Source organism: Delftia sp. PX-1, assembly GCF_055797465.1.
Genome location: NZ_CP184764.1, coordinates 1 through 54,318 on the forward strand (window position 1 = coordinate 1; position 54,318 = coordinate 54,318).

Genomic DNA, 54,318 nt, shown 5'->3' on the forward strand with positions numbered 1-54,318 from the left:
TTGATTCACCGAAGTATCGATGCCGTGCGGGTGGACGTCATTGCCAAGATCATGCAAGTAACCCGCGGGAGCTTCTACTGGCACTTCAAAGATAGAGAAGACTTGCTCGGCCGGGTTCTGCTCAGCTGGCAGGAAGCGCAGACCGAGCAAATCATTGCCCGCTATCGCAAGCAGGGCGTGCACGCAGCAGACCTGATCCGCGAACTTGTCGAGCTGCCATTCCACGGGCGCGCGGCGGCCAAGGGTGCCTCGGTGGAACTGGCCATCCGTGCCTGGGCACGGCGCGACGACATGGCGCGCAGGATCGTGGATGCTGTCGATGCGAAGCGCTTGGTGTATCTCCAGGAATGCTTTGCCGAACTTGGCTTTGACGCCGACGAGGCGAAGGCGCGCGCCTTCCTGCTGTATTGCTACATGCAATCTGAATCGCTGTTCCGCAACCAGGGCAGCGCACAGGACAAGCAACGCCGCCAGGAATTCGTGGCTGAAACCCTTCTGGCCTCCCGGTAGCCGTCCCACGTCCCCCGAACAGGCGGGAACCCCGGCGCTGCTTTCGCTGGCCGCGCTCTACATCTGCAATGTGGGCTGCAGCGTCTCAAGACGCCTACACGCCCATGGCGCGCGGCGGCTAGGGCTTCCGGGGGGTCTCCTCGTTTTCAGTGCAATAAGTGACGGTACGCAAAGCTAGCACTGGCGCGGGGGTGGTCTGGGTAGACCGTTGATTTCATTGACTTTCCTGTTCGCTTTGTAAACGGGTATGGTGGCCTCCCACTTTTGAGGTTCACGATGCAGGGTTGGCACACAACGTTTTTGGGGATGCGTGGGCTCCCCCGCGATATCAGCGACTTCGAGATGAAGGCATTTTTCACCTTCGATGGTGCCGAGCGCGACGCAATCAATGCACGCCGAGGTGATTCCCACAAGCTTGGTCTGGCGCTCCATATTGGTTTCCTGCGCATGAGTGGGCGTTTGCTCGGTGCCTTTCGGGTAATTCCAGTACTCGTGCGGGCGCGTCAATGGCTGTACAAGAACAAGCTGGTGATCGTGCACGAGCGGGCAATTCGGACACTGATTGCGGCGGCACTTGCCCAGCTTGAAGTTGAAACAGGCACCGCCATCGCCGCCAGCGTTGATCCAGCAACACTTGATCGCTGGCGAGCCTCAGTTTCAGAGCTGCGCCCAGATGGACAAACCCAGCAGAGTTGGCTATGGGCTGCACCGGCGAAACACTCAACCCGCCAAATCAGCGAGGTACTGGAGCGCATCGACCTGCTTTACACGCTGGACGTTCATAAGCACCTGGCAGACATCCCCGATCTCATCTTGCGCCGCTACGCGCGCCGACTTGTCTCCAGGCCGCCCTCAGCCGGAGCCAAGATCAAAGAGCCAGCGCGCACCGTGGAGGTCGCATGCTTTCTTCGGTATTGCCTGTTCACCACCACAGACCAGTTGATCCTTATGGTGCAGCGCCGGATCGCCGATCTGTGGCGTCAGGCTGCCGCCGATGTCCCCGCTACCGTCAATTGGGCCGCAATGTACAAAACGCTGCTCGGCGAACTTGTTGCCTTGAGCGCGCAAGGTGCGGTGCCAGATGCTGAGTTGCGTGCCCGTCTTGAAGCCTTGATCACCGAAACCCAGAAACGCAAACCACCGAGCAGGGCCTCCCTGGTCCGCGAGGGATTGATTGATGGAATTCGCCCCGTGCGGTCGTTGCTCGTCGCCATTGCAAAGCTGCCCTGGCAGGCCACCGGCGAGCATCCTGCCATCGAGTACCTTGCCAAGCTGCAAGCTTTATATCTCAAAGGATCCAGAAAGCTGCCAGTTGAAGTGGTGGCACCAAGTCTGGGAATGATCTGGCAGGTTTCGATCTCCAGCCCAGACCGGGAACGGGCGTTTCAGGCGTTGGAGGTGGCCACCCTGTTTGCCCTGCGCCGCGCGGTGCGCAATGGCTCGGTCTGGATTGAGCACAGCCTGAGCTTTCGGGGTCGTGCGCGCTTGTTCTTCACGGACGAGCGTTGGCAGGCAGAGTCCAAGAAACACTATGCCCGTCTATCGTTACCCAGCAAGGCTGCCACTTTCTTGAAGCCTTTGCTGGCCAGAGTAACTGCCGGTGTCGATGCGGTGGCCGCTGCAGCCCGCAGTGGCGTACTGCGCGTGGATGATGAACTCCATTTGTCGCCATTGCCCGCAGAGGACGAAGACCCAGAAGTGACCAAGCTGCGCGCGGCTTTGGATCACCGCATCGGTGAGGTTCAATTGCCGGAAGTGATTCTGGCCGTTGACGCCCAGGTGCGCTTTAGCTGGATCATGCTCGGACGTGAGCCGCGCTCTACCGACGAGCTGCTGATGGTCTATGCCGGCATCATGGCCCACGGCACCAGTCTGACTGCGGTCGAATGCGCGCGCATGATTCCGCAATTGTCTGCCACCAGCATTCGCCAGGCCATGCGCTGGGCGCGGGACGAACGGCGTCTGAGCCAGGCCTGCCAGGCTGTGCTGGAATTCATGCAGCGACACCCGATTGCCGCCACCTGGGGGCGGTCCGATTTGGCATCTTCTGACATGATGAGCATGGAGACCACCAAACGGGTGTGGCAAGCCCGGCTTGATCCTCGGCGCAACACACCTTCCATTGGAATCTACTCCCATGTAAAAGACCGGTGGGGCATCTTCCATGCGCAGCCCTTTGTGCTCAATGAGCGCCAGGCGGGCGTGGCCATTGAAGGTGTCATCCGCCAAGAAAAGCTGGAGACCAGCCAGCTTGCTGTGGATACCCATGGCTACACCGACTTTGCCATGTCACATGCCCGTTTGCTTGGTTTTGATCTTTGCCCGCGGTTGAAGGAACTCAAACAGCGCCACCTCTTTGTGCCACGCGGCACCAAAGTGCCCGCAGAAATCGCTGCGGTGTGCGAAGCCAATGTCGACGTCGCTTTGATCGAAAAGCATTGGGATAGTCTGGTGCACCTGGCAGCCTCGGTCATGAGCGGACATGCCAGTGCGGTGGCAGCTCTTGCGCGGTTCGGTTCTGCCGCCCAGGGCGATCCAATCTATGAGGCTGGCGTGCAATTGGGGCGGTTGCTGCGTACGGCGTTTTTGGCTGACTACTTTGTCAAGGACGCTTTCAGGAACGAGTTGCGCCGGGTGCTCAATCGGGGCGAGGCTGTTAACGCCCTCAAGCGCGCCATTTATACCGGCCGGATCAGCCCGGCGCAGGCCAAACGTGTCGATGAAATGCAGGCTGTGGCCGATGCGTTGAGCCTGATGGCCAACATCGTGATGGCGTGGAATACCTCACAGATGCAGGCGGTCCTGGATCGCTGGTCGAACCGCCGCCAGGTCATTCCACCGGAACTGATCGGGAAGATTGCGCCCACCAGGCTGGAGAGCATCAACTTGCGGGGTGTGTTTCGCTTCCCGGTTGACCGCTATGCTGACCAAATCCTGCCTTCGCGGCCAAATGCATCGATAACTGGCACCAATGGATGAAACCGACCACGGTTTGACGCCACGAATCGCAGATTTGAAAGTGAACAGGAAAGTCAATGAAATCAACGATCTACCAACACCACCTCCGCGCCAGTGCTAGCTTTTCGTACCGTCACTTATTGCACTGAAAACGAGGAGACCCCATTTCTGACGATGAGATCCACAGCGGCCATTTAGACCCGGCAAAAACGACCCGGCCAAGATAAGTCCGCTGACGGCATTCTTGGCCGGGGGTAGCATGGGGGGCCAAATTGCCTATACCCAAATGAACCGGAGGACACCATGACCAGCCGCAACGGCTACTTCCCAGGGAAGAAGCCGGCGAAGCGCAGCGCGATCATCACGCCGCGCACCGCCCAGGAAACCAAGATCGCCGCGATGCCGCGCCAATCCCGCGAAGTGCGCCAGGCCCTCGCCAAGACGCCGCCGCTGCGCGTCGGTGGCGCTGACCTGGTGGAAGGTGCCGACCGCATCATGCGGACGCCGGCCGAGCACCAGGCGCAGGGCGTCAGCTTCAAGGTGGCGCGCATCTACATGCGCGTGAGCACCGACGAGCAGGACTTGTCCCGCCAGAACGCCATCGTGGAGAGCACGCGGGCCGCCGGCTTCTACGTCGCCGGCATCTACCGCGAGAAGGCATCGGGCGCACGCGCCGATCGCGCCGAGCTGCTGCGCATGATCGGCGACCTGCAACCCGGTGAAGTCGTGGTTGCCGAGAAGATCGACCGCATCAGCCGGCTACCGCTGCCCGAGGCCGAACGCCTGGTGGCGTCGATCCGCGCGCAGGGCGCACGCCTCGCCGTCCCTGGCGTGGTCGATCTATCCGACCTGGCGGCCGAGGCCAAGTGTCGTTTTCAGAAGGCGACTGCACCAGTTCACTGGGCTGGCCGCCGTGTGTGCATAGAACTTCTGACCGGGAACGGTCAGAAGTTCTATGCACGAAGCGCCGCGAGAGATCGGAATTGCTCAGAACTCTTGTGCACGGCGCGACAAAGCCGGAACCGCCGAAAATTCCGGCGATCAACCGGCAAGCTGCTTGATGCGCTCGGCCAGGCGGCCGAAAGCCTCGTTCACGTATTCCAGCACCTTGGGTTCTGCGCCCTGCGTGCGCAGCGAGTCTTTGAAGGCTTCCAGGTCGGACAGCCATTGCCGATGCAGGCGGCCCAGCTCGTCGAGCTGAGGCCGGAAGTCTTGGAGACTGCCGCTCGCACGAAACGCCTGGTAGCCACGCTCAAGCGTGGCCGCCGTGGTCAGCAGTTGCGCGCCCATTTGCTTGTGCTGTTCGGAGAACTCGGCCATGCCGTCATAGGGCCGCGAAGCCTTGCGGCGCTCGGCTTCGGATGCCTCTTCCATGATGCGGGCGTAGCGGTAGAACCCTGGGAACTCGCGGGACAGCGCCATGAGCTGCTGATCGGATGTGCCGACCCAAATCCTGTGCAGGTCAGGCCCGTACCCCATCATGCGATTGATGATGGCATGGGCCTCGCTGACACCCTGGGCGGCAAGCTGCTGCATGTGTTGGTCGATCTTCGCGGCCAGTCGGCGGAATTCGTTCATGCTCATGTCCGTCACAAAAGGCGCGTTGATTGCCCTTGCGCCGTGAGAAGTGCCACCGCCTTCTTATCGAAGGAAACGAAGGTTTCCCCGCCAAGCCAGTTGCCTTCGTAGGCAATGACGCCATCGGCAAAGTCTCCGCCCGCGTCGAGCACCAGCAAGCCAGCCTCCACGGCAGGCCGGTTCACTTCCACATTCGCGGCGGCCAGTAGTGCCCGGATCGCGCTGGCCGCGTCGGCTTGCTGGAAGCCGTAGACACGCAGCAGCACCCAAACAAATTCGCATAGGCACGGCAGCGCGACCGCGATCAACTCGGCGTCGGTCAAGACTGCGGCGGCAACGTCCGCTTGTGCGGGATCGTCACGCACAACCGCACGCACAAGGACGTTGGTATCGACTGCGACCTTCATTGCTTACCTGCCCAGCCTTGCGCCGCCGCCTCGTTGATTTCTTCGATGGTGGCAACCTTCTGCGTCTTGCCCGCGAGCAGGCCGACAAAGCTGGCTATCGTCCCTGCGGGCCGTGCCGCCTTGAGCACGCCCCGACCGTCTGGCAACAAGTCCAGCTCGATCTTGTCGCCTGGCCTGATGCCGAGGTGTTGCAGTACGTCCTTCCGAAACGTCACTTGTCCCCGTGCGGTAACGGTCAATGTGGTCATGGTGGTTTGCCCTCGCAATCAAGGTTGATGCTTCACATAGTAATGCAAAAATGCCTTACCGTCAATGTCCGTCAAACGATCATTAGTCGGCCATGCCGGACACTGTCCAGCAAAGTTATTGCACAACGGGTTGTCGGACATTAAGATAGGCGGACGGAATGACGGACAAGAGAGGCGGCAAATGGCACTGATCGGCTATGCGCGGGTATCGACGGCGGAACAGGACACCGCCTTGCAGACGGATGCGCTACGCAAGGCAGGCTGCGAGCGCGTTTTCGAGGACACGGCTTCCGGGGCCAAGGCCGACCGCCCCGGCTTGGCTGATGCGCTGGCCTACCTGCGCGACGGCGACGTGCTGGCCGTCTGGCGGCTGGATCGGCTCGGGCGCTCTATGCCGCACCTAATCGAAACGATAGGCGCGCTGGAAGCGCGAGGCGTCGGCTTCCGTTCTCTGACGGAAGCCATCGACACCACCACGCCAGGCGGGCGGCTCATCTTCCACGTGTTCGGCGCGCTGGGCCAGTTCGAGCGCGACTTGATCCGCGAGCGCACCAAGGCCGGGTTGACTGCCGCCGCCGCTCGTGGGAGGAAGGGCGGGCGAAAGCCGGTTGTCACCGCCGACAAGTTGCAGCGAGCGCGGGAGCACATCGCCAACGGGCTTAATGTCCGAGAGGCCGCTACACGGCTCAAGGTGAGCAAGACGGCCCTGTACACCGCGCTGCAATCCACCAGTGCAGCCGACTCCTGATATTCCGTGCAGTCGTCTTCTGAAAATGACACCAAGGGCGTTGCAAAGGTTGTCCTGGAGTCCGTCCAGGACATGCTTTTGAAGCTGGCCTTGCAGATCGCCCGCGACGACTACGAGGATCGCCGCGAGCGGCAGCGGCAAGGCGTCGAGCTGGCGAAGAACGCCGGGCGCTTCACCGGCCGCAAGCCGAACACGAAGGTGCATGATCGGATCGTGGCCTTGCGTACCGCAGGCCACAGCATCCCGGAGGCGGCCAGGCTGGCCGGATGCAGCGAAAGCCAGGTGAAACGGGTATGGGCGCTGCACAACCAGGTGCAGTCCGAGGCGTGACCTATTCGACCGCTTCCAGCTCGCGCAGGCATTCCATGATCGCCGCCCGCTCCAGTGGGTCGAGCTTGGCGAGCTTCGCTTGCCAGCGGGCTTTCTTCCGCTTGATGCGCTCGCGCTCGCGGAAGTTGTTGCCCAGGTAGCGCAGATCGTGCAGGGCGTCCGGCTCGGGGTAGTTCATCCAGAGCCGTTCAATCGCAATGCCGCCGCGCGTCATCGCGTTGAACTCGATGGTGCGCCAGGTCGCCAGAGGCGAGCTGTCGTAGATCGGCGAGTCGTAGCCCGACACCATCACAGCACAGGGCAGGCCGGCCAGCACGTCGAGCAGCCGCACGTGGTCGGCGTCGTCGTATTCGTGCCGGTACAGCTTGCCGCCGCGCCTGCTGTCCATCACGTAGGGCGGATCGACATAGACGAACTCGCGGCCGGTGAAGGCGTGGCCTTCGAGCCAGGCCACCGCATCACCGCAATGCAGCTCCAGGCCGTCCACGTCGAGCTGCTGCCACGCCTGGATCACCTCGCGGTCAATGTCGATCCCGATGCTGCGCGCAGCGGGGCGCTTGCGCTCCAGGATGTTCCCGCCGCCCAGGTGCGTTTCGATGTAGGTGTCGTGGGGCGGAATGTTGTTGATGATCGTCTGATAGACGCCGGCACCGCCCTTCCCGCCGGGGTAACGCATGACTTTTCCCTTGGAGTAAATCGGACTTGGCCAGCATCGTCAGAAATGGCGATGCTGTCAAGGAAAACGGGCCTGCAGCATCGCCAGGAACGGCGATGGAGGCCCGCTAGGGGACGCCAGCAGCGCAGTTAAAACGTCGCGTCTTTCAGCGAGATCGAACACCCGTTGTAGTCGTAGCTCACGTCCGACACGACACCCGACACCCGAGCGGTTTTCCCGGTTGAAAGCTGGGTGACGTTGAGCTTGTTGTCTGTACCGGCATGCACCGAAACCTGGCCGGAGCGCAGGAACACCCGATAGCGAGGCTGGAAGCCTTCGGTGACGGAGCGCACTTCACCGCTGACCGCAAGGCCCTTGTTGGCATAGAGGCCGTTTGCTCGCACCTGGTTGTCTTTCGCGGCCTGGCAGATTTGCGGCAGGGATTCCGTGAGCATCACCGGGGCGGTGGCCTTCTGCACATCCTTGGCGACTTGATCCAACGCAGCGCAGCCCGCGAGGGCGAGCAATGGAATAACGAGGGCTAGACACTTCTTGGTTGATTGCATAGACACGACCTTGAGGGTTGGTTAGGAAATTGGGTGTCGGGATGCCCCCGACTGCTCACCACTAGGCAGGTGACGCAGCCGCTAGACCGAAGCGAGCGGCTTTTAGTACGTAGGCACGTAGATGACTTCAATGTCCACGCGCTGGTTCTGGTGCCGCCCTTCTGGCGTCGAGTTGTCGGCCACGAAGTCGGATGCCGAAGCGAAGTTCACCATGATCTTGAGCGGCGACACGCCGCGCGCAATCAGGTACTGGCGGGCCGACAAGGCCCGGCGCAAGGCCAGGGCCTCATCGGCCGCGCTGGGGCGTAGCGTGCTGGTGCGACCGCTGACGTAGATGATCGTGGCCCCCTTCGCCTCGGCCAGCAGCTCGGCCGTGGAAGCGTCCGGCCGGAACGTGGTGCTGCTGTCGGAGAAGGACACCGAAACAGCGGTCAAGACCGGCTCGCCATAGCTCACGGCCGCCATGCCGGCAGCGCCGGCGGCCATCGCGCCAGGCGCGAAGGCAAGGGACGCCAAGGAGAGGGTCAGAAAAAGGGCTTTGCGCATGGTGCGGACTCCAAATCAGAAGAACAGGTAGCCGGCCTTGCTCATGGGGATGCGGATCAACCACAGAGCGGCCAGGTGCAGCGGGTAATAGGCGTAGAACGCCCAGCGCAGGCGCGGCATGGGCAGATCGACGCGGGAAGCGACCAGGAGCAGCGGCAGCGAGGCCAGCGCCCACAGGTTGCGATTGATGAACCACAGCGCCGCGCAGGCGAGCAGCGCGACGGCCGCGGCGGCCCAGGTGGGCCGCTTGCGGTACGACCACACCGCCAGGCCGAAGGCCACGGCCGGCCACCAGTATTCGACCAGGCCGCCACCGACCAGGAACACCAGGCCGGCGCCGACCAGGTGCAGCGGGCCGCCCTTTTCCACCAGGTAGGCGCACGCCGTCACGACCAGGAGCGTGAACAAGACATTGAGGGGCCACCACCCGGCGGACAGGCCACCCAGGGCGACGAAGGGCACCGAGGCCACAGCGCCGAACACCGCGAGGCGCTTCATCGTGCGCGTGTACGCGCCGCGCTCGAATGCACCAGGTCGAGCCAGGTTGTAGGCCAGCACGAAAACGAAGATCGGCAGCGCCAGGCGGCCGGCCTCGAAGAGAAACGGCAGCGTGCCATTGAACAGGTACTTGTTGACGTGATCGCCGGTCATCAGGGCCAGCGCGAGCCACTTCAACGCTTCGACCGTCCCATCCGGCACGTGCAAGGGCTTCATCCGCGCTTGCCCCCGCGTGAGGCATAGGCGCGCAGCACCAGGAAGATGATGTACAGCGCAGGAAGCGACAGCACGAAGGCAATGGGCTTGCCGATCCATGCCGGCAGCGCCCACAGCAGCAGACCCAGCGCGAAGATCGGGCCGAGGCCCAGCAAGAGCAGATCGAATTGCCCCTTGGCCTGCGATTCGGCCCAGTTGCAATAGGCGGTCAGCACCCGGCCGAAACCGAGCGTGTAGCGCATCATGAAGGCGTGGAATTTGTCCATGTTTTAGCCGCTAAATCGGAAGGCCCGCCCTACTCCGGCGAGCCTTCGCTTCTGTTGTTGAAGGAGATCGAGCGCGGCACGTAGCCGCCCGCGACGTTGATGGATGGAGCTGCTGCCGGCCTGGCCGCCGGCGCGGCCGCTGGGGCCGCTGCCGTGGCCTGCTGGGCGGCTTGCACCGCCGGCGCTGGCCCGGTCGGCATCGAGGGCGTGGCCCCCGCCTTCGTCACGTCCAGCGTGACGAACCGAGCTTCGAGCCAATCCGCCCACTTGGCGGCCTTGCGCATCAGGTCGGCGCGATACACCGCGTTGTACTGCGGCGTGCGTGAGTGGTAATTCGCGGCCTTCGTCCAGAGATCGCCCTTGTCGTTGCGAATGTGCATCCGCAAGCGCCAGGCGGCGAGGTCGAACGAGTAGCAGCCAGCGGCCGCTACATCGTCCGCCGTGATGCCGTAGCGGGCCAGGTCGCGCAGGTAAGCCGTGTTGAACTGCATCGGCCCCACGTCATGAGTGCCGTTCGAGTTGCGCACCCACTGGCCCGGCTTGCCGCCTTCCTTCTCCGCGACGGCCAACACGATGTTGGCCGGCACTTCGTACTTCACGGCCGCCGAAACGGCGCACACGACGCGCTCCTGGAGCTGCGGCGGAAGGTCGGCAGCAAAGGGCATGTCAGTAACCCCCCCAGGAAGCGCGGCGGCGCTCTTCGTCCTCGCGCCGGATGCGTTCGTTGTACTCGGCCAGCGCCCGGTCATAGTCGGCCGCTTCGACCCAATACCCGCCCCTTTCTGGCGTGCCGACATAGCGCGGCTTGGTGCTGCTGAAATCGGTGTAAGCGTGGTTGGTGTAGGCCGCGCAGTAGTCGGGCATCTGGTTGCTGATGTACGTCGTCCCGTCCTCGTAGCCCTGCCAGAACACCAGCGTTTGATTCAGGGCCTGCGCATCGCAACGGCCAGCGCCGCGCGACATGGCCGACACCAGCGCGGACATTTCCGGCGTCTGGTTCGACACCGGGCACAGATCGAGGAAGTTCTTGCGCTTCTTGATCGTGTCGGACATTTTCCGCGCCGTGATGCTGAAATACTTGCGAAGCGACGGCGCGCATTCGCTCGGGCGGGTGCCGCTTGCGAGGCACAGGATCGCCTCGCAAGCCAGGCGGGTGTCGCCGGTCAGCACGTCTTGCGCGCTGGCCGTGCCGACCGAGCAGAGGGCCGCCACAGCGGCCACGATGGAAAGCAACTTCTTCTTCATGATGAACACTCCTTTGGGTTACGCAGATTTGTCGTTGCGGCCGCCGTCACGGAACGCGGCTACTTCGGACTCGGGATCGGCAGAGCTGTCAGCTCCGGCCAGGCTGTTGTCGCCGAAGGTCGGCGAGGGTTGTTGATCGGGCACGTCGATGCTCGTGTCGGCCGAGCTGCCGCCCTGCGCCTTGATCGCGGCCGCGATCTTTCCGCCGGTGGTGTCGGCGATGCGTTCCATCGCCGAGTCGCGCATGCTGGCGGCCTTCGCGGCCGCCACCGCACCTACACCCTTCGCCAAGTTCGCGCCGGCGTCGGCCGTGACGCGGCCGGCCTTGCCAAGCGCGGAAGCGGCCGAGGCCAGCATGCCGGGGCCGGTACTACCAGGTGCGTCCTGCTGGCCGCCCTGCCCCGCTCCCTGGCCCTGGCCGCCACCCTGGCCGGCCTTCGCGCCGCCGGCGTCACCGCCGCCGCTGGCCTTCTGGCCGCCGCCTTCGCCACCCTTCGAGCTGGAGCCGGCCTTATCGCCGCCGGCCTTGTCGCCGCCTTTGTCGCCGCCCTTCGACTCGCCGCCGCTGCTGCCGCCGCCGCCAGAGTCGCCACCGCCGCCACCGAAGCCGGCGGCTTGGCCCAGGGGCGTGCTGGTGCCGGCTTCACCGCCACCACCACCGCCAGAGTCGCCGCCACCACCACCGCCCAGCATGGACATGACATCCGACCCGGACGAGACGTTTTCATTGGCCTTCGAGAACGCGGCCATGACCGCAGAAGCACCGCCGGCGGCCGAGGCCGCGCCGGCCGCCAGAGCAGCGCCGCCGGTTGCCGCTGCTGCGGCCGCCATGCCAGCGGCACCGAGGGCCGCGCCTGCGCCGAAGTTGCCGATGCCGGCACCGCCCACGCTCGCGCCGGTGATGACGCCGGCGATGAGCGCCGGAATCTTGTTGACGAGTGCCAGCAGGATCACGCAGACGATGAGCATCACGCCCATTTCCTTGAGGTTGATCCCCTCGCTCATGCGCGCGTAGTAGTCATCCAGAAAGGTCTTGCCGATGCCGACCAGCAGCACCATTGCCATGAGCTGCGCGGCCACACCCAGCACGGTCTTGTAGTAGTTGATCGCCATGTCGGAAGTCCACCGCGACCCACCGAAGCCGAGGAAGAACACGCCGCCATAGGCGAGCACCCAACCAGACGCCAGGAGAAGAAGCATGTTCACGCCGATGAGCGCGAGCACGATCAAGATGGCAACGGCCATGAGGATGCCGGCCATGCTGTCCACCGGCGACCACACCGAGGACTGATCCATCACCTTGTAGAAGATGGCAAAGCCAATATCGACAATGCCGGAAGGCGACAAGGCTTGACCCAAGCCCGTCGCGTTGCCGGCAATTTGGCGTAGCGACGCATAGATGGTCGAGGCGAAGTTAGGGCCGTTCGTCAGCAACCACCAGAAGAAGCCGGTGAAGATGGTGAAGCGGACAAGCTCCGCGAAGAACTCCCCAATGTCGGCCTTGCGCAAGGCCATCATGCCGAACGTCCAGACCATCGAGATCGTCACCAGCAGCCAGAACAACCAGGATGCGGCGTTGGTGATGACACCGGCCCAGCCGCTGGCGGCGGCGTTGTAGCGGTTCAGAACGTCATCGAAGAGGCCCGAGCTGTTCATTTGGGCGGAAGCGTCCGTAGAAAAGAACGCCAGCCAAACGAGCAGCGGCAGGGCGAGTTTCAAGCTGGCTGGCATTCTCATTCGTCAGTACCTCACCAGGACTTAGGTTCGCTAGGTTTGAACGAGCCGGCCCGCAGGCACTGCGATGAAAACGCCTCTTGCACGCTCTTATCGAGCTTGGCGATGTTCTCGGGTTTGCAGTTCTCGGCATTCACTTCGGGCAGCGTCACCGGCTCGGGCTTTTTCTCGCAGCCGGCCAGCAGGGCCGCCACAAGGGCGGCCGCTGCCAGGATCGAGGGTTTGGATAGGCGCATGTATCCCCCTTACCAATTACGGGCCGGACTGGCCCTGTACTCGCCCTTGCGCAGCGCCTCGCCGGCGGCTTGCTGCTGCGCTTCACGGTCGGCTTCGACCTGCATCCGCGTGGCGATGGCGTTCTGCTGCGCGACCATGAGGCCCCGGATTTGCAGAAGCTGGTTTGCCTGCTGGGCCGCGAGCTGGTTGGCGAAGCCGATGGCCTGCATTTGCCCGTTCGCGCCCTGCGCGGCCGACTGGAGCCGTTCGAGCTGGCGCGCGTCGGACTTCAAGGCGTCCTGCTGGCGATCCAGGCCCTTGAACAAGGCATCGTTGGCCTTCTTCTGGCTCTCGCTCGCCAGGCGGCGGTTCTCGGCCATTGCGGCCTGTTCGGCGGGCGTGCAGCCGCCGGTGCCGTTGAAGCACGGCGAGCTGCGGTAGTAGGCCACGTCCTGGAACTTGCCCAGGTACGAGTCGATGCTGCCGAGCTGGGTCTTGTAGTAGTTCAGCGTATCGACCGCATTCATCAGCCCGTTGATCGTGGACTGCGCCTGATCCCAGATATAGGCCGCCGGCGCGACCGTGTTCTGGATCATGTTTTCGTACTGCTGGAGCTGGGTTTGGTACTGCTCAATTTGCTTGAGCGTCTGCGCCACCGACTCGATGGCCGTCATGACGTTCTGCACCAGGTTCCCGCCGTCGATGACGGGAATGCCGGCCTGCGCGGGCGACATGGTGGTGATCGACCCGGCCATCAGAGTGACGGCGAGAGCGACTTTAGCGGCTAAAAACTTCTGCTTCATTTGCTTTCTCCTGGCGTTAGTAGTCAAACGATTGGTACGGCTTCGAGAACGTCATGTCCTTGGTCACGATGACGTTGAACCGATAGCCGGGGCGGATTTCCAAGGTCGGGGCAATGTTCAGATTCTTGGAAACGAGTTGGGCGATGGTGTTGCCCAGCACTTGCCCAAGTGCTTCGCTCAAAGCATCGCTGGCGCGCTGCTGATTGCCGGTGGAACCGCTGTTGTCCTGGCTCATGCTCACGGCGGCGATGACGCCCGACATGAGGAAGGCCGAGCCGAACACGCGCAGGTAGTGGTTATTCACCTGGTCATTGAAGCCCGCGTACCCGGCGCTATCCGCGCCCGGCATCGTGCCAATGTCCATCGCCTTGCCATCGGGGAACACGATGCGCTGCCAAGCCACAAGCACGCGCGACTGACCGTAGGCAACATCGCTCGAATACGACCCGACCAGGCGCGAGCCTTGCGGAATCAGCAGATGCTTGCCGGTCGGCGTGTCGTACACGTTCTGCGCGACCTGGGCCATGATCTGGCCCGGCAAGTCGGAGTTGATGCCCGAAATGAGCGTGGCCGGCACCACGAAGCCGGCGCGCAGCTCGAAGGGCGAGCGCGGCGCTTCGGGCTGGGAGTCCAGCCGCCAACGGTCGCCCTGGCCGCTTCCCGCGAACTGCGCGTAGTTCTTGCCCTGGCCGCCACCGGCGGTTTGCAAGAGCTGCGGCGCACCACCACCCACGCCGCCGCCGGCCTGCTGGCCGCCGACGCCCGAGGCGCGAAGCTGCGCGAGCCGGGCCTGATAGGCGGCGGTCGGATCGCCCGATGCTTGCGCACCGATTTGCTGCCGCACAGCCGCCAGGCGGGACAGCATTTCGTCGCGCGTCTGCGGCGTGCCCGGCTGCGCGCCCGATGACCCGCTGCTGCGCGGCGCATCGACACGAACGCCCGTCTTGGCCTTGACCGCTTCCTGGAACATTTGCAGCTTCGCCATGCGGATGCGGTCGGCTTCATCGTCATGCACCGGCTGGCCCAGGTTGCCGCTGGGCGGTGGCGGCGGCGCGTCCAGGTCGGGGCGCGCGACAAGCACCGGCGCAGCCTCTGGCCCGGTCGCCAGCTCCGGCGGCTTGAGCGGCGAGGCCGCTTCTACCGTGCCGCCATCCCTGTCGCCGACGATCTCCTTGGCGAACATCGACGTGTTACCCGCCTTCTCGGCCGCGCCTTGCGCCGGTGCGTTCTGCTTCGCAGCGCGATCCGCCGCGACCAGCATCATCACCAGCAGGAAGGCACCCAGCGCGGCCGCAAGGATGTACATCGGCATGTTGTTGACACGCCGCACGCCGGACTTCTTCGATACCGCGCCCGGCGAGGCGTCCGGTGCCATTTGATCGGCTTGGTCACTCATAGGTCACTCCTTGCGCACCCAATACCCAGCCGGCGCAAAGCTGCCGTCTTGCACCAGGTACGGGCGGGTGATGGATTGATGGCCGACCAACAGAGTCAGGCGGTACAGGTTCGAGTCGCCGGCCTGGTCGAGCACGTACCGCAGCGGCAGGGCCGCCGGCGATGCCGGCTCACTGGCCGCCGTGGCCTGCGCCTTCGCGCTGGCCGGGTTGAACTCCAGTAGGGCATAGCCGCGCTCGCGCAACGTCAGCACCAGGGCCTGGCCGAAGGCATCAGGCGTGGCCTGTTGCAGCTCCAGGCGCGTCTTGGCCGGCGGGTACAGCACAGCGAGCTGCTGCACCGCTTCGCGGGCGAGCTGCTGCTGATCGACCGTTGCGGTCGGCGGGACGAAGTTGCCGTATTGGCCGGTGGTCGCGCAGCCGCCCAGGGCGAGGACGAACAGCGCAGCAAAGATGATCTTGCGCATGGTCACTTCCTCCGGGAGATAGTCACGCGGTCTTGGCTTCCACCAACACCGGCAATCAGGATCGCGCGGTCAAACACCGTGTCCACGATGTAGCGATTGCCCTGCACGCGATAGTTCACCATCACGGTTTCCTCGTCGCGGAAGATGCCGCCCTCGCGGCGCACGACCAGGAGCGTCGGCGCTTCGGTTTGCTCCATCGTTCCGGGCATTTCGATGATGGTCTTGCGGCCATCGTTGAACACACGCACCGGCTTCCAGCTCGCCGAGCCGGACAGGTCATAGTCGAACTTGAGATCGCCCAGGTACTCGCCGGTCTGCGGGATGGTGCGGTCGGTGCGTTCTTGCGTTTCGCGGCGCTGGATCGCGTCCCACTTCGCAAGCGCGTCCTCGGGGTAGGTGAACGAGACTTGCGGCATGTACTCGGTGCGATGCGAGCGCAGGCGCAGGTGATAGGCGCGGCGGTTCGTCGTCACGATGAGGCTGGTTTCCAGGCCAACATCCATCGGCTTGATGATGAGGTGCTGCACTTCGTTGGGGCCGCTGCCGGTGATGGCCGGCTCGACCGTCCACCGGGCCGTGTCGCCCAGGTTGATCGAGTTGACTTGCTCGCCTGGCTGCAAGGCCACGTCGCACACCTGGAGCACCGCGCACACGATGCTGGGCTGCTGCGCGCCGAACAGGAACTTGATCGCGCCAGTCGCGTCCTGCGGCCGTGGCGGGCTTCTTGAAGATCAAGCCCTTGAGGGTGTCGGCAAAGCTCATGCGGCCTCCAGGTAGTCATTGAGATTCAGATTGCGGCCGGCCAGCCAGTGATCGACCCACTCATGGCCGAACTTCGCTTGCAGGCTCTTGATGGCGGCGACCGATTCCTTGTCGGACGCGCCGACGAAGGCCAGGGCCAGCGGCCCCAGGGCGAGGTCATAGAGGCGGCGGCCGTTCTCGGAGACGTAGTAGTACTGCCGCTTCGGAACCGCCGTGGCGAGGATTTCGATTTGCCGCTTGTTGAGGCCCATGCGGCGATAGAGCGCCGCCGTGTCCTCGTCGCGGGCATAGACGTTCGGCAGGAAAATCTTGGTCGCGGTCGATTCCACGATCACATCCAAGATGCCCGAGTTGGCCGCGTCGGAAAGGCTTTGCGTAGCCATGAGCACCAGGCAGTTCGCCTTGCGCAAGACCTTGAGCCATTCCCGAATCTTGGCGCGGAACGCCGGGTGGCCCAGCATCAACCAGGCTTCGTCCAGGATGATGACGGCCGGCTGGCCTTTAAGGCCGCGCTCGATGCGGCGGAACAGGTACAGCAGCACCGGCAGCGCGAACTTCTCGCCGAGGTTCATCAGCTCTTCGATCTCGAACACCGTGAAGTCGGAGAGCGACAGGCCATCCTCTTCGGCATCGAGCAGGTGGCCCATCGAGCCGTCCACCGTGTATTGCTTGATGGCCTCGCGGATCGCTTCGTCCTGGATCGTCACCGAGAACTCGGAGAGCGTGCGCGCGCCGCTGGCGTGCATGCTCATGATCGCGTGGCCGATCTCGTTGCGCTGCCCTGGCGTGGTGTCCACGCCGTTGAGCGCAAGGATCGTGTCGATCCACTCCATCGCCCAAGCCCGATCCGCCTTCGTTTCGAGGAACTGGAGCGGGCAGAAGGCCAGGCGGTCATCGTCGGCGGCCACCGTGAAGTGCAGGCCAGTCTTGCCCTTCGAGCCGGCATTGATTGCGGCCGCGAGCGGGTACATCGACATGCCCTTGTCGAAGGCGTAGATCGACATGCCGGCATAGCGCCGGAGCTGCGCGGCGATGATGCCCAGGTGCGTCGATTTGCCCGCGCCGGTCGGGCCGAACATGAAGGTGTGGCCCAGGTCGCGCACGTGCAGGTTCAGCCGGAAGGGCGTAGCGCCGACCGTGACGCAGTGCATGAGCGCCGGGGCCAGCGGCGGGTACATCGGGCACGGCGCGGTGGCGCTGCCCGTCCAGATGGAGCTTGTCGGCAGCAGGTCGGCCAGGTTCATCGTGTTGATGAGCGGCCGGCGCACGTTCTCGACGCCGTGGCCGGGCAAGCTGCCCAGGTAGGCGTCCATCGTGTTGATCGTCTCGATGCGCGCCGCGAAGGCCAGCCGGTTGATGGCCTTCTCGACCGACAGCGCGGCGGCCGCCAGGCGCTCCCGATCCTCATCCATCAACACGACCACGGACGTGAAGTAGCCGGCGGCCACCAGGCCGCTATTGACCTCGGCGATGGCCGCCTCGGCATCGGCCACCATCGTTGCCGCGTCCTGGTTGACGCTGCCGGTGTTGGTGTTGAAAACCTGGTCGAAGAAGCCGCGAATCTTCTGCTTCCACTTCTTGCGGAACTTGTCCAGGTGCTTCAAGGACTCGTGCTGATCCATGAAGATGAAGCGGCTCGACCAGCGGTATTCACTCGGCAGCTCGGCCAGGGCCGACAGCAGGCCAGGCGTTGACTCCAAGGGGAAGCCTTCGAGGGACACCACCTGGATGAACTTGCGGCCGATCTTCGGAACGACGCCGCCCCACAGCTCTTGCCCGCCGATCACGGCGTCCAAGTACATCGGGTTGCTGGGGAGCTGCACCGGGTGATAGTTGCCGGTCACGCAGAACTGCAACCAGCTCAGGAAGTCGTCATGCGTGACTTCCCTGCCCTCTTCCGTGGCGATCTTGTGGCCCTTCAAGCGCGTGAGCTTGACGGCCGAGGACATGCGCGATTCCAGGCTGCGGATTTCGCGCTTGAACTGCTCGATGAGGCCCACGGTGCGGGCCGTGTGGTCGGGCGTCACCGCGTCATCGTCAAACATCAGCTCAACGAACTTGCGCTGGGCCAGCACTGGCGGAAACCAGGTCACGGCGAATACGAAGTGCCCTTCGTACATCGTGCCCAGGCCCTCGAAGAGCCGCCGGCGCTCTTCATCAATGGCGGCCGACACCGGATCGGTGAAGGTGGAGACGCCGCGCTCGGAGTAGTTGGGTGCCGGCCGGCGCACGGCATCGACATGAACCATCCAGCCGCTGCCCAGGCCCGCCAGGGCCTGGTTGATGCGGAAGGACACCATTTCCCGCTGCTCTTCGGTGCTGCTGGCGTTGTCATCCCCTTGGTACAGCCAGGCGGCCATAAAGGAGCCGTTCTTGCCCACGATCACGCCGTCATCGACCACGGCGGCATAGTTGAGCAAGTCGGCCAGGCCCGCGTCCTTCGACCGATGCTTCTTGAGCTTCAGCTCGGCATCGACCTGACGGATACGGGCAAAGAGGATGAGCAACAGAACCGCACCGAGTACAGCAATGCCAATTGCGATTGCTTCGATCATTTGTATTGCTTCCCTTGACTCGGCGTGTTTTCACGGAAGGGCGTGCTGCGAGCCGGGTAGTACGGCTTGTACCGGCGGTGCCGCAGGTACACGTGTCGCAGCTTCGGGTCGGACTTCGCCATGAGGCGCAGCACGAATAACGCGCCGAACCACAAGGCGATGCCGAACACCGTTGCCCTCACTTCTTGGGCGCTGAAAATCAGCGCCCCGGCCAGCAGGCCCGAGAACATCACCAGCTCGCGGTCGCCACCCATGAACAGGTTTTCTCGGTTGCCGGCCCTACGGATGGGGATCGCGCGCAGTGCCATGACTTACCCCGCGATGTGGCCGCGTTCGGCCCAGCGTGCGATGGCTTCACCAGGGAAGCCGGCCATGTCCAGCGCCGCGACCTTGGCCTGGTGCAGCACGCCATCGGTCAGGGCGGCGATTTCCGCGCCACGGCCGAAGAAGGTGCTCATCATGTTCTGCGCGCCGACCAGCAGGGCCATGACCAGGACGATGAAGATCAACGTGCGGAAGAAGCCGTTGAGTTCGCCGCCGAAGATCAAGATGCCGCCGGCGACAACGATGCCGATGATCGACAGCGCGAAGGCCACCGGGCCGGTGACGCTGTTGCGCAGGTTGGTCAACCAGCCTTCATACGGCAGGGAACCGCCGGTGCCTTCGGAGGCGAAAGCGTGCTGGGGGGCCAGCAGGAAGAACGCCAAGAGGGCGAACATGCCCAGGTAGAACACGGCGCGGCTGTCGAAGCGGAACGCGGGAAGGGTCGATTGCATGGGTCTAAGCTCCTTACAGGGTTACAGGGTTACAGGGTTTTGGTTGCGTACTGGCCGTTGGCGTAGCCGGAAACCTCAAGGATTTCCTGGATGCGCCGCGAGCCGTCAGGGGTGCGGGCGATATGAACGACCACGTGAACCGCCTCGCCTATCAGCGGTTCAATGGGTTTGGGTGAATCGGGGTGCATGCTGATGAGCATGGCGAGCCGATCAAGGCCCGCTTTGGCGTTGTTTGCGTGCAGGGTTGCGGCTCCTCCTTCGTGCCCGGTGTTCCAGGCCATCAACAGATCAAGTGCTTCGGGGCCGCGCACTTCGCCGACCAGGATGCGGTCGGGCCGCATGCGCAGCGTGGTCTTGAGCAGCGCCGTCATGGTCACGTCGATGCTGGTGTGGTACTGGACGTAGTTCTCGGCGGCGCACTGGATTTCGCCGGTGTCCTCGATGATGAAAACCCGTTCGGTCGGGTCTTGAAGCACCATCTCGTTGATGATCGCGTTCACCAGCGTGGTCTTGCCCGAGCCGGTGCCGCCGATCACCAGGATGTTCCGGTGGGCACGCACGGCGGCAATCAAGGAATCGCGCTGCTGCGCGGTCATGATTCCGCGCTCGACGTACTGCGCCAGGGTGAAGATGGCGACCGCCTTCTTGCGGATCGCAAAGGTCGGTGCGGGCACGACCGGGGGGAGCTGGCCGGCAAAGCGGCTACCGTCTAGCGGGAACTCGCCTTCCAGGATCGGCCGCTGCCGCGTGACTTCCTTGCCGTGGTAGCCGGCAATGGTTTCGATCATGGCTTGGGCCTGCGCGAAGCGAAGGGTGCCGATGCACTTCATCGGCTCGCCCAGCTTCTCCTGCCAGACTTTGCCGTCCGCGTTGAGCATGATTTCAACGGTCTTGGGATCGTTCAGAGCTGCCAACAGCTCCGGCCCCATGTCGCGTTCGAGCTTCTTCTTCGCCCGTTCCTTGATCGTGTTGTGTTCCAGCTTCTGTTCGGTCATTCCGTGTATCCCATGTATGTGATTTGCGTGCTGCCCTGACCGCACGCATTCTACACAGGTTCATACGATATACCGAAGTCTTTTGACGAGCAAGCAAACGGAATGACGGATTGAGTGTTTTCAATCGTGTCCCGAGCTGATCGCAATAGAAACAACGCGGCGCATGCTCCGTGCGCCTCGCACCGAACCTATGGCTTGCGTTGTGGGTGTTCCGGGGGTTGAGCCACCCCGGCGGGCTTTAGCGGCTAAAAAGTGCTGGCTTCTGCTGGCTCAGTTCCTTGCCGCGTCCCTTCCCTGCTTTCTTTCTTGGCGTCCTACCCCCGGAGCTTCTTGCGGGCGGCCTCGCCCCACTTCTTGACGATGAATGCCTGATGCGACGGTAGCACCGCCGCCACTCGCTCGAAACCGGCAGGAAGGCTCTGCGGAGCCTTGCCGCCGGCCAGGGCATCGAGCGTGTCCTTGTCCAAGTCGGTTGATTCAAGCAGAAGGGGCAACGGCGCATCAAGGGCCTTGGCAATGTCCTGCATGACCTTGAGGGACGGATTGGCCTTGCCCGTAGTGAGATCGGACAGGAAGGAGATCGAAACCCCCGACCTGTCCGATAGCTCCTTTTTCGTCATGTGGCGCTCATCAAGCAGCCGCAGCACGTTCGTGAAGAAGATGTAGTTATACAAAGGCGTCGCCTTGCGCATGGGCGGCTCGAAATTTTAGCCGCTAAAGTTCTTGACCTCGGAATTAGGTTTAGCTAAACTCTAGGCTTCATCACAGCCTGGAGAGCTACGCATGAGCCATAACCAATTCCAGTTTATCGGCAATCTTACCCGTGATACTGATGTTCGCCATAGCGAAAACAGCGCCCGCGCCGTATTCGACCTGGCCGTGAACCGCGTGTGGCGCGACCGCGCCGGCGAGAAGAAAGAGCAAACCGACTTCTTCCGCATCAAGTCGTTTGCCGGCCTGGCAGAGAACGCGGGCAAGTACCTTGGCAAAGGCTCCAAGGTGTTCGTCCAGGGCCGCATCGAGCCGACGAAGTTCGAGAAGGACGGCCAGACCGAGTACGGCTTTGACTTCATCGCCGACGTGATCGAGTACCTGGATACCAAGGAACCAGGCGGCAAATGAGAAACGCGCCCGGCCACAGGCCGGGCGTTATGCTAGGAGGACGAAGATATGCCGGACAGTTTCGACGAGCAGGGCTACCGCCGCAAGCTCATCGACGGCGGGTTGAGTGAGGCCGACGCGACGGCGCTTGCCCGCCGCTACGCGGCCGAGCGCAACGCGCAGGCCGGCACCGCCGGCGGGGCTTTCCGCCCCGCCGGTTCCCTCTTCGAGCTGCCGGACGGGCCGGCAGCGCCGGAGCCACCGCCACCGCCGCCCAGCGCGGCCGTGGCGCGCTCCGAGCGGATGGCGGCCGAGTCGGCCGAGCTGGCGCGGACTATGGGCCTTCCGCCCGAGCCGCGAACCGTGGTCAACACCTTGGCCGAGAAAGTCAGCGGCGTGACCGCCGAACGGAGAACGCAACAGATGGCGACCAAGAAAACGACCGAGAAGCCGGCCAGTGCCACCGGCGAGCTGGCCGAGCAGGTCAGCCAGGCCAAGCAGGCCGCCTTGCTCAAGCACACGAAGCAGCAGATCAAGGACATGCAGCTTTCCTTGTTCGACCTCGCGCCGTGGCCCGACCACATGCGGGCCATGCCCAACGACTTCGGCCGGTCGGCGATCTTCACGACCAGGAACAAGAAGGTGCCCCGCGCCGCCTTGCAGCGCGAGGCGATCTACCACATCAGCAAGGACGTGGAGATCACCTTTACCGGCATCGAGCTACGCGCCGACAGCGACGAGCTGGTGTTTGCCCAGGTGCTCGAATACGCGAAGCGCACGCCGCTGGGCGAGCCGGTCACGTTCACGTTCTACGAGATTTGCCAGGACTTGGGCTGGTCGATCAATGGCCGCTACTACAAGCAGGCCGAGGACTGCCTTTCGCGGCTGCAAGCGTCCGCGATGCAGTTCTCTTCCCAGCGGCTGGGCCGCCTGGAATCCGTGTCGCTGATCCGGCGCTTCCGCATCCTGGATCGCGGCAAGCGCACGTCGCGCTGCCAGGTCGAGATCGACACCGAAATGGTGGTGCTGTTCGCCGGCGACCACTACACGAAATTCGTGTGGGAGAAGTACCGCAAGCTGTCGCCCACCGCGCGGCGGATGTTCGACTACTTTGCCACGCACAAGGAGCCGTACCCGCTCAAGCTGGAGACGTTCCGGCTCATGTGCGGTTCGGATTCCACCCGCGTGAAGAAGTGGCGCGAGCAGGTCAGCGAGGCATGCGACGAGCTGCGCGAAAACGGCCTGGTGGACAGCGCCTGGATCAATGACGACCTGGTGCATTGCAAGCGATGACCGCCGCCCTGCCCCTGGAGAGCCGCCCGAGATCGAGGCGGCTTTTTTTCTCGAGCATCGCCGCTTCTGACGAGGGAGTTCCGGCCACCTGGTCGCGCGCACGTCGAGCTGCAGCATCGTCATTTCCGGCGAGGCTGGCCACGTCCAGGCCACGGTCGACCATCGCCACCTTTGACGATGAACCGAGGGCCCCATCGCCAGTTCCGACGATGACGGCCGACGCCGGCGCTGGATCTCGCATCGCCGCTTCTGACGATGAGATCCACCCTTTGACACTTGAGGGGCCGAGCTGCGGGGGATTCTCCCGGCCGGCGGCCGCGAGAACCGGCTATGTCGTGCTGCGCATCGAGCCAGGCGGCAGAGCCGCCCGTCTCGCCCCTGGCGGGCTTCCAGCGCCTTCCCGACGCTCACCGGGCCGGTGGCCCTCGCCGCTGGGCTTTGCGGCCCTGACGGGCCTTCCTGGCCCGTTTCCGGGGCCTTCCCTGCCCTGCCCCACCGGCGCGGCCGTTGTGGACAGTTTCGGGACAAGTCGGCCGAGGCCGGCCGGCGCAGCCCTGACGTTGACACTTGAGGGGCAGCGGGGCCGGCGCGATGTTGACACTTGGGGGGCAGCGGCCGATTTCGGCCTGGTCGAGCCGTCCAGGCGGCCGCCGAGGCGGCCTAAGTGCCTGATCGGCATGGAGTTATCCACCGAAGTTGTGGATAACCCTGTTAGGAACCCTGCCCCGGTATTGACACTTGAGGGGCGGCCCTACTGACACTTGAGGGGCGCGGTTCTTGACACTTGAGGGGCAGCGTATTGACACATGGGGGGCTTATCCATTGACACTTGAGGGGCGGCCTCTTCGCACTTTTCCTTGGCGTGACAACGGTTTACGCGCGTTTTTCGGTCATGCTAACCAGGTTTTTAACCGTCTTTATAACCTTTTTATATAACCAGGTAGTTTTAACCAGAGGCTGGCGAAAAAAACGGCAACACGGCCCAAGCTGCCGCGCAGCATGACCGGCCGCCGAAGGGGGGAAACCCCCCTTCTCGATCCCACCCGGCCGCAAGCGGCCTCCCATCCCCCCAGGGGCTACGCCCCTCGGCCGCCTTGCGGCCTCACCCCACAATGGAGCGCCTTCGGCGCTACGGCTTAGGAGAGCCAGGCGCAAGCGCCTGGCGGAAGGCAGTAAGTTCGAGAGCTTGCGAGGGGGCAAAGCCCCCTCACACTCCCCAACCAGGTCGCCGCGGTTCGACCGGCCGCGCGATCCTCAAGCATCGCAGCAGCTCCACCGCCGCAGGTTTTACGCCAAGGAAGGGGGTCGGCCAGCTCGGCCGGTGGCGCGGAAAGCGCCCCTCAAGTGTCAATGAAACGTGAGACGCGGGGCCAGGCCCGCGCCGATCACAAGCCGAGTTCGGAGTGAGAGCCGAGGCGCACCAGGCGCAGCGTGTCGGCGTCGGGCTTCTGGTAGATCAGCACCAGGTCGGGCTTGACGTGGCAATCCCGGTGATCCTTCCAGTCCCCGGTCAGCGCGTGGTCGCGGTGCCGAGGTTCCAGCGGCTGGTCGTCGGCGAGCGCGACCAGGACGGGCACCAGGTCGGCGTCGAGCGTGGCCCGGTGCTGCCCTTTCGCCTCGCGCTTGTAGTCGCGCTTGAACTGGCCGGTGCGCTCAATCTGCCGCATGCAGATCGGCCATCAGATCGTTGACGGTGGCGAAGCGCGGCAGCTTGCCCTTGCGGGCTTCCTTCATCGCCTCGATGGTGGTGGCGTTCGGAATCAGCGGCTCGAAGGGCAGCGCCTTGTCCTGGGCCACCTTCGTGAGCAGCAGCCGCACCGCGTCGGACACGGTAAGGCCCATCGCGGCCAGGACGGCCGCCGCTTCTTCCTTGATCGCGCCGTCGATGCGCGTTTGTACGAGCTGGTTTGCAGCCATGATTGGTTCTCCGGTTGGGTTCGTGAATTACATTGTAATGCACGCCAAGGGAAAGGGCAAGGTTTAGCGGCCAAAAAGTTTAGCTAAAGTGCTTGACGATTAGGACATTTTGCCCTAATATAGCACTTGAAGGCCGGGCATTTCGCCCAGGTCAACTACCGGAGAAAGTCCGATGAACACCCAAGAGCAACCCGTTACCGCTTCCCTGGTCGCCGAGGCCCAGCGCCTCGACTTCCTGCCCGCCTACTTCGGCCCGCGTCTGATGATGCGCGGCGAGGCCCTGGTGTATGCCTGGCTTCGCCGGCTCTGCGAACGCTACAGCGGCGCGTATTGGCACTACTACACCTTGTCGGACGGCGGTTTTTACATGGCCCCCGACCTGGCCGACCGCCTGGAGATCGAGGTGGACGGCAACGGCTTCCGAGGCGAGTTGTCGGCCGACGCCGCCGGCATTGTCGCAACCCTGTTCGCGCTGGGCCAGCTCGCGGCCGAGGCCGCCGACACGGACGCCGGCGATGCCCTGATCGACCGCTATCACTTCCTGCGCGGCTTCGCAGCCAGCCACGCCGAGGCGGCCGCGATCTACCGGGCTATTGACTGATGAGGGGCGGCCCCGGCTTCGGCCGGGGCTTCCAGGAGGCGACCATGACCAGGAACAACGCTCCCCAGGCACCGACGAACAGCTACGCGACGGACGGCAAGTGCCACAACGCCGAGCCGGGCACCTACGGCCACGAATGCGGCAAGCCGGCCGCATGGATCGGCACGAACCACAAGGGGTTCAGCTCGGGATTCTGCGACGACTGCAAGCGCCACGGCTACGAAGCCCGCGACGTGATCGCGTGGCGGCGTGCTGACACTTGAGGGGCCGGCCGATGGCGAAGAAACGCAAGACGCCGGCCCAGCCGGGCCAGGACTGGAACGCGCCGGCGGCCGAGCTGCTGGCCGAGCTGCCCACCGAACGCGACGAGCTGCTGGCCGCCGCCGTGGCGGCCGTGGTGGAGATCGACGCGGCGATCATGCGCGGCGACGGTGCGGCCGCCGAGGCGGCCAGCGACCGATACGAGGCCGTCATCTGGAAGATGAACGGCGGAACGCACGTGGGCAGCATGGCCGACCACGACGCGCCCGGCCAGGTCATCGAGCGCCATTGCGCGGCGGTGCCTGGCGACGTGCCCTTGTGGGGCCAGCGCGGCCAGTTCCTGGTCGCGGATGGCGACATGCGCGCCCTGGTGGAGTACGAGGCCGGCTACGGCGGGCCGCTGGGTGCCCACTTCCAGTTCCACGTCATCGACCTGGACAGGCCGTTTATCTCCGAAACGGGCTACCGCTCGCACTTCGACACGGCGCAGGGCTGCATGACGGTGGACGAGGTTGCGCGCGGCATCCTGGCTGCGCAGCGAGCCGAGAAGAAGCGCCCGGTGATGGTCGAGGCCAGCTACCGCGACCGCCTGGCCGATGCTCCCCTGCCCGCTTGGCTGGCCGGCCTGGAGCCGCCGGCGCGGCGCGAACCGGCGACCGTCCTGGTGCCGCCGGGGTTCGTCCTGGTCGATGTGGTGCTGCCCTCGCATCGGGCCTTCATCGCCAGGCGCTGGGCGGCCGAGGCCGCGACCAGGATCAAGGCGGCCAGGGCCGCCGGGTTGGACGCCAAGGGAAAAATCACCGGCGCAGGCCCGGAGCGAGATCCCGCATCGCCAGAAACGACGATGACCTGCAGCATCGTCAAAGCCGACGATGCCGAGCCGGTCGAGGGCGGGCCTGTATCGCCGGAAACGACGATGCCGGGAGCGAGCGCGGCAACCTGCAGCATCGCCAGGAATGGCGATGGAGGCCCGGCCGACCGGGTGGAGTTCAAGCCCGGCCAGCGGTGCGAGATCGTGAGCGTCCATCACCCGGTTTTCGACCGCTACATCGGCAAGCGCATCATCATCGTGAAGGTGCATCCCGACACCCGCCAGGTGTGGGCGCACGACGACAGGCCGGTAACGTACAAGACCAATCGCGCAGGCCGGCGCGTGGTCGATTCAGACCCGAGCTGCATCCAGTCGATCTACGGCTTCGACCAGTTGCGGCTTATCACTTGACCAGGAGAACGAACGAATGACGAACGACGCCAATATCCGGCTGGAGTGCTTGAAGCCGGCCGAACGCTGGGCACAACCGACCGGCGAGGAAGTCCGCGAGGTGCTGCGCCTGGCCGGGTTCAGCGGCAGCAAGGCCGCGAAGGCGCTGGGGCTGGGCGCGAAGGGCGACCGCACGATCCGCCGCTGGATCGGCGAGGACACCCCGATTCCCTATGCGGCATGGGCGATCCTGTGCGACCTGGCCGGGCTGGGCGTGATCTGGAAAGAGGATTGACGCCAAGGGAAAGGTTTTAGCGGCTAAAGTTTAGCCTTCGGATTCCGGTAAAGCGAAAAAAGTTTAGCTAAAGTGCTTGACAGGCTAGGGCATTTTGCCCTAATATAGCACTTGAAGGCCGGGCACATCGCCCAGGTCAACTACCGGAGAAAGTCCGATGAGCGACAACAAGATCATGCCCTGGATTGACGAGCTGGAGGGCGCGGCAGCGACCGACTTCCCGGCCCGCCGTGACGAGATCGCGGCCATGATGGCCGAGGCGGCCGAGCTGGTGCGCAAAGCCGAGGAACTGCGCGGCAAGGCGTACTTCGCCGGATGCTCCCTGGAGGGGCAGGCCAAGGGCCATTGGTCGATGGAAGCCGTCGAGCAGGCCAAGCGCCGGGCCGGCTGGTAAGAGCACATGGCCCGGTCGGCAACGGCCGGGCCTATCGAGGACGCCAAGAAGGGAGTATTGCGTGAGCCGAGGCAAGATCAAGGGCGGCCCCAGGTGGAGGAACGCCCCGGAGTGATCCGGGGCGCTTGGCCTGGTGCTGGCACACCGTAACCATGCTTCCGAGTGGGAGCACCCAGCATTCAACACGTAAGCGCGTGGAGGGTCAAGCTATGTCCAACATCATCAAGTTCCCCAAGGAGATCGAGCAGCCCGCCGCGCCCGCGCCGGTGGAGCCTGCCGCCGCGCCTGCTGCCCCCAACAAGGCCCCCGGTGCTGGCCTGCTGGCCGGCCTGGTCAAGTTCGTATGGGTGGCGACCGTGTTGGTCTGGCCGATCCTCAAGTGGGTGCTGTCGATTGCCACCTTCTTTCAGTTCGTGCGGATGCTCTACCACTGGAACACGCCTGGCGTGTATGCCGGCTGGTCGTTCCTGGTGTACTTCGCGGTGCTGACCGCGATCACCTACTTCGTTTCGATCTACAAGCCGAAGGGGCTTTGACATGAAAAAACAGACCCTGCCCTACCCGCCGGGATTCGTGGAGCCAACCACGGGCCGCGTGGCCGTCCTGGTGCGCGAGTACGCGGCCAGCGATTTGAACGGCGATGCGCCGGCCTATTGGTACAGCGCGCAATCCGAGGAATGGGGCCTTGACCCCTGGCGGCTCGTTGAAGGCGTCGATCCGCATGTGCATGGCGGTTCGTTCGACGTGTGCTTTGCGAGCGGCGGCACGCGCACCGTGGGGCCGTTGATGACGTTCTTCGTGAGCGCCGACCACGCGCAGCAGCTCGCAGTTTCGCGCGCCGCGTCGCAGATGGGGCGCTACGGAATGCGGGTGGTCGAGGTTCAGCAAGGCCCCGACGACCTCAAGCGCCTAGCCGCGCTGTATTCGGATGACGCCAAGAAGGGGTGATTTTTAGCCGCTAAAAGGCTTGACGCGCCCGGCGAGTTTAGCTAAACTTCTGCACATGGTCGGCGGCTGGCACCGCCTTTTGTTCAACAACCGGGTGTGGAGTTTATATGGGTGTTCTCCATGAAGAAACGGCTAACCGAAGCCCAATTCCAGGCGGCGATCAAGGGCCTGGAGATCGGGCAACAGACCATCGACATAGCGCGCGGCGTGCTGGTCGATGGAAGGCCCCAGGCCGAGTTTGTGGCCTCGCTGGGGCTGACCAAGGGGGCGGTATCGCAAGCGGTCAGTCGCGTGTGGGCAGCGGCGGGGGAAGTGCTCCCGCAGGGCTTCGCGCGGGTGACGGCGGTACTGCCGGAGCATCAAGCGTTCATCGTCAAGCGTTGGGAAGCCGACGCCAAGGGAAAGAGGAAACAGGAACCCAACTCATGAAAACACTGGTCACGGCAATTCAGAAAGGCGGACAGGGCAAGACCTTCGCAACCTGCCACCTGGCGTTCGACTTCCAGGAGCGCGGCCTTCGGGTTGCAGTGGTCGACCTGGACACCCAGGGCAATGCAAGCTGGACGCTGGCCGGCCACGACTCGGGCTATCCCGCCAGTCGCATGTTCACCGCCGGCGGCGACGAGCTGCGCGCCTGGTTCGCTGGCCGGGAGGATGACGGCCTGGCGCTGATCGCGGCCGATGCCAGCCTGGCCAACCTGGACAAGATGGACTTGGCCCAGGCCGCCGGCGCGCTGCGGGCCAGCATCGCGGCGCTAGGCGAGTTCTTCGACGTGTGCCTGATCGACACCGCCCCTTCCCTTGGCGTTGCCATGACGGCGGCCGTGCTGGCCGCCGACTACATGCTTTCGCCGGTCGAAATGGAGGCGTACAGCTTGCAAGGCATGAAGAAGATGGTTGCCGTCATCGGCAACCTGCGCAAGCAAAACCCGAAGCTGCGCTTTCTCGGCATGGTGCCGAACAAGGTGGACGCGCGGAAGCCGCGCCACGTCAGCAACCTGGCGACCTTGCAGCAGGCATATCCGCAACTGATCTTGCCGTTCAGTGTCGGCGCGCGAGACAGTATCGCGGAGGCGCTGGGCGAGCAGATGCCAGTGTGGAAGATCAAGAAAACCGCTGCGCGCAAGGCCACCCAGGAAGTGCGCGCCCTGGCGGATTACGTGTTCACGAAGATGGAGATCGCGCAATGACCAGCGCCGTAAAGACCAACGCCAAGAAGAAGGCCCCGCAAGCGGCCGCAGAGAAGCCCAAGGGCGGCGGGCTGGGCCTGGATGGCCTCGGCGACCTGTCGAGCTTGCTGGACGAGCCACAGGCCGCGAATGCGGCCCCTGGCGGCCCGCAGGAGCTGCCGCTTGACCTCATCGACGAAGACCCGCACCAGCCGCGCACGGCGGACAACCCCGGCTTCTCGCCGGAGTCCATCGCCGAGATCGGCGAGACGATCAAGCTGCGCGGCGTGAAGTCGCCCATCAGCGTGCGCGAGAACCCGGACGCGCCGGGCCGCTACCTCATCAACCACGGTGCGCGGCGCTACCGTGGCTCGAAATGGGCCGACAAGACCACCATCCCGGCTTTCATCGACAACGACTACAACGAGGCCGACCAGGTAATCGAGAACCTGCAACGCAACGAACTGACGGCCCGCGAGATCGCGGACTTCATCGGCCGCGAGCTGGCGAAGGGCAAGAAGAAGTCGGAGATCGCCAAGGAGATCGGCAAGTCGCCGGCGTTCGTCACACAGCACGTCACGCTGCTGGACTTGCCCGAACCGATTGCCGAGGCGTTCAACACTGGCCGCGCCAAGGATGTGACCGTCATCAACGAGTTGGTGACGGCGTTCAAGAAGAACCCCGAGGAAGTGGGTGCGTGGCTGGCCGACGACAGCCAGGAGCTGACGCGCGGATCGGTCAAGCTGCTGCGCGAGTACCTGGAGGACAAGCGCCACCAGGAAGGCGACCGCGACCCCAACACCGTCGATGCGTTCAGCGGCAAGACGGATGGCGAGGCCGAGGGCGACGGGCAAGGCCCGGAGGATGACGCCAAGAAGAAGGAGCCGAAGGAACCCGACCCGGACAAGCTCAAGAAAGCGATCATCCAGGTCACGCACGACGACCGCCCGGCCCGCCTGATCCTCAACCGCCGGCCGCCGGCCGAGGGCTGGGCCTGGCTCAAGTACGAGGATGACGGCCAGGAGTTCGAGGCCGACCTTGGCAAAGTGCAGCTTGTCGCGCTGCTGGAGGGCTAGACCCCCCCTGCACCAGACCCCGCCGCCCCCGCACCCCTGCGCCCCGCCATCGAGCGGGGCTTTTTTTTGCCTGCGCGCCCAGCGCCGGGCTGGCCCGTTTTAGCCGCTAAAAAAGTTCAGCTAAACACTTGCGCTATGTTGTATGTTGTAGTATGCTACACGCTACAACATACAACACCGGCCGAAAGGAGGCCCGATCATGGCAATCACGAAAGAGCAGATATTTGCGGTCGCCGACGAGCTGGACGCCGCCGGCCAGAACCCGACCCTGGCGAGCGTGCGCAAGCAGCTCGGCGGCGGGAGCTTCACGACCATTTCCGAGGCGATGAACGAATGGCGGGCACGCAAGGCCAGCCAGGCGGCCCCGATCCGCGAGCCGGCACCGGCGGCGATCACCGAGAAGCTGGCCGAGCTGGGCGGCGACTTGTGGGCCGTGGCCTTGGAAATGGCGAACAACCGGCTGGCCGCCGAGCGCGAGGCGCTGGAGGCCGTCCGGCAGGAAATGGAGGCAGCGCGCCAGGAGGCCGCAGAGCTGGCCGACCAGCTCACCGGCGAGCTGGACGAGGCCAAGGGCCGTATCGAGGCCCTGGAGGCCGCAGAGACCGACGCCAAGGGGGAAGCTGGGGCGCTACGCGAGAAGCTGGCAGCGGCCAGCGAGCGGGCGGCCACGGCCGAGGCCAGAGCCGGCGAGCTGCGCACGGAACTGGATCACGCCCACCAGGAGGCCCGCCAAGCCCGAGCGGAGCGCGACAAAGCCCAGGAGAAGGCCGCCGCGAGCGCCGACCAGGCGGAGGCCCTGCGGGCCGACCTGGCGGCCGCGAACAGCCGGGCAACGGAGATCGAGCGCCGGGCCGGCGAGCTGCGCGCCGACCTGGAGCGAGCCAACCAGGCCACCGACCAGGCGCGGGCGGCGCTGGCCGAGCAGCAGAAGGCCACCGAGGCGGCGGCCGGGCAGCTTGACCAGGTGCGGGGCGAGCTGGCAAAGGTGCAGGCCAAGGCCGAAGCCGAGCGCGAGGCGCACCAGGAGCAGCGCAAGGCAGCAGCGGCCGAAGCGCACCGCCAGGCCGAACGCTTGACGGCCACCCAGGCCGAGCGCGATGCCGCGCGCAAGGAGGCCAGCCAGGCCCGCGAGGACGCCGCGACCCTGCGCGGCCGGCTCGAAGCCCTGGAAACCGTCATGGCCCAGGAGAAGGGCAAGACGGGCGGCGCGAAAAAGACCTGATATTTCGGTCGGTTTTCAATAAAATCGAGGGTGTAACCTGGAACTACACATCCGGCCACGAGAGGAAAGCCGGCCTCGCGCATGCCGAGGTCGGCTTTTTTCTTGCTGGACTGGCAAGGAGGCCCATCTATTCCACATTTTGAAATGACCACACCGACGATAAGGAGCGCCCGATGAAACAGCGCCTCTTGGTCATGAACGGCCAACGCATCGTTCAGACCGAGCAAGAAGGGGCATGGGCCAACCAGAAGGTTGACAAGGCTGGCGCATTGAAGCCCGGCATCTACAACCTGTACATGGCCCAGCAGGCCGACAAGAAGCAGACCCATGACGGCGTGATCGTTCACGCCGACAACAACCAGGTGTACCAGCAGGTAGGCAAGAACTTTGTCATGCACGCCCGGTCAGATTTCGATAAAGTACCTGAAATCGGGAGCACAAAGAGCATCAGCTACAGCGCGCAAGGCAAAGCAACCGTTGCCGCCGAGGCCCCGAAACTCACGCGAGGCCGGTCCCGATAGCTTTTAGCGGCTAAAAGGAGGGCCACGCCTTGAGACGACTCACACCCACCGCCGGCCGGGCAGACGCCCGCCGCATCCAGCCGGCATCCGCCGGCTTCGCAACAAGCACGACCAGCAGAACCGACGCCGCCGGCGACGGCCTGCTGGCCGCTGCCGAAGCCACAGAGGCCGAGCAGCAAGCGGCCCTGGAGGCCGCCCCGCTCGACCAGACCTACCAGGAAGCCCTTGCCCTGTACGTTCAGGCCAAGCACGACCAGGTGGAGCGCATCGAGGATCGGCTTGAAAACCTGATCGACCGTCAGCAGGCGCGCTTGCAGCAGACCCAGGCCAACCAGCCGGGCCTACTGTCCCGGCCTGGCGCGAAACGCGCTTGGCAGAACCAGCAGATGCAGCAGCAGGCGCGCTTGCAGTCCCTGCACGTGCGCCTGGAAGCCGTCCGCGAGATCAAGGAAGGCATGGGCCTGCACTCACCGAAGGTCGAAGAGCTGGCGACCCGCAAGATGCGCGCCGAGAAACCCGAGCTGGCGGCCGATTGGGATGCCATGCGCGAGGCGGCACGCCGGCACCAGGCGCTGCAACGCCGCGAAGAGCAGGAGCGAAAGCAGGCGCAGGCCCTGGAGCGACCAGGCCGGTCGCAGAGCTTGGGCCTCACGCGGCCCGTCTAAAACGAAAGCCCGGCACTGCCGGGCTTTTTCCTCGAGCCTCGCCGTTTCCGGCGATGCAGGCCCGCCGCTGGCGGCATCCTGCAGCACCGTCATTCCCGACGATGCAAGGGGCTGGCCAGCCTCGCCAGTTCCGGCGATGCCGCCGGCGCGGTCGACCATCGCCATTTCTGACGATGAGATCCCGCATCGCCATCTACAGCGATGCCCACAACGCGAGGGCGGCCGCGAAAACCGCCATGCCGGCCGCCACGATGTTCATGTACGACACGCGCCGCGCTTCGCGGATCGGCGCGGCGAGCTGCGCGGCGGCCGCTTCCAGCTCGCGCCGCACCGCCTCGGCGGCGGCCTTGCCGCCGTCCTGCATCCCCTTCGCCATCGCCTCTTTGGAGGCCGCCAGGGCCGCGTTGAGCGTCCTTTCGGCCTTCCCCTTGGCGTCATCCCCCCAACGGTGTGCGATGGCTTCCAGCTCTTCCTTGAAGCGATCCAGGATTTCTTGCTGCGCGGCCTGGCTGTCCTGCATCAGTCGGGTGTTGATCGTCTGGAGGATCAAGATCGGATCGTCGCGGCCAACGGCGATGCCGTGCTTGACCGCGATTTCCCGTATCAGCTCTTCGATCTTGTCATCGCTCGCCATCAGAGCACCGCCGCGTTGTCGAGCTGCTGGAAGAGTTGCGACTTCACGATCTTGAGCCGCTGCCGCGTCATGATCGTGAGCGCCGAGTCGGCCAGGGCCTCATCGAACGTCCGGCGCTCCTGGAGCATTTCCGAGAAGTCGCGGCCGTAGGTTTCTTCCTTGAGCGCCGGAATCTGGATGATGGCCGACACCCGCGCCTTGTTGTCGGTGTACGCCTTCATCTTCTCGAAGCCCTTGCCTTCGTGCTCGATTGGCCCCCAATACGGGTTCAGCCACACCACGAACACGCATTCGGCCGGGAATTGCCGGGCCAGCGTGCTAAAGCCGTTCAGGGTGTCCAGGAAGGCTTGCCCGCCGGTGACGACCGTATGCACCACCAGTTCGTGCCCCATGTCCTGGAGCAGCGCCGGAACCTGGTTGCCGATCAAGTAGCTGGACAGCGGCACGAACGAGCTGGCCCCGTTGTCGATGATGACGTCGCCCTTGGTCGAGGCGATTTGCTCCACCAGGGCATCGAAGTTCCGGGTGTTGATCTCGTCGCCGTCCATGATGTTCAGGCGCTGCACGTTCAGGGCCTTGTAACCCTCAAACGTGCTGTTGACCGGATCGGTGTCGATGCAAAGCGGCGTCTGCCCCTTGCTCGCTTTGTACTGCGCAATGGTGGCCGCGATCATCGACTTGCCGACGCCGCCCTTGCCCTGCAAGACCATGTGAATTTTCGCCATTACAGTAAATCCTCTTTATTCGGTTTCGGGTTGTAGTTGAAGCCGGCGATCCCTGCCGACTCGGGTTTCTTCGGCTCGGGTGCCTTCGGCTTCCTCGCCTTCGACCCCCCTTCCTGTTGCGCCGGCTTCTCCCCTTTGGCCTGGTTGGCCGCCGGGGGAGGCACCGGCGCGGGTGCTGCTGGTGCGGCCTTGATGTACCGCTGGACGTGCTTGCGGAACGTCTCGTAGCTGCACTTGACCCGGCCGATCTCGCGCATGTCCTCGTAGATCGTCGTCACTGCATAGCCAGCATCCATCGCGGCTTTCACGTCCACGCGCACGGCCAGGAATGCAACGGCCGTCGCGTCCTGTCGGCGCTTCTTGGCGGCCCGTTTCTCGATCCGCGCGGCCAGCTCTTGGGGGTAGCTGCTTTCTGCCATCGCCTCGCTTCCGTGGTTTGTAAATAGCCGTCATTTTCATGTATCGACCCGTGGAAAGTCTATGTAAAGCGCGTGGATAGCAGCTTGACACCGCTGCATCTAGCGCGCTTTCCGGGCATTGTACGCCTTCATTCGATATATCCGCCATCTTTTCGCGCTAAATGCAGACAGATGCGAAGGTTTCGGTATAGACTTTCCTTGGTGTTATCAACGCCGTAAGGCGGGCAGGATGTGCGAAGTTAGCTAACCGGCGGGCCGGTTATCTATCTTCGCTGTCCCTTATTCGCGCCTGCGGCACTCAACGGGCATCCTGCTCTGCGAGGCTGCCGGCTACCGCCGGCCAAGAAGCGAGAGACGAACGACATGGGCTACATCAATCCGCTGCTGGAGCTTCCAGCAGGCCGCGAACTCCAGGCGCTTCCGGTTGCCGACCGGCAGCGCCTTGCCCGCGTGCTGCGCGAGCTGCGCACGCAGGCCAACGACGAGGCGGAAAAGGCATGGGCACGCCGCAAGGGGCCGATGGCCGCCTACTGGCGAGCCGTGGCGACCTACGCGCGACACACGGCGCACGCGCTCAAGGGGTAGCGACATGGAAGCCGACGAACAGCCGACCGCGAAGCGGCGGCAGCACCTACGGGTGCCGGTGTTCCCCGACGAGAAGGAACAGATCGAGGCGAACGCCAAGAGGGCCGGGGTCAGCGTGGCGCGCTACCTGCGCGACGTGGGCCAGGGCTACCAGATCAGGGGCGTCATGGATTACGAGTACGTGCGCGAGCTGGTGCGGGTGAATGGCGACCTCGGCCGGCTGGGCGGTTTGCTCAAGCTATGGCTCACCGACGACCCGCGCACGGCCCGCTTCGGAGACGCCACGATCCTTGCCCTGCTGGGCCGGATCGAAGCCACCCAGGACGAAATGAGCCGACTCATGAAGTCCGTGGTGCAGCCGAGGGCCGAGCCTTGAGCTTTTTAGCGGCTAAAAAGCCAGGGGCTGGCCGATGATCGCCAAGCACGTACCCATGCGCTCGCTGGGCAAGTCCGACTTCGCCGGCCTGGTGAACTACGTCACCGACGCGCAGAGCAAGGATCACCGGCTGGGCCAGGTGCAGATCACGAACTGCGATGCCGTGTCCGTGCAGGACGCCATCACCGAGGTTCTGGCGACCCAGCACACGAACACGCGGGCCAAGGGCGACAAGACCTATCACCTGATCGTCAGCTTCCGGGCCGGCGAGCAGCCCAGCGCCGACACCCTGCGGGCGATTGAGGAACGTATCTGCGCCGGGCTGGGTTACGGCGAACACCAGCGCGTCAGTGCCGTTCACAACGACACCGACAACCTGCACATCCACATCGCCATCAACAAGATTCACCCGACCCGGAACACGATGCACGAGCCGTACTACTCGCATCGGGCGCTGGCCGAGCTTTGCACGGCCCTGGAGCGCGACTACGGGCTGGAGCGGGACAACCACGAACCACGCCAGCGCGGTGCCGAGGGCAGGGCGGCCGACATGGAGCAGCACGCGGGCGTGGAAAGCCTGGTCGGCTGGATCAAGCGGGAATGCCTGGACGAGATCAAGGGCGCGCAGTCCTGGCAGGAGCTGCACCAGGTCATGCGCGACAACGGCCTGGAACTGCGCGAGCGTGCGAACGGCCTGGTGATCGAGGCCGGCGACGGAACGATGGTCAAGGCGAGCACCCTAGCCCGCGACCTTTCCAAGCCGAAGCTGGAGGCGCGGCTTGGCCCGTTCGAGGCTTCGCCCGAACGGCAGACACGAACCAAAGCGAAGCGGCAGTACCAGAAAGACCCGATCCGCTTGCGCGTGAACACGGTCGAGCTGTACGCCCGGTACAAGGCCGAGCAGCAGACCTTGACCGCGACACGTGGGCAGGCGCTGGAGCAGGCCCGCCGGCGCAAGGATCGGCTGGTCGAGGCCGCGAAGCGTTCCGGCCGCCTGCGCCGCGCGACGATCAAGGTGATCGGCGAGAGCGGCCCGAACAAGAAGCTGCTGTATGCCCAGGCCAGCAAGGCCCTGCGCGACGAAATCCAGGCGATCAACAAGCAGTACCAGCAAGACCGCCAGGCCCTCTACGACAGCCACAGCCGCCGCACGTGGGCCGACTGGCTCAAGAAGGAAGCGACCCACGGCAACGCGGAGGCGTTGACCGCCCTGCGCGCCCGCGAGGCGGCGCAGGGCTTGAAAGGCAACACCATCCAGGGCCGGGGCGATCCGCGCCCCGGCCATGCCCCGGTGACGGACAACATCACCAAGAAGGGCACCATCATCTTCCGCGCCGGCCTGACGGCCGTTCGGGACGATGGCGACAAGCTGCAAGTCTCGCGCGAGGCCACGCGCGAGGGCTTGCAAGAAGCTCTACGGCTGGCGATGGAACGCTACGGCAGCCGCATCACCGTCAACGGCACCACGCAGTTTCAGGCGCAGATCATTCGCGCGGCCGTTGATTCCCAGCTACCCATCACGTTCGCCGATCCGGCCCTGGAGAGCCGGCGGCTTGCGCTATTGAAGAAGGAGAACACCCATGAGCGACCCGACCGAACCGAGCGAGCCGACCAGCGACCCGCAGAGCATCGAGGACGAGCTGGACGCGGCCCTGGCGGCCCTGGACAGCGCGCCGCTACCCACGACGACGCTGCCCGACCCATCGCCGTCGCCCGAGCAGGCTTCGGGCGACCAGGTGGCGGGCGAGCCGGCACCGCCGGCGTTCACGCCGGAGCCGTCCACCGGAAGCCCGACATTGGACGCATTGGACGAGTCCCGCCGCCCCAAAGCCAGCACCGTTTGCGAACACTGTCCCAACTCGGTGTGGTTCGCATCGCCGGCGGAAGTGAAGTGCTATTGCCGCGTGATGTTCCTCGTCACCTGGAGCAGCAAGGAACCCAACCAGATCACCAACTGCGACGGGATATTTCTCGGCCAGGATCAGGAGTAGCAGCGGCCCCGCCGGGCCTCGCGGCGGCGGATAAATACATCGCCGAACGCGAGTCGAAACGCTCGAAAGGTTTCGATATACCGAAGCACGCGCGATATACTGCCGGTGAAGGTGGCCTTGCTTTCGAGGGTGTCCGCAACATCGAGGGCCAGGCGCTGGCCCTGTTGAAACGAGGCGATGAGGTCATGGTGATGCCCATTGACCAGGCCACGGCCCGGCGCATGTCGCGCATCGCGGTCGGCGATGCCGTGACGATCACGCCAAAAGGCTCCATCAAAACGTCGAAAGGTAGGAGTAGATGAAAATAAAGATGAACAACGCCGTGGGGCCGCAGGTTCGCAGCGCGAAGCCGAAGCCCAGCAAGTTGCTGCCGATCCTCGGCGGGGTGTCCCTGGTCGGCGGCCTCCAGGCCGCGACACAGTTCTTCGCCTACACGTTCCAGTATCACGCGAGCCTCGGGGCCAACCTCGGGCACGTGTACGCGCCCTGGTCGATCCTGAACTGGTCGGCGAAGTGGTACAGCCAGTACCCCGACGAGATCATGCGGGCCGGCAGCATCGGCATGGTGACTGCCACCGTGGGCCTGCTGGGTGTGGCCGTGGCGAAAGTCGTCACGTCCAACAGCTCGAAGGCGAACGAATACCTGCACGGTTCGGCCCGCTGGGCCGAAAAGAAGGACATTCAGGCGGCCGGCCTGCTGCCGCGCGAGCGGAACGTCCTGGAGATCGTGACCGGCAAGGACGCACCCACCGCCACCGGCGTCTATGTCGGCGGCTGGCAGGACAAGGACGGCAATTTCTACTACCTGCGGCACAGCGGCCCCGAGCACGTGCTGACCTACGCGCCGACGCGAAGCGGCAAGGGCGTCGGCCTGGTGGTGCCGACGCTGCTTTCGTGGGGCGCAAGCAGCGTCATCACCGACTTGAAGGGCGAGTTGTGGGCGCTGACCGCCGGCTGGCGGCAGAAGCACGCGAAGAACAAGGTGCTGCGCTTCGAGCCGGCCAGCAGCTCGGGCGGCGTGTGCTGGAACCCGCTGGACGAAATCCGCGTCGGCACCGAGGCCGAAGTCGGCGACGTGCAGAACCTAGCAACTTTGATAGTTGACCCGGACGGCAAGGGCCTGGATTCCCACTGGCAAAAGACCGCCTTCGCGCTCCTGGTCGGCGTCATCCTGCACGCGCTCTACAAGGCCAGGAACGACGGCGGCACGGCCACGCTGCCATCGGTCGATGCCATGCTGGCCGACCCGAACCGGGACATTGGCGAGCTATGGATGGAAATGACCACCTACGGGCACGTGGACGGTCAGAACCACCACGCCATCGGATCGGCCGCCCGCGACATGATGGATCGGCCAGAGGAAGAAGCCGGATCGGTGCTGTCCACGGCCAAATCCTATTTGGCCCTGTACCGCGATCCAGTGGTGGCGCGCAGCGTGAGCCGGTCGGACTTCCGCATCAAAGACCTGATGCACTCCGACGACCCGGTGAGCCTGTACATCGTCACGCAGCCCAACGACAAGGCCCGCCTGCGGCCGCTGGTGCGCGTCATGGTGAACATGATCGTGCGCCTGCTGGCCGACAAGATGGACTTCGAGAACGGCCGGCCGGTGGCCCACTACAAGCACCGGCTGCTGATGATGCTGGACGAGTTCCCGAGCCTCGGGAAGCTCGAAATCATGCAAGAGTCGCTGGCCTTCGTCGCCGGCTACGGCATCAAGTGCTACCTGATTTGCCAGGACATTAACCAGCTCCGAAGCCGCGAGACGGGCTACGGCCACGACGAAAGCATCACGTCGAACTGCCACGTGCAGAACGCCTACCCGCCCAACCGCGTCGAGACAGCCGAACACCTGTCCCGACTGACCGGGCAGACCACCGTGGTGAAGGAGCAGATCACGACCAGCGGCCGCCGCACGGCGGCGATGCTGGGCCAGGTGTCGCGCACCTACCAGGAAGTGCAGCGCCCCTTGCTGACGCCCGATGAATGCCTGCGGATGCCGGGGCCGAAGAAGAACGACAAGGGCGAGATCGAGGAAGCCGGCGACATGGTGATCTACGTCGCGGGCTACCCCGCCATCTACGGCAAGCAGCCGCTGTACTTCAAAGACCCGGTGTTTCAGGCGCGGGCCTCGATCCCCGCGCCGAAGGCCACCGACCGGCTGCGCCAGGTTGTCGAGGCAGGGGAGGGCATCACGATATGAGCCGCATCCTGAAACGCATCACGAAAGGCGTAGCCGTCGCCGGCCTGGCCGCCCTGGTGCTGGCCGCCGGCAGCTATGCCGCCGGTGCCCGCATCAACACCACCAAGAGCATTCCGGTCGGCCTGTACTGGACGAGCAGCGCGCCGGTGGAGCGGGGCGCTTACGTGCTTTGGTGCCCGCCGAAGGTCGGCGTGTTCGATGACGCCAAGGAAAGGGGCTACATCGGGGCCGGGTTCTGCCCAGGCGACTACGGCTACATGATGAAGCGCGTTTTAGCCGCTAAAGACGATGCCGTATCGGTGGCCGATGACGGCGTGCGCGTCAATGGCGAGCTGCTGCCACATAGCAAGCCCATCCAGGCCGACAAGTCCGGTCGGCCCTTGCCGCGCTTCCAGGCCAGCACCTACACGCTGGGCAATGCCGAGCTGCTGCTTATGTCGGACGTGAGCGACACGTCTTTCGACGGCCGCTACTTCGGCCCGATCAATCGTTCTCAAGTTCAGACCGTGATCCGTCCGGTCATCACCTGGTAGGGGAGGAAACCACCATGCGACTGTTCATCGCGGAAAAACCATCCGTCGCAAAAGCCATCGCCGGCGAGCTGGGCATCACCGGCAAGGGCGACGGCTTCATCGAGTGCGGCGGCGACAAAGTGACCTGGTGCTTTGGGCACATGCTGGAGCAGGCCGACCCGGACGAGTACACGCCCGATGACGTGCCGACCGGCAAATCAGGCAAGAAGCTATGGCGCGTCGATGAGCTGCCCATCATCCCGCAGACGTGGGTTCTTCACCCGAAGGACGATGCCAAGAAGCAGCTCGCCGTGATCGGCAAGCTGCTGAAAGAAGCCAAGGAGATCGTCAACGCCGGCGACCCCGACCGTGAAGGCCAGTTGCTGGTCGATGAAGTGCTGGAGCACTTCAAGAGCAGCAAGCCGGCGCGCCGCTTTTGGGTGTCTGCCCAGGATTCGGTTTCCGTCAAGCGCGGCCTGGCCGCCTTGAAGGAAAACACCACGTACAAGGGCTGGGCCGATGCCGCACGCGGGCGGCAGCGGGCCGACTGGCTGATCGGCATGAACCTAAGTCGCGCCTACACCCTGCGGGCGCAGCGCGGCGGTTCGCGCGCCCTGCTGACCGTGGGCCGCGTGCAGACCCCGACGCTCGCGCTTGTTGTCGGCCGCGACCGCGAGATCGAGGCGTTCAAGCCGGTGCCGTACCACACCATCAAGGCCGTGGTCGAGCACGCCGGCGGCAGCTTCGCCGCCGCCTGGAAAGCGAAGGAAGATCAAGCCGGCCTGGACAGCGAAGGCCGCCTTGTTGATACCGCCGTCGCGGATGCCCTGGTGGCCGCCGTCAAGGGCCAGCCGGGCACCATCGCCACCTACAAGCAGGAAGCCAAGAAGAAGAACCAGCCGCTGGCCTTCGCGCTGTCCGACATTACCGCGCTGGCGTCCGCGCGCTACGGGTACAGCGCCGAGGACGTGCTGAACACCTGCCAGGCGCTCTACGAGACGCACAAGCTGACCAGCTACCCGCGCACCGACTGCGCCTACCTGCCGGAGTCGCAGCACGCCGACGCGCCGCGCGTCCTGGAGGCCGTCAAGCACGTGAACCCCGAGCTGGCCGGCCTGGTCGATGCTGCCGACCCGCGCATCAAGTCCAAGACGTGGGACGACTCGAAGATCACCGCCCACCACGGCATCGTGCCGACCATGCAGAAAGGCAGCAAGGCCGGCTTGAGCGAGCGCGAGCGCAACATCTACGAGCTGATCGTCCGCGCCTACCTGGCGCAGTTCTACCCGCTGCACGAGTACATGCAAACCACGGTCGGCGTGGAGATCGCCGGCGAGAACTTCGCCGCGTCCGGCAAGGTGGTCACGCGCAACGGCTGGCGTGACGTGTTCGAGCAGGCCGACGAAGAGGACGCCAAGGAAGGCGACGACGAGAACGGCGCGCAGACCCTGCCACCGATGAAGCAAGGCGACGGTGTGACCTGCACCGAGGCCACCCGACGCGATGCGAAAACCAAGCCGCCGGCGCGCTTCACCGAGGGCACGCTGATTCGCGCGATGGAGAACATCCACAAGTTCGTGAGCGACCCGGAGCACAAGAAGATGCTGCGCGAAGGCGATGGCATCGGCACGTCCGCCACGCGCGCATCCATCATTTCCGAGCTGAAACGCCGCGAGTTCCTGGAAACCAAGGGCAAGCAGATCGTCAGCACGACGCTGGGCCGCAGCGTCATCGACGCGCTGCCCGAGGTGGTGCGAAGCCCGGTGCTGACCGCCCTTTACGAACGCATGTTGAAGGGCGTCGAGCTGGGCACGGCGGCCCTGGACGCCTTCATTACGAAGCAAGAGGCGTTCATCCGCGACCAGGTGGCGAAGGCCAACAGCGGAGCCGTGAGCATCGCCGGCGGCAAGGAAGCCACGCCGGTTTCGTCCCTGCACAAGTGCATGGCTTGCGGCAATGGCTTGTCGCGCAGGCCGGCCAAGCGCAAGGGGCAATTCTGGTGGGGATGCAGCAACTTCCCCACGTGCAAGCAGACCTATCCCGACCTGAAAGGCCGGCCCGACTACAGCAAGGGCCGCAATGGCCCAGCCGAGTAACCACCAAGACGAAGGAGCATGACCATGAACCAGCAAAACACCACCCAGGCCGATGACGTGCTGCCCGAGCTGCCCGCCATTGACGACAACGCGGCCGCCGCCGGCGCGCTGCGCGAGAAGCTGGCCGACGCGGCGACGCCCGGCTACCAGGCCGAGTTCGACCCCGAGGAAGCCGAGCGCGCCGGCGCGTTCGTGGAGGACGCATTGAGCGAGCAGGACGCCGCAGAGAGCGGCGACGACCTGGCGGCCCTGGCCTCGCAGGGCGACGACCAGGCCCCGGCCTTCATCACCGAAGGCGGCCCGAGCGACGACCTTCCGCCCTTCGTCAATACGACCAACATCCGCGAGCTGTACGACTGGAAGCCGGGCGAATCGCTGGACGAGGCCATCGCGCGCAAGAAGGCGCAGGAGGGCTAACCCATGCCGATCAACCAGGCCGAGGCGCAAGCCGTCACCCTGGCGTTCGTCCGAGACTATCCCGGCGCGCTGGAGCTGGCCTATCGGTTCCGCGACAACACCGGCGAGCTGTACGGCCACCGGGCAGCAGAAGTCCCGGCAGACCTCAAGGGCGGCTATGTCCCGAAGGAGACGATCCACAACGGCCGGGCCTACCGTGGCCGCGTGGACGTGCCCCTGGCGAACATGGACGACGCCGCCGACCTGGTGCTGACGCTGCGGCATGAAGTGCTGGGCCACTACGGGGCCAACACCTTCAAGCCGGCCGAGAAACGCGCCCTGCTGGACGGCCTGATCGCCGCCCGCGAGGAACCGAGCCTGAAACCACGCTGGGAGGACATCAACCGCCGCTATGCCGGCGCTTCGATGGACGTGCGCGCGGAAGAGGTTTGGGCGCTGCATTGCGAAAGCATCGCGCCCGGCCAGCACGCGGGCCAGGCCCAGGTGCTGGAGCGCGGCCAGCAGTCATTCATGGAAACCTGCATCGCCCGCGTGCGGCCCATGCAAGTCGCCGACCTGCACAACATCGTGTGCATGGTCGCGGATGGCCTTCACGACCGTTCCAGGACGCAGCAGACCTTTCCGCAGATCAACGAACTATTCCGAAGGGATGAAGCAATGGAACCCAAGAAGCCATTTCATGAAGTCGTTGCCGAAAAACTGATCGAGCAGCTCAAGGCAGGCACCGCGCCGTGGCAACGGCCGTGGGAGCCTGGCGAGCCGAACGCCTACCTGCCGATGAACCCGACCACCGGCAAGCGGTACAAGGGCATCAACGCCATTCACTTGATGGCCCAGGGCCGCAGCGATGGCCGTTGGATGACCTACAAGCAGGCCGCCGCCGTGGGCGCGCAGGTTCGCAAGGGCGAGAAGGGAACGCCTGTCCAATACTGGAAGTTCAGCGAGGAACAGAACAAGGTCGATGAGAGCGGCCGGCCCGTTCTCAACGCGAAGGGCGAGCCGGTCAAGGAAACCGTGCAGCTCGAACGCCCGCGCGTGTTCTTCGCCACGGTGTTCAACGCCGAGCAGATCGACGGCCTGCCGCCGATCCAGAAGAAGGAACAGACCTGGAGCGCCGTCGAGCGCGCCGAGCACATCCTGAAAGCGTCCGGTGCGTCGATCACGCACGCGCCTGGTGATCGCGCGTTCTACCGGCCCGCGACCGACAGCATCCACCTTCCCGACCGGGGCCAGTTCCCCACCGCCGACAACTACTACGCGACCGCCCTGCATGAGCTGGGCCACTGGACGGGCCACCCGTCCCGCCTTGACCGCGACCTGGCCCATCCCTTCGGTTCCGAGGGGTACGCCAAGGAAGAGCTGCGCGCCGAGATCGCTTCCATGATCGTCGGCGACGAGCTGGGCATCGGCCACGATCCGGGCCAGCACGCCGCCTATGTCGGTTCCTGGATCAAGGCCCTGCAAGACGAGCCGCTGGAAGTGTTCCGCGCCGCTGCCGACGCCGAGAAGATTCACGACTACGTGCTGGCCTTCGAGCAGAAGCAGGTTCAGGAACAAGAGCAGGCCCAGGTGCAGCAGCCCGAGCAGCACTACTCCGATTTGACGCTCCAGGCCCTGGTCGAAAAACACGGCTGGGAGGTTGCCTACAGCGGCTTGCAAGAGCCTGGCCGTGTGGATTCCGTCCATCGCACCTTTGAAGGTGTCGGGCCGCTGGGCACCATGACCACCCCGAACGGCGAGCGGCGCTTGTCGGCCGGCTACCACGACGACGCCGAGCGCCGGCGCTACGTCACGTTGAAGCTGGGCGACCAGGTGATCGGCGATGCCGATGGCCGCGACCAGAAGCCGGAAGAGATCGCCCGCCAGATCAACGCCAAGGCCGAGCAGTACGCCGACGAGCGGCGCGTCAAGAACGGCCTGGAGCCGATCTACAGCATCGCCTCGCAGCAGGCCGAGGCCCAGCAGCTCAATGATGAGCTGCGCGAGCACGGCCAGGAGATCGTTTCTCACCTGGACGCGCAATCGCGGTGGGCGGATGGCGAGCGCATCTTTGCCTTCCACGAACAAGACGAACAACCGCACCAGGTCAGAAGCCTGGCCGAGCTGGAGAGCTACGCGCCCGATCAACTGCTGGCCCTGCCGGCGCTGGCCCAGGAGCAAGAGGCAAAGCCCTTGTCCGTGGCCGAACGCACGGCCGAGCAGCACGAGGCCATGAAGGCTGCCGACGATGCTTTCCAGCGCGAGCTGGTGCGCGCCTATGGCGAGAACAACGCCGGCGATGCCCGCTACAAGACCCAGCACGACGATGAGGCCGTGCAGAAGGCCGGCGATGCCTTCGTGGCCGCGTCGAACGCCTGGCGTGAGGCCGTGCGCGATGCCCGTCAAACCGTTGCGAGTCAGGAGGCCACGATGCAAGTACCCCAGCAGACCGACCAGGCCGAAGCCTGGATGTTGAAGCACGTCGAGCTGGGCACGGTGGGCCGTGCGCTCGAAGGCGCGACCCTGGAGCAGATCGACCGCGCCCTGGACGTGCTGGATCGCATGCAGCCGATGAACACGCAAAACGAGTTCTGGACGCGGCACGAGCTGCCCTACGACCTGGAGCCGCTGGAAGCGAAGATCAACGACGCAATAGATCACCTGGTCGAAGAGCGCCGGCCGGATGCCGTAGTCGCTGCAACGCGGCTTGACCTGGCAACCGGCAACACCAATTCACGCGAGCGCGACCGCCAAGCCTTCCACCTGGCGGCCGACGATGCGCTGGGCTTCCCCCTGCCCCACGACTGGACGGGTGAAGTGCGGGTTGTCGGCGTGGTCGAGCGTGACGGCGAGACGCGGGCCGCCGACCTGGCCACGGAGACGCCGGAGGCGTACCACCTGTACGCCCGGAAGGGCGAAGCGCAGTTCGGCGAGGATGCCTTTGCCTACCTCACCGCCACCCGCACGCTGGGCGAGGCCGACGAGCTGGCCGACCGCCTGGCGCTGATCGACGCCAATTCGCAGACGGACGAGTACGAGAAGGCGACCCGGCTTGCCCGCGTGCAAGAGGATCGCGTCCGCCGCGACCCGAACAGCACCGACGAGGACATTTCAGCGGCTAAAGAAGCCCGGAAGGCGCTGGAGGCCAAAGCGTTCGTCGCGGCCGAGGAAGCCAAGAACTCCCAGCGGGTCGATGACGAGCGCGGCGACTCCGTGGAGCACCAGGCACCGCAGGAACAGCGCGTGGCTGCGGCCGACCAGCAGCCGGCCCAGGCCAGCCAGGCAACCGAACGGCAGTACATCAGCGTGCCGTTCAAAGAGAAGGACGAGGCCAAGCAGCTCGGAGCGCGCTGGGATCGCAAGGAACAGTCCTGGTACGTGCCGGCGGGAGTGGATGCGGCCCCCTTCGCCAAATGGTCGCAGGGAGCCGCTACGCCGGCCGTAGAGGCCAAGCCGACCCAGCAGGCACCCGAGGCCCAGGACGGCGGCCAGAAGGCCGCACAGGCCGTCCAGCAGGCCCGGCAGTACCTTGCCGTGCCCTACGAGCAGCGCAACGCCGCCAAGGCCGCCGGCGCGCTTTGGGACAAGGCCGCGAAGTCCTGGTATGCCGGCCCTCGCGCCGACATGGCGAAGCTGGAACAGTGGAAGCCCGAGAACGTGCAGGCCCAGCAGGGGCCAGCGATGACGCCAAGGGAAGAGTTCGCCGAGGCCATGCGCAGCGCCGGCCTGTTCACCGGCAGCAACGCCCAGGGCGATCACCCGATCATGGACGGCAAGCGGCATCGCGTGCCGGTCGAGGGCGGCAAGAAGGGCACGCTCGATGGCTTCTATGTCGGCCACCTGGACGGCCACCCGGCCGGCCGGATCATCAACAACAAGACCGGCACGGACATTACCTGGAAGAGCAAGGGCTACGCCTTGAGCGACCAGGAGAAGGCCAAGCTCCAGGCCGAGGCGGCCGAGAAGCTGGCCCAGCGTGCCGCCGAGCAAGACAAGCTCCAGGAAGCCACCGCGCAGCGCGTCGGCCGCCAGATGCCCGACCTGGTGCCGGTCGAGCAGCCGACGCCCTACCTGCAAGCCAAGGGCATCGAGGCCCACGCCGGCGTGTTCACCGACCGCGAGGGCCAGAAAACCTACATCCCCGCCTTCGACGTGGACGGCAAGCAGTGGACGATGCAGTACATCCAGGAGGACGGCACCAAGCGGTTCGCCAAGGACAGCAAGAAGGAAGGATGCTTCCACCCGGTCGGCGGCATGGATGCGCTGGCCGCAGCGCCGGCGCTGGTGATCGCCGAGGGCTATGCCACGGCCGCGAGCCTGGCCGAAGGGCTGGGGCATGCCACCGTGGCCGCGTTCGACTCGGGCAACCTGCCGCACGTGGCCCGCGCCCTGCGCGAGAAGTTCCCCGACAAGCCCATCGTGATCGCCGGCGACGACGACAAGGCCCAGGAGATCGAGCGCGGCCACAACCCCGGCCGCGCCAAGGCCGAGGAAGCCGCGAAGGCCGTAGGCGGCAAGGCCATCTTCCCGATCTTCGCGCCGGGCGAGCAGCAGGCGAACCCCAAGGGCTTCACCGACTTCAACGACCTGGCGAACAAGAGCGAGCTGGGCCGCGACGGCCTCAAGCGCCAGGTCGGCGCAGCCGTGGGCCAGGTGCTGATCGAGGAAGGCCGCCGACAGCAGCAGGAGCAGCGCCAGGAGCGTGCGGAGAAGCAACAGCAGCAGCCGGAACGCCCGCGCCGCGCGGCACGCATCGGCTAAAGTCCCGGAGGGCTGCAACCACACGCGCGGTTTCCTCCCTCCCTGGCCGCCGGCAGTCATCGCCGCCTCGCACCCCGAGGCGGCTTTTTTTTGCTCGAGCATCGCCGCATCCGACGATGCCACCAGGCCCGCGCACGTCGAGCTGCAGCATCGCCATTTCCGGCGATGCACGCCGGCGCGGTCGACCATCGCCAGTTCCGACGATGGCGGCCGCCCTGCCCGCCTGGATCTCGCATCGCCATTTCGGGGTCTCCTCGTTTTCAGTGCAATAAGTGACGGTACGCAAAGCTAGCACTGGCGCGGGGGTGGTCTGGGTAGACCGTTGATTTCATTGACTTTCCTGTTCGCTTTGTAAACGGGTATGGTGGCCTCCCACTTTTGAGGTTCACGATGCAGGGTTGGCACACAACGTTTTTGGGGATGCGTGGGCTCCCCCGCGATATCAGCGACTTCGAGATGAAGGCATTTTTCACCTTCGATGGTGCCGAGCGCGACGCAATCAATGCACGCCGAGGTGATTCCCACAAGCTTGGTCTGGCGCTCCATATTGGTTTCCTGCGCATGAGTGGGCGTTTGCTCGGTGCCTTTCGGGTAATTCCAGTAGCCTTGTGGCGCCACCTTGGCAACGAGCTTGGCATTGCAGCACCAGAAGTCGCCTCGCTGAGAGCCATGTATGAACGCGGGCGCACGCTATTCGATCACCAACAAGTAGCCTGCACGGTCCTTGGATTCCAGTGGATGAGCGAGCACCAGCGCCGCTCACTGGTACGTGAACTGCGCGACGAAGTGGCGCGCTGCGCCGACCGCGATCAGCTACTCGTGCGGGCGCGTCAATGGCTGTACAAGAACAAGCTGGTGATCGTGCACGAGCGGGCAATTCGGACACTGATTGCGGCGGCACTTGCCCAGCTTGAAGTTGAAACAGGCACCGCCATCGCCGCCAGCGTTGATCCAGCAACACTTGATCGCTGGCGAGCCTCAGTTTCAGAGCTGCGCCCAGATGGACAAACCCAGCAGAGTTGGCTATGGGCTGCACCGGCGAAACACTCAACCCGCCAAATCAGCGAGGTACTGGAGCGCATCGACCTGCTTTACACGCTGGACGTTCATAAGCACCTGGCAGACATCCCCGATCTCATCTTGCGCCGCTACGCGCGCCGACTTGTCTCCAGGCCGCCCTCAGCCGGAGCCAAGATCAAAGAGCCAGCGCGCACCGTGGAGGTCGCATGCTTTCTTCGGTATTGCCTGTTCACCACCACAGACCAGTTGATCCTTATGGTGCAGCGCCGGATCGCCGATCTGTGGCGTCAGGCTGCCGCCGATGTCCCCGCTACCGTCAATTGGGCCGCAATGTACAAAACGCTGCTCGGCGAACTTGTTGCCTTGAGCGCGCAAGGTGCGGTGCCAGATGCTGAGTTGCGTGCCCGTCTTGAAGCCTTGATCACCGAAACCCAGAAACGCAAACCACCGAGCAGGGCCTCCCTGGTCCGCGAGGGATTGATTGATGGAATTCGCCCCGTGCGGTCGTTGCTCGTCGCCATTGCAAAGCTGCCCTGGCAGGCCACCGGCGAGCATCCTGCCATCGAGTACCTTGCCAAGCTGCAAGCTTTATATCTCAAAGGATCCAGAAAGCTGCCAGTTGAAGTGGTGGCACCAAGTCTGGGAATGATCTGGCAGGTTTCGATCTCCAGCCCAGACCGGGAACGGGCGTTTCAGGCGTTGGAGGTGGCCACCCTGTTTGCCCTGCGCCGCGCGGTGCGCAATGGCTCGGTCTGGATTGAGCACAGCCTGAGCTTTCGGGGTCGTGCGCGCTTGTTCTTCACGGACGAGCGTTGGCAGGCAGAGTCCAAGAAACACTATGCCCGTCTATCGTTACCCAGCAAGGCTGCCACTTTCTTGAAGCCTTTGCTGGCCAGAGTAACTGCCGGTGTCGATGCGGTGGCCGCTGCAGCCCGCAGTGGCGTACTGCGCGTGGATGATGAACTCCATTTGTCGCCATTGCCCGCAGAGGACGAAGACCCAGAAGTGACCAAGCTGCGCGCGGCTTTGGATCACCGCATCGGTGAGGTTCAATTGCCGGAAGTGATTCTGGCCGTTGACGCCCAGGTGCGCTTTAGCTGGATCATGCTCGGACGTGAGCCGCGCTCTACCGACGAGCTGCTGATGGTCTATGCCGGCATCATGGCCCACGGCACCAGTCTGACTGCGGTCGAATGCGCGCGCATGATTCCGCAATTGTCTGCCACCAGCATTCGCCAGGCCATGCGCTGGGCGCGGGACGAACGGCGTCTGAGCCAGGCCTGCCAGGCTGTGCTGGAATTCATGCAGCGACACCCGATTGCCGCCACCTGGGGGCGGTCCGATTTGGCATCTTCTGACATGATGACCATGGAGACCACCAAACGGGTGTGGCAAGCCCGGCTTGATCCTCGGCGCAACACACCTTCCATTGGAATCTACTCCCATGTAAAAGACCGGTGGGGCATCTTCCATGCGCAGCCCTTTGTGCTCAATGAGCGCCAGGCGGGCGTGGCCATTGAAGGTGTCATCCGCCAAGAAAAGCTGGAGACCAGCCAGCTTGCTGTGGATACCCATGGCTACACCGACTTTGCCATGTCACATGCCCGTTTGCTTGGTTTTGATCTTTGCCCGCGGTTGAAGGAACTCAAACAGCGCCACCTCTTTGTGCCACGCGGCACCAAAGTGCCCGCAGAAATCGCTGCGGTGTGCGAAGCCAATGTCGACGTCGCTTTGATCGAAAAGCATTGGGATAGTCTGGTGCACCTGGCAGCCTCGGTCATGAGCGGACATGCCAGTGCGGTGGCAGCTCTTGCGCGGTTCGGTTCTGCCGCCCAGGGCGATCCAATCTATGAGGCTGGCGTGCAATTGGGGCGGTTGCTGCGTACGGCGTTTTTGGCTGACTACTTTGTCAAGGACGCTTTCAGGAACGAGTTGCGCCGGGTGCTCAATCGGGGCGAGGCTGTTAACGCCCTCAAGCGCGCCATTTATACCGGCCGGATCAGCCCGGCGCAGGCCAAACGTGTCGATGAAATGCAGGCTGTGGCCGATGCGTTGAGCCTGATGGCCAACATCGTGATGGCGTGGAATACCTCACAGATGCAGGCGGTCCTGGATCGCTGGTCGAACCGCCGCCAGGTCATTCCACCGGAACTGATCGGGAAGATTGCGCCCACCAGGCTGGAGAGCATCAACTTGCGGGGTGTGTTTCGCTTCCCGGTTGACCGCTATGCTGACCAAATCCTGCCTTCGCGGCCAAATGCATCGATAACTGGCACCAATGGATGAAACCGACCACGGTTTGACGCCACGAATCGCAGATTTGAAAGTGAACAGGAAAGTCAATGAAATCAACGATCTACCAACACCACCTCCGCGCCAGTGCTAGCTTTTCGTACCGTCACTTATTGCACTGAAAACGAGGAGACCCCAAACGGGTCCTTGGTTGTCATCAAGCCGTCGCGGTCGGGCATCTGCAGCGCCAAGTGCTGCACCCAGGCCGGTGTGTTCGGGTCGCGGCCCATCGGCGGCTCCTCGGGTACCTCGAAGAAGGCCAGGCATCCACCGTTCTTCATGTGGACGAAGACGTGGATGTGCGGGCAGCGCTCCTTGGTGGACTGGACATACTCGGACGTGATGGCCGCGACCAGCGGCATGTCCAGCAACCTCTCCATTCCCGGCGTGCTGAATTCAAGGAGAGCGGACGTCAGTACGCGTGTAGTGGGATCGTCCACGATCAAACCAACGGCGGGACATCAGCGCCGCAGCACGCGGGCTATATCGCTGCGCCCTTCAATGCTGCTGCGACTGTCGCTAGCGGTAGCACAAGCGTCAGCGGCGCGTCGTGCAGCGCGACGGCTCCGTAGCTCTGGTACCACCGCGCAACGCCTTCGTTCTTCGCATCGATCACGATGGCTACGCCACCCACTTCGGCCGCTGCCAAAAGGCAGCGCCGGCCCGCGGCGAGCAGTAGTTGCCCGCCGAGGCCTTGGCCTTGCATCCTCAAGTGAACGCCGAGCCGCGCCAGGCGGAAGCTCGGCACGTCGTACCTCCCCAAACCACGCCGGATGATGTCGGGTGCCCGGTCGTAGGAGATCGACGCCGGACTCAGGCTGTAGAACCCTAGAACGCTGCGGTCTACTTCGCTGATGGCGAGGAAGGTTTTCGCACCGCCGGCTTCATGGCTCTTGCGCGCGTGGAGGCGCAAGAAGTCGTTGAGCGCGGCTTCGCCGCAGTCGAAGGTGTTGCGGTCATGGCTCTTGCTGATCGGCTCCTCGTGCCAAGCTGGCACCGTCATGCGGGCATTGCAGGCAGAGCTTTGGCCGCGGCCAGGAGCCGTGCATTGGGCTTCGGCGGATGTTCGAGCATGTCCAGCACACGCATGCTGTCGCGTTCGGACAGCTTCAGATGTTCGGCGTGCTCGATCACAACGGCAGCCTCACGCACTGCGTGCTGCACCACGAAATCCGTCAGGTCCGTGTTCGTCAACGCAGCTGCACGCAACAGCAAGGCCTTTTGGGCCGGCTGGATGCGCAGGTTCAATCGTTGGTTGTCATTGACGGCAACACGGGGCATAGCGATCTCCTCTGTACTCATTCAAAGAGTACATCAAGCATCCCCAAAAGTCAATTCAATGCGCATTGAATGCGTACACGAGATTTCTCGCCCGCGGGCCAGACCGCCCAACATGGCAGCACGTCATCAATTGTGCGGATGACTGGACTCGGCGCCCATCTCCAAGACCGCCAACGCGTCTCGCTCGGAGCAGTCGCGCATGCGCCGCTGGAATGCGCCCTCCACGTCCATGACCGCGAATGCGGCGGCGATGGTCGCCTCGTGTTCGCCCATCGCGGTGTGGCGGTACTTCATCAGCTGGGCCGCCCCGTACCGGGCGAGCAGTTCCCGCTTGTTCATGCCGCGCCCGCCTCGGCGCGGAGCCGCCGCGTGATCAGGCACTTGGCAGCATGCACCGACGCGCATGGTGTCCGCTGTTCGCCCTCGCGATGGAAGCGGCAGGCCGGGCGGTCGAAGTTCCCATGGATGAAGAACCCTTTGTACTGGATCGTGAACATGCGCGTCCTCAGAATTCGGTGGTCAAGCTGCCATCGGCGCAACGCTTCATCAGGTCGCAGCCGGGATGGCGCTGCACGTACGCGCGACCTGCGGTGGCGGTCGAGAACTCCGCCACCTCGTGCTGCGATTCCTGGCCTGGGCACTCGACCACCACATACGGCGTCGCCGCTGCGACGGTGACGACCGCCGCACCCGTATCACCGCCCGCGACGGACGGGCTGAACGCCAGCCCGGTCAGCTGCAGTGCCTCACCCGTCAGTTGGTCGACCCGTGAAGCCTGCGCAAGATCCGGGAAGTACGCGCCGCCCGCCTTCGGTCTGCACAGGAAAACCGCGCCGTCCATCGTGATCCAGCCAATCCGCGTGCCGCTTTGAATCACCACCCGCGCATCCTGCGCCTTGACCGGATAGCAGTCGAACTCTTGTCGCTTGCGCATGCCTGCGAACTGGCCCTGAAACGTGATCGTCCCCAGTCGGTTCCGATGGATCCCTGACACCTTCCCCAGAGCTGCTCTTTGGTGGGCCTCGGGGGGCACGGGGGGAACGCCCGTGGTGTCCAGGATGTTCAGGTTGTCGCGCGCGTTGAAGTTGTCGGAGTTCATAGCTTGGTCCTTTCCATGCCGGTTGAAAAATTTGCTCTTCGGAGCTGGTTGCAGACAAATAAGTCCTTTGGTTTGACAAATTCCACTTTGCTATCCCGATTTGTACAAATAGTCCTTTAGTTTCAGAAACACAGATTTCGTGTCGGGACAAATAAGTCCTTTAGCGAATTTCCTATTTCAAAACAACAGCCTACGCTTCCTTAGACGTATAGCACCCGGATTGCGTCATCCGCCAACAGTGCGGCGCGGTGCTATCAAGAGGCAGTGCCCCTTGGGCAGGATTCGCGGGTTGATGGGCAGAACCTGGCTCCGACAAGTCCACTGAAAACTGGTCTGAGCCCTGCAGTTGGCCAGGACTTCGCTTCATCCGTCGACGACCGAGCCGACCAACCAACTGGCTGAACAGAGGTCTCTCGACTCTCAGCGATGAAGGCCCGAGCGGAGCGCCGACGCGGTACTAGTTGGGTAATCGCCCCCCGTCCGCTTACGCGCCGGTGGGCTGCAATGCGCATATGGTGACGCTCCGGTCACCGAGACTAGTTCAACAGCGAGCCGCGCAAGAAGTTTGAGGGGCCGGAACCTTGAAGTCTCATCGCTCGAGAATGGACGCGGCCCCGCCAACATGGCCGAGCTTCTTGAGCTCCAGTGAGGATGGGCCGGCCACCTGCGGTCGGTTTGGCCCCTCGCGTCGGCTCAAGCGGCTGCTACGGTGCCACTAGGTCTCCGGGCCCAACGTACACGAAGGCGAACGAGTCGCCTGAGCCGTTTGCAGTTGCCACGGTCAGGCCCAG

General features: G+C 64.4%; 58 protein-coding genes and 3 pseudogenes. 29 read left to right on the plus strand and 32 right to left on the minus strand.

Features of this window, described 5'->3' with window-relative positions:
• The first annotated feature begins 24 nt into the window (after positions 1-24).
• The 3 genes and pseudogenes from ACN20X_RS29040 to ACN20X_RS29050 all read left to right on the plus strand — a co-directional run.
• Positions 25-510, plus strand: coding sequence for a TetR/AcrR family transcriptional regulator (locus ACN20X_RS29040; protein ID WP_473210860.1), 486 nt, complete (start codon positions 25-27; stop codon positions 508-510).
• 276 nt (positions 511-786) lie between these two features.
• Positions 787-3,489: a Tn3 family transposase gene (locus ACN20X_RS29045; RefSeq protein WP_196996221.1), complete on the plus strand. Its 2,703-nt coding sequence runs from the start codon at positions 787-789 to the stop codon at positions 3,487-3,489.
• Positions 3,490-3,963: 474 nt separating this feature from the next.
• Positions 3,964-4,335: pseudogene (locus tag ACN20X_RS29050) on the plus strand (recombinase family protein); the annotation flags it as partial.
• Between the two features lie 174 nt (positions 4,336-4,509).
• Here ACN20X_RS29050 and ACN20X_RS29055 read toward each other — a convergent pair.
• Genes ACN20X_RS29055 through ACN20X_RS29065 form a run of 3 tightly spaced genes read right to left on the minus strand, consistent with a single transcriptional unit; the run spans position 4,510 to position 5,701 of the window.
• Positions 4,510-5,046: a hypothetical protein gene (locus ACN20X_RS29055; RefSeq protein WP_003159187.1), complete on the minus strand. Its 537-nt coding sequence runs from the start codon at positions 5,044-5,046 to the stop codon at positions 4,510-4,512.
• Positions 5,047-5,057: 11 nt separating this feature from the next.
• Positions 5,058-5,453 carry a type II toxin-antitoxin system VapC family toxin gene (locus ACN20X_RS29060; protein ID WP_003159186.1) on the minus strand — a complete coding sequence of 132 codons (396 nt, stop codon included), beginning with the start codon at positions 5,451-5,453 and terminating at the stop codon, positions 5,058-5,060.
• Positions 5,450-5,701, minus strand: a complete 252-nt coding sequence (locus tag ACN20X_RS29065; RefSeq protein ID WP_003108276.1) for an AbrB/MazE/SpoVT family DNA-binding domain-containing protein — start codon at positions 5,699-5,701, stop codon at positions 5,450-5,452. Before ACN20X_RS29065 ends, ACN20X_RS29060 begins: the two co-directional genes overlap by 4 nt.
• A gap of 181 nt (positions 5,702-5,882) precedes the next feature.
• On the opposite strand from ACN20X_RS29065, the gene ACN20X_RS29070 reads away from it, so the two are divergent.
• Positions 5,883-6,449, plus strand: a complete 567-nt coding sequence (locus tag ACN20X_RS29070) for a recombinase family protein (RefSeq protein WP_003159185.1) — start codon at positions 5,883-5,885, stop codon at positions 6,447-6,449.
• Positions 6,450-6,479: 30 nt separating this feature from the next.
• A pseudogene (locus tag ACN20X_RS29075) lies at positions 6,480-6,779 on the plus strand (helix-turn-helix domain-containing protein); the annotation flags it as partial.
• Position 6,780: 1 nt separating this feature from the next.
• Here ACN20X_RS29075 and ACN20X_RS29080 read toward each other — a convergent pair.
• The 18 genes and pseudogenes from ACN20X_RS29080 to ACN20X_RS29165 all read right to left on the minus strand — a co-directional run bounded on the left by ACN20X_RS29080 (position 6,781) and on the right by ACN20X_RS29165 (position 21,147).
• A complete protein-coding gene (locus ACN20X_RS29080; RefSeq protein ID WP_062804243.1) occupies positions 6,781-7,455 on the minus strand; it encodes a DNA adenine methylase in 675 nt (224 codons plus the stop codon).
• Positions 7,456-7,583: 128 nt separating this feature from the next.
• A complete protein-coding gene (locus ACN20X_RS29085) occupies positions 7,584-8,000 on the minus strand; it encodes a hypothetical protein (protein ID WP_012478195.1) in 417 nt (138 codons plus the stop codon).
• Positions 8,001-8,102: 102 nt separating this feature from the next.
• Positions 8,103-8,546 (minus strand): OmpA family protein, encoded by a 444-nt coding sequence (locus tag ACN20X_RS29090; protein ID WP_011255142.1) that lies wholly within the window; start codon positions 8,544-8,546, stop codon positions 8,103-8,105.
• 15 nt (positions 8,547-8,561) lie between these two features.
• Entirely contained in the window at positions 8,562-9,260 is a 699-nt protein-coding gene (locus ACN20X_RS29095; protein ID WP_012478194.1) for a TraX family protein, read from the minus strand.
• Entirely contained in the window at positions 9,257-9,505 is a 249-nt protein-coding gene (locus tag ACN20X_RS29100; protein ID WP_246331069.1) for a conjugal transfer protein TrbO, read from the minus strand. Before ACN20X_RS29100 ends, ACN20X_RS29095 begins: the two co-directional genes overlap by 4 nt.
• A 50-nt stretch (positions 9,506-9,555) precedes the next feature.
• Positions 9,556-10,191 carry a transglycosylase SLT domain-containing protein gene (locus ACN20X_RS29105; RefSeq protein WP_011255139.1) on the minus strand — a complete coding sequence of 212 codons (636 nt, stop codon included), beginning with the start codon at positions 10,189-10,191 and terminating at the stop codon, positions 9,556-9,558.
• A 1-nt stretch (position 10,192) separates the two neighbouring features.
• On the minus strand, positions 10,193-10,771 hold the full coding sequence (locus ACN20X_RS29110) for a TrbM/KikA/MpfK family conjugal transfer protein (RefSeq protein ID WP_011255138.1): 579 nt from the start codon (positions 10,769-10,771) through the stop codon (positions 10,193-10,195).
• An 18-nt stretch (positions 10,772-10,789) separates the two neighbouring features.
• Entirely contained in the window at positions 10,790-12,508 is a 1,719-nt protein-coding gene (gene trbL / locus ACN20X_RS29115) for a P-type conjugative transfer protein TrbL (protein WP_012478193.1), read from the minus strand.
• An 11-nt stretch (positions 12,509-12,519) separates the two neighbouring features.
• Positions 12,520-12,741, minus strand: a complete 222-nt coding sequence (gene trbK, locus ACN20X_RS29120; RefSeq protein WP_011255136.1) for an entry exclusion lipoprotein TrbK — start codon at positions 12,739-12,741, stop codon at positions 12,520-12,522.
• Positions 12,742-12,750: 9 nt separating this feature from the next.
• Complete coding sequence (gene trbJ, locus ACN20X_RS29125; RefSeq protein ID WP_011255135.1) at positions 12,751-13,524, minus strand: P-type conjugative transfer protein TrbJ; 774 nt, start codon at positions 13,522-13,524, stop codon at positions 12,751-12,753.
• A 16-nt stretch (positions 13,525-13,540) separates the two neighbouring features.
• The gene (locus ACN20X_RS29130; protein WP_012478192.1) at positions 13,541-14,920 is read right to left on the minus strand and encodes a TrbI/VirB10 family protein; all 1,380 of its coding nucleotides are present in this window, start codon (positions 14,918-14,920) and stop codon (positions 13,541-13,543) included.
• A gap of 3 nt (positions 14,921-14,923) precedes the next feature.
• Complete coding sequence (locus ACN20X_RS29135) at positions 14,924-15,385, minus strand: lipoprotein (RefSeq protein ID WP_011013267.1); 462 nt, start codon at positions 15,383-15,385, stop codon at positions 14,924-14,926.
• A gap of 2 nt (positions 15,386-15,387) precedes the next feature.
• Positions 15,388-16,080 (minus strand): annotated as a pseudogene (gene trbG, locus ACN20X_RS29140) (P-type conjugative transfer protein TrbG); the annotation flags it as partial.
• Positions 16,081-16,143: 63 nt separating this feature from the next.
• Positions 16,144-18,702, minus strand: a complete 2,559-nt coding sequence (locus ACN20X_RS29145) for a VirB4 family type IV secretion/conjugal transfer ATPase (RefSeq protein WP_011013264.1) — start codon at positions 18,700-18,702, stop codon at positions 16,144-16,146.
• Positions 18,699-19,010, minus strand: coding sequence for a conjugal transfer protein TrbD (locus ACN20X_RS29150; protein WP_011013263.1), 312 nt, complete (start codon positions 19,008-19,010; stop codon positions 18,699-18,701). The genes ACN20X_RS29145 and ACN20X_RS29150 overlap by 4 nt, the downstream gene beginning before the upstream one ends.
• Before the next feature lie 3 nt (positions 19,011-19,013).
• Entirely contained in the window at positions 19,014-19,478 is a 465-nt protein-coding gene (gene trbC / locus ACN20X_RS29155; RefSeq protein ID WP_011013262.1) for a conjugal transfer system pilin TrbC, read from the minus strand.
• A 29-nt stretch (positions 19,479-19,507) separates the two neighbouring features.
• Positions 19,508-20,473, minus strand: a complete 966-nt coding sequence (trbB, locus tag ACN20X_RS29160) for a P-type conjugative transfer ATPase TrbB (protein ID WP_011013261.1) — start codon at positions 20,471-20,473, stop codon at positions 19,508-19,510.
• A gap of 314 nt (positions 20,474-20,787) precedes the next feature.
• Positions 20,788-21,147, minus strand: coding sequence for a transcriptional regulator (locus ACN20X_RS29165; RefSeq protein ID WP_011013260.1), 360 nt, complete (start codon positions 21,145-21,147; stop codon positions 20,788-20,790).
• Positions 21,148-21,256: 109 nt separating this feature from the next.
• On the opposite strand from ACN20X_RS29165, the gene ACN20X_RS29170 reads away from it, so the two are divergent.
• Both ACN20X_RS29170 and trfA read left to right on the plus strand, forming a co-directional pair.
• Positions 21,257-21,595, plus strand: coding sequence for a single-stranded DNA-binding protein (locus tag ACN20X_RS29170; RefSeq protein ID WP_011013259.1), 339 nt, complete (start codon positions 21,257-21,259; stop codon positions 21,593-21,595).
• Between the two features lie 48 nt (positions 21,596-21,643).
• Positions 21,644-22,867 (plus strand): plasmid replication initiator TrfA, encoded by a 1,224-nt coding sequence (trfA, locus tag ACN20X_RS29175; protein ID WP_011013257.1) that lies wholly within the window; start codon positions 21,644-21,646, stop codon positions 22,865-22,867.
• Between the two features lie 1,385 nt (positions 22,868-24,252).
• Here the strand turns inward: trfA and ACN20X_RS29180 are convergent.
• Both ACN20X_RS29180 and ACN20X_RS29185 read right to left on the minus strand, forming a co-directional pair.
• On the minus strand, positions 24,253-24,534 hold the full coding sequence (locus ACN20X_RS29180) for a type II toxin-antitoxin system YafQ family toxin (RefSeq protein ID WP_011114071.1): 282 nt from the start codon (positions 24,532-24,534) through the stop codon (positions 24,253-24,255).
• The gene (locus tag ACN20X_RS29185; protein WP_011114070.1) at positions 24,521-24,784 is read right to left on the minus strand and encodes a type II toxin-antitoxin system RelB/DinJ family antitoxin; all 264 of its coding nucleotides are present in this window, start codon (positions 24,782-24,784) and stop codon (positions 24,521-24,523) included. The genes ACN20X_RS29180 and ACN20X_RS29185 overlap by 14 nt, the downstream gene beginning before the upstream one ends.
• Positions 24,785-24,956: 172 nt before the next feature.
• Here ACN20X_RS29185 and ACN20X_RS29190 point away from each other — a divergent pair, with 172 nt between their 5' ends.
• The 13 genes from ACN20X_RS29190 (at position 24,957) to ACN20X_RS29250 (ending at position 33,137) form a co-directional block, all read left to right on the plus strand.
• Positions 24,957-25,385, plus strand: a complete 429-nt coding sequence (locus ACN20X_RS29190) for an antirestriction protein (RefSeq protein WP_011114069.1) — start codon at positions 24,957-24,959, stop codon at positions 25,383-25,385.
• Positions 25,386-25,429: 44 nt separating this feature from the next.
• Positions 25,430-25,648: a hypothetical protein gene (locus ACN20X_RS29195; RefSeq protein WP_012478187.1), complete on the plus strand. Its 219-nt coding sequence runs from the start codon at positions 25,430-25,432 to the stop codon at positions 25,646-25,648.
• 11 nt (positions 25,649-25,659) lie between these two features.
• Entirely contained in the window at positions 25,660-26,868 is a 1,209-nt protein-coding gene (locus ACN20X_RS29200) for a hypothetical protein (protein WP_012478186.1), read from the plus strand.
• Positions 26,869-26,884: 16 nt separating this feature from the next.
• Positions 26,885-27,142 carry a transcriptional repressor KorC gene (gene korC, locus ACN20X_RS29205; protein WP_012478185.1) on the plus strand — a complete coding sequence of 86 codons (258 nt, stop codon included), beginning with the start codon at positions 26,885-26,887 and terminating at the stop codon, positions 27,140-27,142.
• A gap of 157 nt (positions 27,143-27,299) precedes the next feature.
• The gene (kleA, locus tag ACN20X_RS29210; protein ID WP_011255200.1) at positions 27,300-27,536 is read left to right on the plus strand and encodes a stable inheritance protein KleA; all 237 of its coding nucleotides are present in this window, start codon (positions 27,300-27,302) and stop codon (positions 27,534-27,536) included.
• A 209-nt stretch (positions 27,537-27,745) separates the two neighbouring features.
• A complete protein-coding gene (gene kleE, locus ACN20X_RS29215; RefSeq protein WP_012478184.1) occupies positions 27,746-28,072 on the plus strand; it encodes a KleE stable inheritance protein in 327 nt (108 codons plus the stop codon).
• Between the two features lies 1 nt (position 28,073).
• Positions 28,074-28,484 carry a DUF2761 domain-containing protein gene (locus tag ACN20X_RS29220; protein WP_011255198.1) on the plus strand — a complete coding sequence of 137 codons (411 nt, stop codon included), beginning with the start codon at positions 28,074-28,076 and terminating at the stop codon, positions 28,482-28,484.
• Between the two features lie 120 nt (positions 28,485-28,604).
• Complete coding sequence (locus ACN20X_RS29225; RefSeq protein ID WP_011255197.1) at positions 28,605-28,913, plus strand: transcriptional regulator KorA; 309 nt, start codon at positions 28,605-28,607, stop codon at positions 28,911-28,913.
• The gene (locus tag ACN20X_RS29230; protein ID WP_062804245.1) at positions 28,910-29,674 is read left to right on the plus strand and encodes a ParA family protein; all 765 of its coding nucleotides are present in this window, start codon (positions 28,910-28,912) and stop codon (positions 29,672-29,674) included. The genes ACN20X_RS29225 and ACN20X_RS29230 overlap by 4 nt, the downstream gene beginning before the upstream one ends.
• Positions 29,671-30,729 (plus strand): transcriptional repressor gene korB, encoded by a 1,059-nt coding sequence (locus ACN20X_RS29235; RefSeq protein ID WP_012478180.1) that lies wholly within the window; start codon positions 29,671-29,673, stop codon positions 30,727-30,729. The genes ACN20X_RS29230 and ACN20X_RS29235 overlap by 4 nt, the downstream gene beginning before the upstream one ends.
• A gap of 199 nt (positions 30,730-30,928) precedes the next feature.
• Positions 30,929-31,951, plus strand: coding sequence for a DNA-binding protein (locus ACN20X_RS29240; protein ID WP_012478179.1), 1,023 nt, complete (start codon positions 30,929-30,931; stop codon positions 31,949-31,951).
• Between the two features lie 173 nt (positions 31,952-32,124).
• Positions 32,125-32,472, plus strand: coding sequence for an IncP plasmid survival protein KfrB (gene kfrB / locus ACN20X_RS29245; protein WP_473210861.1), 348 nt, complete (start codon positions 32,125-32,127; stop codon positions 32,470-32,472).
• 29 nt (positions 32,473-32,501) lie between these two features.
• The gene (locus tag ACN20X_RS29250) at positions 32,502-33,137 is read left to right on the plus strand and encodes an IncP plasmid survival protein KfrC family protein (protein ID WP_012478178.1); all 636 of its coding nucleotides are present in this window, start codon (positions 32,502-32,504) and stop codon (positions 33,135-33,137) included.
• Between the two features lie 193 nt (positions 33,138-33,330).
• Here the strand turns inward: ACN20X_RS29250 and ACN20X_RS29255 are convergent, their stop codons facing one another.
• Genes ACN20X_RS29255 through ACN20X_RS29265 form a run of 3 tightly spaced genes read right to left on the minus strand, consistent with a single transcriptional unit; the run spans position 33,331 to position 34,915 of the window.
• Complete coding sequence (locus ACN20X_RS29255; protein WP_012478177.1) at positions 33,331-33,771, minus strand: conjugal transfer protein TraM; 441 nt, start codon at positions 33,769-33,771, stop codon at positions 33,331-33,333.
• Positions 33,771-34,496 (minus strand): nucleotide-binding protein, encoded by a 726-nt coding sequence (locus ACN20X_RS29260; protein ID WP_012478176.1) that lies wholly within the window; start codon positions 34,494-34,496, stop codon positions 33,771-33,773. Before ACN20X_RS29260 ends, ACN20X_RS29255 begins: the two co-directional genes overlap by 1 nt.
• Entirely contained in the window at positions 34,496-34,915 is a 420-nt protein-coding gene (locus ACN20X_RS29265) for a TraK family protein (protein WP_012478175.1), read from the minus strand. Before ACN20X_RS29265 ends, ACN20X_RS29260 begins: the two co-directional genes overlap by 1 nt.
• Before the next feature lie 363 nt (positions 34,916-35,278).
• Here ACN20X_RS29265 and ACN20X_RS29270 point away from each other — a divergent pair, with 363 nt between their 5' ends.
• From ACN20X_RS29270 to ACN20X_RS29310, 9 genes are all read left to right on the plus strand, one after another.
• A complete protein-coding gene (locus ACN20X_RS29270) occupies positions 35,279-35,500 on the plus strand; it encodes a hypothetical protein (protein WP_011798730.1) in 222 nt (73 codons plus the stop codon).
• Positions 35,501-35,504: 4 nt separating this feature from the next.
• Positions 35,505-35,876, plus strand: a complete 372-nt coding sequence (gene traJ, locus ACN20X_RS29275; protein WP_011255188.1) for a conjugal transfer transcriptional regulator TraJ — start codon at positions 35,505-35,507, stop codon at positions 35,874-35,876.
• A gap of 34 nt (positions 35,877-35,910) precedes the next feature.
• Complete coding sequence (gene traI / locus ACN20X_RS29280; protein WP_012478238.1) at positions 35,911-38,169, plus strand: TraI/MobA(P) family conjugative relaxase; 2,259 nt, start codon at positions 35,911-35,913, stop codon at positions 38,167-38,169.
• Positions 38,166-40,070, plus strand: a complete 1,905-nt coding sequence (locus ACN20X_RS29285) for a type IV secretory system conjugative DNA transfer family protein (RefSeq protein WP_012478237.1) — start codon at positions 38,166-38,168, stop codon at positions 40,068-40,070. Before traI ends, ACN20X_RS29285 begins: the two co-directional genes overlap by 4 nt.
• Positions 40,067-40,603 carry a conjugative transfer signal peptidase TraF gene (gene traF, locus ACN20X_RS29290; protein WP_012478236.1) on the plus strand — a complete coding sequence of 179 codons (537 nt, stop codon included), beginning with the start codon at positions 40,067-40,069 and terminating at the stop codon, positions 40,601-40,603. The genes ACN20X_RS29285 and traF overlap by 4 nt, the downstream gene beginning before the upstream one ends.
• Positions 40,604-40,617: 14 nt before the next feature.
• Positions 40,618-42,678, plus strand: a complete 2,061-nt coding sequence (locus tag ACN20X_RS29295; protein ID WP_011255183.1) for a DNA topoisomerase III — start codon at positions 40,618-40,620, stop codon at positions 42,676-42,678.
• A 24-nt stretch (positions 42,679-42,702) separates the two neighbouring features.
• Positions 42,703-43,095 carry a hypothetical protein gene (locus ACN20X_RS29300; RefSeq protein ID WP_012478235.1) on the plus strand — a complete coding sequence of 131 codons (393 nt, stop codon included), beginning with the start codon at positions 42,703-42,705 and terminating at the stop codon, positions 43,093-43,095.
• Between the two features lie 3 nt (positions 43,096-43,098).
• Entirely contained in the window at positions 43,099-47,835 is a 4,737-nt protein-coding gene (locus ACN20X_RS29305; RefSeq protein WP_012478234.1) for a zincin-like metallopeptidase domain-containing protein, read from the plus strand.
• A gap of 390 nt (positions 47,836-48,225) precedes the next feature.
• Positions 48,226-51,141, plus strand: a complete 2,916-nt coding sequence (locus ACN20X_RS29310) for a Tn3-like element IS1071 family transposase (RefSeq protein WP_003158660.1) — start codon at positions 48,226-48,228, stop codon at positions 51,139-51,141.
• 116 nt (positions 51,142-51,257) lie between these two features.
• Here the strand turns inward: ACN20X_RS29310 and ACN20X_RS29315 are convergent, their stop codons facing one another.
• The 6 genes from ACN20X_RS29315 to ACN20X_RS29340 all read right to left on the minus strand — a co-directional run bounded on the left by ACN20X_RS29315 (position 51,258) and on the right by ACN20X_RS29340 (position 53,527).
• Entirely contained in the window at positions 51,258-51,527 is a 270-nt protein-coding gene (locus ACN20X_RS29315) for a VOC family protein (RefSeq protein WP_473210831.1), read from the minus strand.
• Between the two features lie 101 nt (positions 51,528-51,628).
• Positions 51,629-52,150: a GNAT family N-acetyltransferase gene (locus ACN20X_RS29320; RefSeq protein WP_473210832.1), complete on the minus strand. Its 522-nt coding sequence runs from the start codon at positions 52,148-52,150 to the stop codon at positions 51,629-51,631.
• Positions 52,147-52,428 carry a type II toxin-antitoxin system TacA family antitoxin gene (locus ACN20X_RS29325; protein WP_473210833.1) on the minus strand — a complete coding sequence of 94 codons (282 nt, stop codon included), beginning with the start codon at positions 52,426-52,428 and terminating at the stop codon, positions 52,147-52,149. Before ACN20X_RS29325 ends, ACN20X_RS29320 begins: the two co-directional genes overlap by 4 nt.
• Before the next feature lie 126 nt (positions 52,429-52,554).
• On the minus strand, positions 52,555-52,767 hold the full coding sequence (locus ACN20X_RS29330; RefSeq protein WP_473210834.1) for a hypothetical protein: 213 nt from the start codon (positions 52,765-52,767) through the stop codon (positions 52,555-52,557).
• The gene (locus ACN20X_RS29335) at positions 52,764-52,925 is read right to left on the minus strand and encodes a hypothetical protein (RefSeq protein WP_473210835.1); all 162 of its coding nucleotides are present in this window, start codon (positions 52,923-52,925) and stop codon (positions 52,764-52,766) included. The genes ACN20X_RS29330 and ACN20X_RS29335 overlap by 4 nt, the downstream gene beginning before the upstream one ends.
• A gap of 8 nt (positions 52,926-52,933) precedes the next feature.
• A complete protein-coding gene (locus ACN20X_RS29340) occupies positions 52,934-53,527 on the minus strand; it encodes a hypothetical protein (RefSeq protein WP_473210836.1) in 594 nt (197 codons plus the stop codon).
• Between the last annotated feature and the right edge of the window lie 791 nt (positions 53,528-54,318).

What these genes read in the sequence shown, in the direction of transcription:
- ACN20X_RS29045 (WP_196996221.1), top strand. Translation starts at nt 787, where the DNA reads ATGCAGGGTTGGCACACAACGTTTTTGGGGATGCGTGGGCTCCCCCGC.
- ACN20X_RS29055 (WP_003159187.1), bottom strand. Translation starts at nt 5,046, where the DNA reads ATGAACGAATTCCGCCGACTGGCCGCGAAGATCGACCAACACATGCAG.
- ACN20X_RS29060 (WP_003159186.1), bottom strand. Translation starts at nt 5,453, where the DNA reads ATGAAGGTCGCAGTCGATACCAACGTCCTTGTGCGTGCGGTTGTGCGT.
- ACN20X_RS29065 (WP_003108276.1), bottom strand. Translation starts at nt 5,701, where the DNA reads ATGACCACATTGACCGTTACCGCACGGGGACAAGTGACGTTTCGGAAG.
- ACN20X_RS29070 (WP_003159185.1), top strand. Translation starts at nt 5,883, where the DNA reads ATGGCACTGATCGGCTATGCGCGGGTATCGACGGCGGAACAGGACACC.
- ACN20X_RS29080 (WP_062804243.1), bottom strand. Translation starts at nt 7,455, where the DNA reads ATGCGTTACCCCGGCGGGAAGGGCGGTGCCGGCGTCTATCAGACGATC.
- ACN20X_RS29085 (WP_012478195.1), bottom strand. Translation starts at nt 8,000, where the DNA reads ATGCAATCAACCAAGAAGTGTCTAGCCCTCGTTATTCCATTGCTCGCC.
- ACN20X_RS29090 (WP_011255142.1), bottom strand. Translation starts at nt 8,546, where the DNA reads ATGCGCAAAGCCCTTTTTCTGACCCTCTCCTTGGCGTCCCTTGCCTTC.
- ACN20X_RS29095 (WP_012478194.1), bottom strand. Translation starts at nt 9,260, where the DNA reads ATGAAGCCCTTGCACGTGCCGGATGGGACGGTCGAAGCGTTGAAGTGG.
- ACN20X_RS29100 (WP_246331069.1), bottom strand. Translation starts at nt 9,505, where the DNA reads ATGATGCGCTACACGCTCGGTTTCGGCCGGGTGCTGACCGCCTATTGC.
- ACN20X_RS29105 (WP_011255139.1), bottom strand. Translation starts at nt 10,191, where the DNA reads ATGCCCTTTGCTGCCGACCTTCCGCCGCAGCTCCAGGAGCGCGTCGTG.
- ACN20X_RS29110 (WP_011255138.1), bottom strand. Translation starts at nt 10,771, where the DNA reads ATGAAGAAGAAGTTGCTTTCCATCGTGGCCGCTGTGGCGGCCCTCTGC.
- trbL (WP_012478193.1), bottom strand. Translation starts at nt 12,508, where the DNA reads ATGAGAATGCCAGCCAGCTTGAAACTCGCCCTGCCGCTGCTCGTTTGG.
- trbK (WP_011255136.1), bottom strand. Translation starts at nt 12,741, where the DNA reads ATGCGCCTATCCAAACCCTCGATCCTGGCAGCGGCCGCCCTTGTGGCG.
- trbJ (WP_011255135.1), bottom strand. Translation starts at nt 13,524, where the DNA reads ATGAAGCAGAAGTTTTTAGCCGCTAAAGTCGCTCTCGCCGTCACTCTG.
- ACN20X_RS29130 (WP_012478192.1), bottom strand. Translation starts at nt 14,920, where the DNA reads ATGAGTGACCAAGCCGATCAAATGGCACCGGACGCCTCGCCGGGCGCG.
- ACN20X_RS29135 (WP_011013267.1), bottom strand. Translation starts at nt 15,385, where the DNA reads ATGCGCAAGATCATCTTTGCTGCGCTGTTCGTCCTCGCCCTGGGCGGC.
- ACN20X_RS29145 (WP_011013264.1), bottom strand. Translation starts at nt 18,702, where the DNA reads ATGATCGAAGCAATCGCAATTGGCATTGCTGTACTCGGTGCGGTTCTG.
- ACN20X_RS29150 (WP_011013263.1), bottom strand. Translation starts at nt 19,010, where the DNA reads ATGGCACTGCGCGCGATCCCCATCCGTAGGGCCGGCAACCGAGAAAAC.
- trbC (WP_011013262.1), bottom strand. Translation starts at nt 19,478, where the DNA reads ATGCAATCGACCCTTCCCGCGTTCCGCTTCGACAGCCGCGCCGTGTTC.
- trbB (WP_011013261.1), bottom strand. Translation starts at nt 20,473, where the DNA reads ATGACCGAACAGAAGCTGGAACACAACACGATCAAGGAACGGGCGAAG.
- ACN20X_RS29170 (WP_011013259.1), top strand. Translation starts at nt 21,257, where the DNA reads ATGAGCCATAACCAATTCCAGTTTATCGGCAATCTTACCCGTGATACT.
- trfA (WP_011013257.1), top strand. Translation starts at nt 21,644, where the DNA reads ATGCCGGACAGTTTCGACGAGCAGGGCTACCGCCGCAAGCTCATCGAC.
- ACN20X_RS29180 (WP_011114071.1), bottom strand. Translation starts at nt 24,534, where the DNA reads ATGCGGCAGATTGAGCGCACCGGCCAGTTCAAGCGCGACTACAAGCGC.
- ACN20X_RS29185 (WP_011114070.1), bottom strand. Translation starts at nt 24,784, where the DNA reads ATGGCTGCAAACCAGCTCGTACAAACGCGCATCGACGGCGCGATCAAG.
- ACN20X_RS29190 (WP_011114069.1), top strand. Translation starts at nt 24,957, where the DNA reads ATGAACACCCAAGAGCAACCCGTTACCGCTTCCCTGGTCGCCGAGGCC.
- ACN20X_RS29195 (WP_012478187.1), top strand. Translation starts at nt 25,430, where the DNA reads ATGACCAGGAACAACGCTCCCCAGGCACCGACGAACAGCTACGCGACG.
- ACN20X_RS29200 (WP_012478186.1), top strand. Translation starts at nt 25,660, where the DNA reads ATGGCGAAGAAACGCAAGACGCCGGCCCAGCCGGGCCAGGACTGGAAC.
- korC (WP_012478185.1), top strand. Translation starts at nt 26,885, where the DNA reads ATGACGAACGACGCCAATATCCGGCTGGAGTGCTTGAAGCCGGCCGAA.
- kleA (WP_011255200.1), top strand. Translation starts at nt 27,300, where the DNA reads ATGAGCGACAACAAGATCATGCCCTGGATTGACGAGCTGGAGGGCGCG.
- kleE (WP_012478184.1), top strand. Translation starts at nt 27,746, where the DNA reads ATGTCCAACATCATCAAGTTCCCCAAGGAGATCGAGCAGCCCGCCGCG.
- ACN20X_RS29220 (WP_011255198.1), top strand. Translation starts at nt 28,074, where the DNA reads ATGAAAAAACAGACCCTGCCCTACCCGCCGGGATTCGTGGAGCCAACC.
- ACN20X_RS29225 (WP_011255197.1), top strand. Translation starts at nt 28,605, where the DNA reads ATGAAGAAACGGCTAACCGAAGCCCAATTCCAGGCGGCGATCAAGGGC.
- ACN20X_RS29230 (WP_062804245.1), top strand. Translation starts at nt 28,910, where the DNA reads ATGAAAACACTGGTCACGGCAATTCAGAAAGGCGGACAGGGCAAGACC.
- ACN20X_RS29235 (WP_012478180.1), top strand. Translation starts at nt 29,671, where the DNA reads ATGACCAGCGCCGTAAAGACCAACGCCAAGAAGAAGGCCCCGCAAGCG.
- ACN20X_RS29240 (WP_012478179.1), top strand. Translation starts at nt 30,929, where the DNA reads ATGGCAATCACGAAAGAGCAGATATTTGCGGTCGCCGACGAGCTGGAC.
- kfrB (WP_473210861.1), top strand. Translation starts at nt 32,125, where the DNA reads ATGAAACAGCGCCTCTTGGTCATGAACGGCCAACGCATCGTTCAGACC.
- ACN20X_RS29255 (WP_012478177.1), bottom strand. Translation starts at nt 33,771, where the DNA reads ATGGCGAGCGATGACAAGATCGAAGAGCTGATACGGGAAATCGCGGTC.
- ACN20X_RS29260 (WP_012478176.1), bottom strand. Translation starts at nt 34,496, where the DNA reads ATGGCGAAAATTCACATGGTCTTGCAGGGCAAGGGCGGCGTCGGCAAG.
- ACN20X_RS29265 (WP_012478175.1), bottom strand. Translation starts at nt 34,915, where the DNA reads ATGGCAGAAAGCAGCTACCCCCAAGAGCTGGCCGCGCGGATCGAGAAA.
- ACN20X_RS29270 (WP_011798730.1), top strand. Translation starts at nt 35,279, where the DNA reads ATGGGCTACATCAATCCGCTGCTGGAGCTTCCAGCAGGCCGCGAACTC.
- traJ (WP_011255188.1), top strand. Translation starts at nt 35,505, where the DNA reads ATGGAAGCCGACGAACAGCCGACCGCGAAGCGGCGGCAGCACCTACGG.
- traI (WP_012478238.1), top strand. Translation starts at nt 35,911, where the DNA reads ATGATCGCCAAGCACGTACCCATGCGCTCGCTGGGCAAGTCCGACTTC.
- ACN20X_RS29285 (WP_012478237.1), top strand. Translation starts at nt 38,166, where the DNA reads ATGAAAATAAAGATGAACAACGCCGTGGGGCCGCAGGTTCGCAGCGCG.
- traF (WP_012478236.1), top strand. Translation starts at nt 40,067, where the DNA reads ATGAGCCGCATCCTGAAACGCATCACGAAAGGCGTAGCCGTCGCCGGC.
- ACN20X_RS29295 (WP_011255183.1), top strand. Translation starts at nt 40,618, where the DNA reads ATGCGACTGTTCATCGCGGAAAAACCATCCGTCGCAAAAGCCATCGCC.
- ACN20X_RS29300 (WP_012478235.1), top strand. Translation starts at nt 42,703, where the DNA reads ATGAACCAGCAAAACACCACCCAGGCCGATGACGTGCTGCCCGAGCTG.
- ACN20X_RS29305 (WP_012478234.1), top strand. Translation starts at nt 43,099, where the DNA reads ATGCCGATCAACCAGGCCGAGGCGCAAGCCGTCACCCTGGCGTTCGTC.
- ACN20X_RS29310 (WP_003158660.1), top strand. Translation starts at nt 48,226, where the DNA reads ATGCAGGGTTGGCACACAACGTTTTTGGGGATGCGTGGGCTCCCCCGC.
- ACN20X_RS29315 (WP_473210831.1), bottom strand. Translation starts at nt 51,527, where the DNA reads ATGGAGAGGTTGCTGGACATGCCGCTGGTCGCGGCCATCACGTCCGAG.
- ACN20X_RS29320 (WP_473210832.1), bottom strand. Translation starts at nt 52,150, where the DNA reads ATGACGGTGCCAGCTTGGCACGAGGAGCCGATCAGCAAGAGCCATGAC.
- ACN20X_RS29325 (WP_473210833.1), bottom strand. Translation starts at nt 52,428, where the DNA reads ATGCCCCGTGTTGCCGTCAATGACAACCAACGATTGAACCTGCGCATC.
- ACN20X_RS29330 (WP_473210834.1), bottom strand. Translation starts at nt 52,767, where the DNA reads ATGAACAAGCGGGAACTGCTCGCCCGGTACGGGGCGGCCCAGCTGATG.
- ACN20X_RS29335 (WP_473210835.1), bottom strand. Translation starts at nt 52,925, where the DNA reads ATGTTCACGATCCAGTACAAAGGGTTCTTCATCCATGGGAACTTCGAC.
- ACN20X_RS29340 (WP_473210836.1), bottom strand. Translation starts at nt 53,527, where the DNA reads ATGAACTCCGACAACTTCAACGCGCGCGACAACCTGAACATCCTGGAC.